The sequence below is a fragment of the Pseudomonas sp. B611 genome (genome assembly GCF_055407965.1).
In genome coordinates, this window is the sequence record NZ_JBUZST010000010.1 from 54,563 (window position 1) to 111,757 (window position 57,195).

The 57,195-nt window shown below is 60.5% G+C and carries 51 protein-coding genes and 1 pseudogene (2 of these 52 only partly in view); 17 read left to right on the forward strand and 35 right to left on the reverse strand.

Annotated features, from left to right (window positions below; translation table 11 throughout):
• The 3 genes and pseudogenes from ACZRMO_RS20255 to ACZRMO_RS20265 all read right to left on the reverse strand — a co-directional run.
• A pseudogene (locus tag ACZRMO_RS20255) lies at positions 1-651 on the reverse strand (HAMP domain-containing protein) (its annotated part extends 549 nt beyond the left edge of the window); the annotation flags it as partial.
• Between the two features lie 24 nt (positions 652-675).
• A complete protein-coding gene (locus ACZRMO_RS20260; RefSeq protein ID WP_463973980.1) occupies positions 676-2,088 on the reverse strand; it encodes an aminotransferase-like domain-containing protein in 1,413 nt (470 codons plus the stop codon).
• A gap of 202 nt (positions 2,089-2,290) precedes the next feature.
• Positions 2,291-3,052, reverse strand: a complete 762-nt coding sequence (locus ACZRMO_RS20265) for an SDR family oxidoreductase (protein ID WP_463973981.1) — start codon at positions 3,050-3,052, stop codon at positions 2,291-2,293.
• 228 nt (positions 3,053-3,280) lie between these two features.
• Here ACZRMO_RS20265 and ACZRMO_RS20270 point away from each other — a divergent pair, with 228 nt between their 5' ends.
• Positions 3,281-4,285, forward strand: a complete 1,005-nt coding sequence (locus ACZRMO_RS20270; protein WP_463973982.1) for an NADP-dependent oxidoreductase — start codon at positions 3,281-3,283, stop codon at positions 4,283-4,285.
• Between the two features lie 130 nt (positions 4,286-4,415).
• On the opposite strand, the gene pyrF is transcribed toward ACZRMO_RS20270, so the two are convergent.
• Positions 4,416-5,114 (reverse strand): orotidine-5'-phosphate decarboxylase, encoded by a 699-nt coding sequence (gene pyrF, locus ACZRMO_RS20275; protein WP_017734306.1) that lies wholly within the window; start codon positions 5,112-5,114, stop codon positions 4,416-4,418.
• A gap of 259 nt (positions 5,115-5,373) precedes the next feature.
• On the opposite strand from pyrF, the gene ACZRMO_RS20280 reads away from it, so the two are divergent.
• Entirely contained in the window at positions 5,374-6,138 is a 765-nt protein-coding gene (locus ACZRMO_RS20280; protein ID WP_277990704.1) for a response regulator, read from the forward strand.
• Complete coding sequence (locus ACZRMO_RS20285) at positions 6,138-7,175, forward strand: sensor histidine kinase (RefSeq protein WP_463973983.1); 1,038 nt, start codon at positions 6,138-6,140, stop codon at positions 7,173-7,175. The genes ACZRMO_RS20280 and ACZRMO_RS20285 overlap by 1 nt, the downstream gene beginning before the upstream one ends.
• Before the next feature lie 126 nt (positions 7,176-7,301).
• On the opposite strand, the gene ACZRMO_RS20290 is transcribed toward ACZRMO_RS20285, so the two are convergent.
• The 9 genes from ACZRMO_RS20290 to ACZRMO_RS20330 form a co-directional block, all read right to left on the reverse strand.
• Positions 7,302-8,363 carry an AI-2E family transporter gene (locus tag ACZRMO_RS20290; RefSeq protein WP_124525302.1) on the reverse strand — a complete coding sequence of 354 codons (1,062 nt, stop codon included), beginning with the start codon at positions 8,361-8,363 and terminating at the stop codon, positions 7,302-7,304.
• A 72-nt stretch (positions 8,364-8,435) separates the two neighbouring features.
• Positions 8,436-9,254, reverse strand: a complete 819-nt coding sequence (locus tag ACZRMO_RS20295; protein WP_463973984.1) for a DUF4892 domain-containing protein — start codon at positions 9,252-9,254, stop codon at positions 8,436-8,438.
• 102 nt (positions 9,255-9,356) lie between these two features.
• Positions 9,357-10,211 (reverse strand): alpha/beta hydrolase, encoded by an 855-nt coding sequence (locus tag ACZRMO_RS20300; protein ID WP_463973985.1) that lies wholly within the window; start codon positions 10,209-10,211, stop codon positions 9,357-9,359.
• Positions 10,208-11,011 (reverse strand): alpha/beta fold hydrolase, encoded by an 804-nt coding sequence (locus ACZRMO_RS20305; protein WP_463973986.1) that lies wholly within the window; start codon positions 11,009-11,011, stop codon positions 10,208-10,210. The genes ACZRMO_RS20300 and ACZRMO_RS20305 overlap by 4 nt, the downstream gene beginning before the upstream one ends.
• Positions 11,012-11,108: 97 nt before the next feature.
• The gene (locus ACZRMO_RS20310; RefSeq protein ID WP_017734313.1) at positions 11,109-11,552 is read right to left on the reverse strand and encodes a hotdog fold thioesterase; all 444 of its coding nucleotides are present in this window, start codon (positions 11,550-11,552) and stop codon (positions 11,109-11,111) included.
• 31 nt (positions 11,553-11,583) lie between these two features.
• Positions 11,584-13,233: an AMP-binding protein gene (locus ACZRMO_RS20315; RefSeq protein ID WP_463973987.1), complete on the reverse strand. Its 1,650-nt coding sequence runs from the start codon at positions 13,231-13,233 to the stop codon at positions 11,584-11,586.
• Between the two features lie 85 nt (positions 13,234-13,318).
• Complete coding sequence (gene sixA / locus ACZRMO_RS20320; protein ID WP_463973988.1) at positions 13,319-13,768, reverse strand: phosphohistidine phosphatase SixA; 450 nt, start codon at positions 13,766-13,768, stop codon at positions 13,319-13,321.
• Complete coding sequence (locus tag ACZRMO_RS20325; RefSeq protein WP_463973989.1) at positions 13,765-14,112, reverse strand: DUF4389 domain-containing protein; 348 nt, start codon at positions 14,110-14,112, stop codon at positions 13,765-13,767. Before ACZRMO_RS20325 ends, sixA begins: the two co-directional genes overlap by 4 nt.
• 10 nt (positions 14,113-14,122) lie before the next feature.
• The gene (locus ACZRMO_RS20330; RefSeq protein ID WP_463973990.1) at positions 14,123-15,148 is read right to left on the reverse strand and encodes an NAD(P)H-dependent glycerol-3-phosphate dehydrogenase; all 1,026 of its coding nucleotides are present in this window, start codon (positions 15,146-15,148) and stop codon (positions 14,123-14,125) included.
• A 195-nt stretch (positions 15,149-15,343) separates the two neighbouring features.
• On the opposite strand from ACZRMO_RS20330, the gene ACZRMO_RS20335 reads away from it, so the two are divergent.
• From ACZRMO_RS20335 to fabB, 5 genes are all read left to right on the forward strand, one after another.
• Positions 15,344-17,464, forward strand: coding sequence for a TonB-dependent receptor plug domain-containing protein (locus tag ACZRMO_RS20335; protein ID WP_463973991.1), 2,121 nt, complete (start codon positions 15,344-15,346; stop codon positions 17,462-17,464).
• Between the two features lies 1 nt (position 17,465).
• Positions 17,466-18,395 carry an ABC transporter substrate binding protein gene (locus ACZRMO_RS20340; protein ID WP_463973992.1) on the forward strand — a complete coding sequence of 310 codons (930 nt, stop codon included), beginning with the start codon at positions 17,466-17,468 and terminating at the stop codon, positions 18,393-18,395.
• Positions 18,392-20,293, forward strand: a complete 1,902-nt coding sequence (locus ACZRMO_RS20345; protein ID WP_463973993.1) for an ATP-binding protein — start codon at positions 18,392-18,394, stop codon at positions 20,291-20,293. Before ACZRMO_RS20340 ends, ACZRMO_RS20345 begins: the two co-directional genes overlap by 4 nt.
• A 248-nt stretch (positions 20,294-20,541) precedes the next feature.
• On the forward strand, positions 20,542-21,057 hold the full coding sequence (gene fabA, locus ACZRMO_RS20350; RefSeq protein WP_010211704.1) for a 3-hydroxyacyl-[acyl-carrier-protein] dehydratase FabA: 516 nt from the start codon (positions 20,542-20,544) through the stop codon (positions 21,055-21,057).
• 11 nt (positions 21,058-21,068) lie between these two features.
• On the forward strand, positions 21,069-22,289 hold the full coding sequence (fabB, locus tag ACZRMO_RS20355; RefSeq protein WP_105522250.1) for a beta-ketoacyl-ACP synthase I: 1,221 nt from the start codon (positions 21,069-21,071) through the stop codon (positions 22,287-22,289).
• A 187-nt stretch (positions 22,290-22,476) separates the two neighbouring features.
• Here fabB and ACZRMO_RS20360 read toward each other — a convergent pair whose 3' ends face one another.
• Positions 22,477-24,102 carry a methyl-accepting chemotaxis protein gene (locus tag ACZRMO_RS20360; RefSeq protein WP_463973994.1) on the reverse strand — a complete coding sequence of 542 codons (1,626 nt, stop codon included), beginning with the start codon at positions 24,100-24,102 and terminating at the stop codon, positions 22,477-22,479.
• A gap of 95 nt (positions 24,103-24,197) precedes the next feature.
• Positions 24,198-25,220 carry an amidohydrolase family protein gene (locus tag ACZRMO_RS20365; protein WP_463973995.1) on the reverse strand — a complete coding sequence of 341 codons (1,023 nt, stop codon included), beginning with the start codon at positions 25,218-25,220 and terminating at the stop codon, positions 24,198-24,200.
• A gap of 140 nt (positions 25,221-25,360) precedes the next feature.
• Between ACZRMO_RS20365 and ACZRMO_RS20370 the strand changes: the two genes are divergently transcribed.
• Both ACZRMO_RS20370 and ACZRMO_RS20375 read left to right on the forward strand, forming a co-directional pair.
• Entirely contained in the window at positions 25,361-25,777 is a 417-nt protein-coding gene (locus ACZRMO_RS20370) for an OsmC family protein (RefSeq protein WP_463973996.1), read from the forward strand.
• Positions 25,778-25,841: 64 nt separating this feature from the next.
• Complete coding sequence (locus tag ACZRMO_RS20375; RefSeq protein WP_463973997.1) at positions 25,842-26,708, forward strand: pirin family protein; 867 nt, start codon at positions 25,842-25,844, stop codon at positions 26,706-26,708.
• 122 nt (positions 26,709-26,830) lie between these two features.
• Here the strand turns inward: ACZRMO_RS20375 and ACZRMO_RS20380 are convergent, their stop codons facing one another.
• The 4 genes from ACZRMO_RS20380 to ACZRMO_RS20395 form a co-directional block, all read right to left on the reverse strand.
• Positions 26,831-27,553 carry a dienelactone hydrolase family protein gene (locus tag ACZRMO_RS20380; protein WP_463973998.1) on the reverse strand — a complete coding sequence of 241 codons (723 nt, stop codon included), beginning with the start codon at positions 27,551-27,553 and terminating at the stop codon, positions 26,831-26,833.
• 66 nt (positions 27,554-27,619) lie between these two features.
• The gene (htpG, locus tag ACZRMO_RS20385) at positions 27,620-29,524 is read right to left on the reverse strand and encodes a molecular chaperone HtpG (protein WP_463973999.1); all 1,905 of its coding nucleotides are present in this window, start codon (positions 29,522-29,524) and stop codon (positions 27,620-27,622) included.
• 89 nt (positions 29,525-29,613) lie between these two features.
• Positions 29,614-30,066, reverse strand: coding sequence for a PaaI family thioesterase (locus tag ACZRMO_RS20390; protein WP_017734328.1), 453 nt, complete (start codon positions 30,064-30,066; stop codon positions 29,614-29,616).
• The gene (locus ACZRMO_RS20395) at positions 30,063-30,539 is read right to left on the reverse strand and encodes a PaaI family thioesterase (RefSeq protein ID WP_463974000.1); all 477 of its coding nucleotides are present in this window, start codon (positions 30,537-30,539) and stop codon (positions 30,063-30,065) included. Before ACZRMO_RS20395 ends, ACZRMO_RS20390 begins: the two co-directional genes overlap by 4 nt.
• A 158-nt stretch (positions 30,540-30,697) precedes the next feature.
• Here ACZRMO_RS20395 and ACZRMO_RS20400 point away from each other — a divergent pair, with 158 nt between their 5' ends.
• On the forward strand, positions 30,698-30,949 hold the full coding sequence (locus ACZRMO_RS20400; protein WP_124525320.1) for a hypothetical protein: 252 nt from the start codon (positions 30,698-30,700) through the stop codon (positions 30,947-30,949).
• A 90-nt stretch (positions 30,950-31,039) separates the two neighbouring features.
• Here ACZRMO_RS20400 and ACZRMO_RS20405 read toward each other — a convergent pair whose 3' ends face one another.
• The 11 genes from ACZRMO_RS20405 to sdhC form a co-directional block, all read right to left on the reverse strand.
• Positions 31,040-31,777, reverse strand: a complete 738-nt coding sequence (locus ACZRMO_RS20405; RefSeq protein WP_463974001.1) for a DUF599 domain-containing protein — start codon at positions 31,775-31,777, stop codon at positions 31,040-31,042.
• A 231-nt stretch (positions 31,778-32,008) separates the two neighbouring features.
• The gene (brnQ, locus tag ACZRMO_RS20410; RefSeq protein ID WP_463974002.1) at positions 32,009-33,322 is read right to left on the reverse strand and encodes a branched-chain amino acid transport system II carrier protein; all 1,314 of its coding nucleotides are present in this window, start codon (positions 33,320-33,322) and stop codon (positions 32,009-32,011) included.
• A 409-nt stretch (positions 33,323-33,731) separates the two neighbouring features.
• Positions 33,732-34,613: a succinate--CoA ligase subunit alpha gene (sucD, locus tag ACZRMO_RS20415; RefSeq protein ID WP_003172813.1), complete on the reverse strand. Its 882-nt coding sequence runs from the start codon at positions 34,611-34,613 to the stop codon at positions 33,732-33,734.
• Entirely contained in the window at positions 34,613-35,779 is a 1,167-nt protein-coding gene (sucC, locus tag ACZRMO_RS20420) for an ADP-forming succinate--CoA ligase subunit beta (RefSeq protein ID WP_017734333.1), read from the reverse strand. Before sucC ends, sucD begins: the two co-directional genes overlap by 1 nt.
• 204 nt (positions 35,780-35,983) lie before the next feature.
• Positions 35,984-37,420 carry a dihydrolipoyl dehydrogenase gene (gene lpdA, locus ACZRMO_RS20425; RefSeq protein ID WP_017734334.1) on the reverse strand — a complete coding sequence of 479 codons (1,437 nt, stop codon included), beginning with the start codon at positions 37,418-37,420 and terminating at the stop codon, positions 35,984-35,986.
• A 99-nt stretch (positions 37,421-37,519) separates the two neighbouring features.
• Positions 37,520-38,725, reverse strand: coding sequence for a 2-oxoglutarate dehydrogenase complex dihydrolipoyllysine-residue succinyltransferase (odhB, locus tag ACZRMO_RS20430; protein WP_463974003.1), 1,206 nt, complete (start codon positions 38,723-38,725; stop codon positions 37,520-37,522).
• Positions 38,726-38,769: 44 nt separating this feature from the next.
• Positions 38,770-41,601 carry a 2-oxoglutarate dehydrogenase E1 component gene (locus tag ACZRMO_RS20435; RefSeq protein ID WP_463974004.1) on the reverse strand — a complete coding sequence of 944 codons (2,832 nt, stop codon included), beginning with the start codon at positions 41,599-41,601 and terminating at the stop codon, positions 38,770-38,772.
• A 261-nt stretch (positions 41,602-41,862) separates the two neighbouring features.
• Positions 41,863-42,567 (reverse strand): succinate dehydrogenase iron-sulfur subunit, encoded by a 705-nt coding sequence (locus ACZRMO_RS20440; protein ID WP_003172807.1) that lies wholly within the window; start codon positions 42,565-42,567, stop codon positions 41,863-41,865.
• An 11-nt stretch (positions 42,568-42,578) separates the two neighbouring features.
• Positions 42,579-44,351: a succinate dehydrogenase flavoprotein subunit gene (sdhA, locus tag ACZRMO_RS20445; RefSeq protein ID WP_248076227.1), complete on the reverse strand. Its 1,773-nt coding sequence runs from the start codon at positions 44,349-44,351 to the stop codon at positions 42,579-42,581.
• Between the two features lie 3 nt (positions 44,352-44,354).
• Entirely contained in the window at positions 44,355-44,723 is a 369-nt protein-coding gene (gene sdhD, locus ACZRMO_RS20450) for a succinate dehydrogenase, hydrophobic membrane anchor protein (RefSeq protein ID WP_016974690.1), read from the reverse strand.
• Positions 44,717-45,091: a succinate dehydrogenase, cytochrome b556 subunit gene (gene sdhC, locus ACZRMO_RS20455; RefSeq protein WP_016979564.1), complete on the reverse strand. Its 375-nt coding sequence runs from the start codon at positions 45,089-45,091 to the stop codon at positions 44,717-44,719. Before sdhC ends, sdhD begins: the two co-directional genes overlap by 7 nt.
• 364 nt (positions 45,092-45,455) lie before the next feature.
• Between sdhC and gltA the strand changes: the two genes are divergently transcribed.
• Entirely contained in the window at positions 45,456-46,745 is a 1,290-nt protein-coding gene (gene gltA, locus ACZRMO_RS20460) for a citrate synthase (RefSeq protein WP_110624989.1), read from the forward strand.
• A gap of 244 nt (positions 46,746-46,989) precedes the next feature.
• Here the strand turns inward: gltA and ACZRMO_RS20465 are convergent, their stop codons facing one another.
• The 3 genes from ACZRMO_RS20465 to ACZRMO_RS20475 form a co-directional block, all read right to left on the reverse strand.
• Positions 46,990-48,648, reverse strand: coding sequence for a cation acetate symporter (locus tag ACZRMO_RS20465; protein WP_463974005.1), 1,659 nt, complete (start codon positions 48,646-48,648; stop codon positions 46,990-46,992).
• Entirely contained in the window at positions 48,645-48,956 is a 312-nt protein-coding gene (locus ACZRMO_RS20470) for a DUF485 domain-containing protein (protein WP_003190001.1), read from the reverse strand. Before ACZRMO_RS20470 ends, ACZRMO_RS20465 begins: the two co-directional genes overlap by 4 nt.
• A gap of 299 nt (positions 48,957-49,255) precedes the next feature.
• Positions 49,256-50,107, reverse strand: coding sequence for a glycine betaine ABC transporter substrate-binding protein (locus ACZRMO_RS20475; RefSeq protein ID WP_124525326.1), 852 nt, complete (start codon positions 50,105-50,107; stop codon positions 49,256-49,258).
• A gap of 332 nt (positions 50,108-50,439) precedes the next feature.
• On the opposite strand from ACZRMO_RS20475, the gene ACZRMO_RS20480 reads away from it, so the two are divergent.
• Positions 50,440-51,993 (forward strand): glycoside hydrolase family 17 protein, encoded by a 1,554-nt coding sequence (locus ACZRMO_RS20480; protein ID WP_463974006.1) that lies wholly within the window; start codon positions 50,440-50,442, stop codon positions 51,991-51,993.
• Positions 51,994-52,107: 114 nt separating this feature from the next.
• On the opposite strand, the gene ACZRMO_RS20485 is transcribed toward ACZRMO_RS20480, so the two are convergent.
• The gene (locus ACZRMO_RS20485; RefSeq protein ID WP_463974007.1) at positions 52,108-52,476 is read right to left on the reverse strand and encodes a hypothetical protein; all 369 of its coding nucleotides are present in this window, start codon (positions 52,474-52,476) and stop codon (positions 52,108-52,110) included.
• Positions 52,477-52,712: 236 nt separating this feature from the next.
• Between ACZRMO_RS20485 and ACZRMO_RS20490 the strand changes: the two genes are divergently transcribed.
• From ACZRMO_RS20490 to ACZRMO_RS20500, 3 genes are all read left to right on the forward strand, one after another.
• A complete protein-coding gene (locus ACZRMO_RS20490) occupies positions 52,713-54,011 on the forward strand; it encodes a serine protein kinase PrkA (RefSeq protein ID WP_017734345.1) in 1,299 nt (432 codons plus the stop codon).
• Positions 54,004-54,792: an MlaA family lipoprotein gene (locus ACZRMO_RS20495; protein WP_124525329.1), complete on the forward strand. Its 789-nt coding sequence runs from the start codon at positions 54,004-54,006 to the stop codon at positions 54,790-54,792. The genes ACZRMO_RS20490 and ACZRMO_RS20495 overlap by 8 nt, the downstream gene beginning before the upstream one ends.
• Positions 54,793-55,158: 366 nt before the next feature.
• Positions 55,159-55,497, forward strand: a complete 339-nt coding sequence (locus ACZRMO_RS20500; RefSeq protein ID WP_463974008.1) for a hypothetical protein — start codon at positions 55,159-55,161, stop codon at positions 55,495-55,497.
• 63 nt (positions 55,498-55,560) lie between these two features.
• On the opposite strand, the gene ACZRMO_RS20505 is transcribed toward ACZRMO_RS20500, so the two are convergent.
• A complete protein-coding gene (locus ACZRMO_RS20505) occupies positions 55,561-56,475 on the reverse strand; it encodes a DUF808 domain-containing protein (RefSeq protein WP_463974009.1) in 915 nt (304 codons plus the stop codon).
• A gap of 133 nt (positions 56,476-56,608) precedes the next feature.
• Between ACZRMO_RS20505 and ACZRMO_RS20510 the strand changes: the two genes are divergently transcribed.
• Positions 56,609-57,195, forward strand: partial view of a TetR/AcrR family transcriptional regulator gene (locus ACZRMO_RS20510; RefSeq protein ID WP_463974010.1) — the 5' portion only. It continues 19 nt past the right edge of the window; only the first 587 of its 606 coding nucleotides appear in the window; it begins with the start codon at positions 56,609-56,611; its stop codon lies beyond the right edge, outside the window.

A 57,195-nucleotide genomic window follows, 5' to 3' on the forward strand; every position in this document is an offset into this window, starting at 1 on the left:
CCGCGAGACCTGGCTGACCTGCCCCGCCTGCTCGATAAACTCGGCGCCCTCCTTGCCTTGGCTTTCCTTCAGGCCATAGGCGCCGTCATCCGCCAGGCCGGCCTGCAACACGTCAAGGTTGTTGGCCACGCTGGACACCGACCAACTGGCCATCTCCAGCGCCAGGTCCTTGGTCTGGGTCAGCTCGACAAACTCGTCGAACGCCTTGCGGTAGGCGGCCAAGGCTTGCTCGACATCGGTCATGGCCGGCACATTGGCGGCCGACTGGGCTTTGAGGCTCGCCGCCAGGGCCGCCAAGGCATCGACGCTCGCATGCAAGTCTTCGACGGCCTTGGGGTCGGCGTGCAGCGCGTAGTCCTGCTCGATCAAGCGCACCTTGAGCAAACCGCTGTTCAGCGAGGACATGCTGTTGAGGCCTTCAAAACGCTGACCCACGGTTTGCAGCGACCACACCCCAATCGCTGCCACCAACGCCGTCAGCAACAGCACCAAGAGGAAGCCCAAGCCCAGTTTCTTCGCCATACCGAGGTTGGCGAAACGTCGTTGCACGCCTGAAATCATTGCACTTGAACCCTCTTGCAATGGCAGCTGCCATCCAGCCCGATTGACCAGCAATGAGATTCGCAACCACGGGCCACCGACACAAGGCATTGGCGCCACAATAATGGCAAAAAGCTACATGTTCGTCGTTTTCAGAATGGTCGAGGTCGATCTGGCAGGCCCCATACTGCGGAACAACGCCAAGGCACGCTGATCAGCCGCATAGGCCACATTGATCCGCAGCCAATCGCTGTGCTCACCCGCCGGGCTGAACAGCGCCCCCGGCGACAGCAGCACGCCCAGTCGACGGGCACAGGCCGACAATCGCGCACGATCCCCCACCCCAGGGCGCGCCCACAGGAACATGCCCCCGGCGGGCACGGCAAACACCTCCCACTCCTCATCCTCCAGCACTTGCAGGGTAGCGGACATTTGCGTATTCAGCCGCTTGCGCAGGCGCTGCACCCACTTGCGATAGGTGCCATTGGCCAGCAGCGTCGCCACCACCGCCTCGGCAAACCGCGAGGTACCGAGGCCGGTCAGGGTCTTGAGGTTGACCAGTTGCGCGATGATCGCGGTGCTGGCACAGAGATAGCCCACCCGCAGGGCGCTGCTCAAGGTCTTGGAGAAACTGGAGATGTAGATCACCCGGTCATCATGGGGCAACGCCGCCAGACGCGTGCAACTGGCATGCTGCAGGTCGCCAAAGACGTCTTCTTCAATGATCAGGAAATCTTCGGCCTGGGCCAGTTGCAACAGGCGCTCGGCCACTGTGCGACACAGGCTGGTGCCGGTAGGGTTGTGATACAGGCTGCTCATGAACAGGCATTTGGGGCGATGAACCTGCAACAGCGTTTCCAGCACCGCAATGTCCGGGCCGCCACGGGTGCGTGGCACCTCCAGCAGCTTGACGCCCTGGAAGGCCAACTGGCGATAGAGGTTGCCGTAGCCTGGGGTTTCCACCACCACCGTGTCGCCGGCCTTGAGCAGCGTGCGTATCAGCAGGTCCTGGGCCTGGCTGGCGCCCTGGGTGGTGAGAATGCGGTCGAGGCTACTGGCCACGTGCATACGGGCCAGGCACTTGAGCAATTGTTCGCGCAGCACCGGCAACCCCAGCGGGGTGCTGTAGTTGAACACACCGCCGGTGTCGGTGCGGCTGACCTCGCGGATCGCATAGTTGATGTCATCGCTTTCGCGCCAGGCATCCGGCAACCAGCCACACCCCAGTTTCAGCTCACCCAGGGGGCCGTCGGTGAAGGCTCCCCAGTCTTGCTCCGCACCTTCATACCAATGGTGCTCGTGATGAGCCGTGGGCTCGGCCACGACAAACCCCGACCCCGGCTTGGAGGCCAACAGCCCCTGGGCCACCATGCGCTCAAAGGCCTCGATGACGCTGGATTGGCTGAGCAGGTTGTCGAGGGCCAATTGGCGGATGGACGGCAGACGCGTGCCAGGGCTTGCCCCGCTCTTGCGAATCCATTGCGCCACCGCGCTGATGATCTGTTGCACCACCGGTACAAGGGCTTGTCGATCGATCCCTAAATCCATGAGCCACTCACTTCACTGTCTGTTATTCAACCCACAAGAGTTAAGCACAGAAGTACGTCGCGGCCGTTTGCCAAGTTTTACTAAAGTATTGATTTTATTGAATTATTTACCTACTGATACATATTAAGACGCGGCATTTTGCCAGCTATGGAAACCCCCCACAGCACCCCGAACCTTTTCAGTTGGGGTGCGTTTGCAGGTCCTAGATGGCGGTCGCGCCACCGTCCACCGCCAACGCCTGGCCAGTGGTGAACGCGGCACCGTCGCTGCACAGATAGAGCACGGCGGCGGCGATTTCCTCGACCTTGCCGATGCGCCCGACCGGGTGCATGGCGGCGGCGAAATCAGCCTTGCGCGGGTCGGCTTCATAGGCACGGCGGAACATATCGGTATCGATCACCGCCGGGCACACCGCATTCACGCGGATGTGCTTTTTCGCGTACTCGATGGCCGCCGACTTGGTCAGGCCGATCACCGCATGCTTGGAGGCGGCATAAATACTCATCTTCGGCGCTGCGCCCAAACCCGCCACCGATGCGGTGTTGACGATCGCCCCGCCGCCCTGAGCCAGCAACAGTGGCAGTTGGTACTTCATGCACAACCACACACCTTTGACGTTGACGCCCATGATGGCGTCGAACTCATCAATGTTGCCGTCGGCCAGCTTGCCCTTCTCGATCTCGATCCCGGCATTGTTGAAGGCGTAGTCCAGGCGACCATAGGCGGCGACCGTGCGCGCCATCAGTTGCTGCACATCCGCTTCCAGGGTGACGTTGCAGCGCACAAACAGCGCTTCACCGCCCGCCTGCTGGATCAGCGCCACAGTACCCTCGCCGCCCGCGGCGTCCAGGTCGGCAACCACAACCTTCAAACCTTCGGCGGCGAACGCCAGCGCGGTGGCGCGGCCAATACCGGCGGCGGCGCCTGTCACCAGGGCGACCTGGCCGGAAAACGTCATGCTCATGGGGATGTCCTTTGGGAGAAATAGCCGTGCGGCGAGTCTAGCCAACGCGGCGACGGGCGCGTCAGCACTATCAGAAGGCCGGTTGGCGCTGCATGGATCACAGTGATAAGGCCACCGGCGTGACTATCAGCCTTGCCTATCGATGGGCATTCGCACTGGCCGGTGAACCTTGCTCGCAAGCCGTTCTGGGTCTATCAATCATGGTTCATTTCTAAAAGAGTCCCTGCCATGACTGCCCAGACCAACCGCCAATTCCTGCTCGCCAAACGCCCGGTCGGCGCCGCCACGCGGGACACCTTCACCTATCAGGAAGTCCCGGTGGGCACACCGCAGGACGGGCAAGTGCTGGTGCGCAATGAATACCTGTCCCTCGACCCGGCCATGCGTGGCTGGATGAATGAAGGCAAGTCCTACATCCCGCCGGTGGGTATCGGCGAGGTCATGCGCGCGCTGGGCGTAGGCAAAGTGATTGCGTCGAACAACCCCAAGTTTGCTGTCGGCGACTACGTGAACGGCGCCTTGGGCGTGCAGGATTATTTCCTCGGTGAGCCGCGCGGTTTCTACAAGGTCGATCCCAAACTGGCGCCGCTGCCGCGCTACCTGTCGGCACTGGGCATGACCGGCATGACCGCCTACTTCGCCCTACTGGACACCGGCGCACCCAAGGCCGGCGATACCGTGGTCATCTCCGGCGCGGCAGGTGCAGTGGGCAGCATTGCCGGGCAGATCGCCAAGATCAAAGGCTGCCGTGTGGTGGGCATTGCCGGTGGCGCCGACAAGTGCAAATTCCTCGTGGATGAGCTGGGTTTCGACGCCGCCATCGACTACAAAAACGAAGACGTGCCCGCGGCGCTCAAGCGCGAATGCCCCAAGGGCGTGGACGTGTATTTCGATAACGTCGGCGGCGACATTCTCGACGCCGTGCTCAGCCGCCTGGCGCTGAAGGCGCGGGTGGTGATTTGCGGTGCGATCAGCCAGTACAACAATAAGGAAGCGGTGAAAGGCCCGGCCAACTATCTGTCATTGCTGGTCAATCGTGCGCGCATGGAGGGTTTTGTGGTGATGGATCACGCGGCCAACTTCGCCGCAGCCGGGCAAGAGATGGGCGGCTGGATGGCCCAGGGCAAGCTCAAGAGCAAGGAGGATATTGTGGAAGGGCTGGAGACGTTCCCGGAGACGCTGATGAAGCTGTTCAACGGTGAGAACTTTGGGAAATTGGTGCTGAAGGTCTGAATACAGAACTAGAAGGGTTCGATCGTTCCCACGCTCTGCGTGGGAATTCAGCCCGGGACGCTCTGCGTCCCAAAGCATGACGCTGAGCGTCACAGGAGGCATTCCCACGCAGAGCGTGGGAATGATCGGGTCAGGCGATCTCGGCGACGACTGCCGCCAACGCCTTCGCCGGATCCGCCGCCTGGCTGATCGGGCGACCAATCACCAGGTAGTCAGAACCCGCATCCAACGCCTGGCGCGGCGTCAGGATTCGGCGCTGGTCATCCTGGGCACTGCCTGCAGGACGTATCCCCGGGGTCACCAGTTGCAGCGACGGGTGCGCGGTCTTCAGCGCCTGGGCTTCCAACGCCGAACACACCAGGCCATCAAGGCCGGCTTTCTGCGCCAACGCCGCGAGGCGCAACACTTGTTCCTGCGGCTCGATGTCCAGGCCGATGCCGGCCAGGTCTTCGCGTTCCATGCTGGTCAGTACGGTCACACCGATCAGCAGCGGTTTCGGGCCGCTGCGCTGCTCCAGCACTTCACGGCAGGCGGTCATCATGCGCAGGCCACCGGAGCAATGCACGTTGACCATCCACACGCCCATTTCGGCGGCAGCTTTCACGGCCATGGCGGTGGTGTTGGGAATGTCGTGGAATTTAAGGTCGAGGAACACTTCGAAGCCTTTGTCACGCAGGGTGCCGACAATTTCTGCGGCACAGCTGGTGAACAGTTCCTTGCCGACCTTGACCCGGCAAAGCTTCGGGTCCAACTGGTCAGCCAGCTTCAGTGCGGCGTCACGAGTGGGGTAATCCAGGGCGACGATGATAGGAGTCTGGCAGACGGACATTGGAATGGGCTCTCAGGCAAGTCGAAATCGGCGCGGATTGTAGCGCAAGCAGGGCCGTTGCGGGATCCGATGATCGGTAAATACTGACAGGACGCACTGAAACGGGTGTTTCAGCCGATTATTTCAAAGCTGATACATTCACGACATGCCCCCAACACGCCCCACCGCTAGCCTCGCCTGCACGCCCCACCGTCCAGCACTTCCAGCCATGGGGCTGGGCGCCTATGCTGACCGTCACAACCAGGCAGATGACCGCACTATGCATACCCCTCCCGTCTCCATGAACGACGAGCACAAAGGTTCGGTGATCGCCGATGAAAAGCGCTGGAACACCCGCGCGCTGATTGTCGATGACGACGTGCCGATCCGTGAACTGCTGATCGACTACCTGGCGCGCTTCAACATCCTCGCCACCGGCGTCACCGACGGCGCGGCCATGCGCGTGGCCATGCAGGCCGAAACCTTCGACGTGGTGGTGCTCGACCTGATGCTGCCAGGGGAGGACGGCCTGTCGCTGTGCCGTTGGCTGCGCGCAGAGTCGGACATCCCGATCCTGATGCTCACCGCCCGCTGCGAACCCACCGACCGCATCATCGGCCTGGAACTGGGCGCCGACGACTACATGTCCAAGCCGTTCGAACCCCGTGAACTGGTGGCCCGCATCCAGACCATCCTGCGCCGCGTACGCGATGACCGCACCGAGCAGCGCGCCAATATCCGCTTCGACACCTGGCGCTTGAACAGCGTGCTGCGCCAACTGGTGGCCGACGATGGCCTGGTGGTGCCGCTGTCCAACGCCGAGTTCCGCCTGCTGTGGGTGTTTATTGAACGGCCGCGCCGCGTATTGAGTCGCGAACAGTTGCTGGATGCGGCCCGGGGTCGCTCCATCGAAGCCTTCGACCGCAGCATCGACCTGCTGGTCTCGCGCCTGCGCCAGAAGCTCGGTGATGACCCCAAGGCACCGCAGCTGATCAAGACCGTGCGCGGTGAAGGCTACCTGTTCGACGCCCGGGATATCGGCTGATGCGTGCCACCTTCAATACGTTGTTCGGGCGGCTGTTCGGCGTATTGCTGGTGGCAATCATCCTCGCCCACGTGCTGGCCATCGCCTGGTTCCGCTATTACGGCCCGCCACCGCCGCGGCCCCAGGAAACCTTTATCGAGCAACCGGACGGCAGCATGGTGCCGCTGATCAAGGAACACCGTCGCCCCTGGTTTGGCGGGCCGGTGGTGCCGCTGACGTTCCAGTTCCTCTCATTGATCATCGCCGCCTGGTACGGCGCCAAGCTGCTGAGCCGGCCGATCCAGCGCCTCAGCGAAGCCGCCGAACGCCTGAGCCTGGACCTCGACAGCCCGCCCCTTGACGAGTCCGGGCCACGCGAGGCGAAACAGGCCGCATCGACCTTCAACCTGATGCAACGGCGCATCCGCGAACAGGTCAGCCAGCGCGCGCGCATGCTCGGCGCCGTGTCCCATGACCTGCGCACGCCGCTGTCACGCCTCAAGTTGCGCCTGGAACAGATCGAAGACCCCAAGTTGCAGGGCCAGATGCGCCAGGACCTCAACGATATGATCGGCATGCTCGACGCGACCCTGAGCTACCTGCACGAACAGCGCACCAGCGAAACCCGGCATTGGCTCGACGTGCAGGCGCTGGTGGAATCCATGAGCGAGAACGCCCAGGACCAAGGCTCCGACGTGCAACACGGCGGCACGTGCGCGCCATTGCAGGTACAACCGATGGCCTTGCGCTCGTGCCTCAACAACCTGATCGACAACGCGTTGCGCTATGCCGGCACGGCGCGGGTCGAACTGGAAGACAGCCGGGAGGCCCTGATCATCCGCGTGATCGACCATGGGCCGGGGATTGCCGCGGATCAGCGTGAGGCGGTGTTCGAAGCGTTCTATCGCCTGGAAGGTTCGCGCAACCGCAATTCCGGTGGCGTTGGTTTGGGCATGACGATTTCCAAGGATGCGGCGGAGCGCTTGGGCGGAAAGCTGAGCCTGGAGGAAACCCCAGGCGGTGGGTTGACTGCGGTCATGTGGCTGCCCCGAAACTGACAGGCTAGCGCAGGCCCATGTGGGAGCTGGCTTGCCTGCGATAGCAGACTGTCAGTTGATGCATGTGTGGCTGACCCACCGCTATCGCAGGCAAGCCAGCTCCCACGATGATCTCCACTCGCTCAGTTATAAGGGTTTGTCCTCGCGGCGGCCTTGGGCCTGAGTGGCACTCCAATCCATCAGCAAGCTATACGCCACCGCCAACAACGTCGGGCCGATAAACAGGCCGATAAACCCAAACGCAATCAACCCGCCAAACACCCCGAGCAGCACGATCACCAGCGGCAGGTTGCCGCCACGGCTGATCAGGTAAGGCTTGAGCACGTTGTCGACGCCGCTGATGATGAACGTGCCCCACACGCCAAGGAACACCGCGTAGGTGTAGTCGCCCTTCCACGCCAGCCAGGCCGTGGCCGGGATCCACACCAGCGGCGGGCCCATGGGGATCAGGCTGAGCAGGAAGGTGACGATGCCCAGCACCAGCGCGCCCGGCACGCCGGCGATCAGGAAACCGATCAGCGCCAGCAGCGCCTGGGCCGCCGCAGTACCGATCACGCCGTTGACCACCCGTTGCACGGTGCCCGCCACCAGTTCGATGTAGTAACCGGCACGGTCACCGATCAAGCGCTCCAGCAGGCGGTGCACGAACATCGCCAGGCGCGGCCCGTCACGGTAGAAAAAGAACACGAATACCAGGCTCAGGGTCAGCTCCAGAATGCCGCCGCCGATCTGCGCACTGCGCGCCAGCAGCCAGTTGCCGACCTGCCCCAGGTAAGGTTTGAGCGTGACCATCAACGCAGCGCCCTGCTGGTCGATGCTGTCCCACATGCCCACCAGCCGCTCGCCAACAAACGGGATCGAACCCAGCCAGGTTGGCGCTTCGGGCAGGCCGTCAACCTGGATATCCTTGATCAACGCCACCGCATCGCGCACATGATCCGCCAGGTTGAACCCCAGCCACACCAGCGGCACCGCCACCAGCAACATCCAGCCCAGGGTCAGGATGCCGGCGGCCAGCGATTCGCGGCCACCCAGCGCGCGGGTCAACAAACGCATCAGCGGCCAGCTGGCAAATGCCAGCACCGCGCCCCAGAACAGCGCCGACCAGAAGGGCGCCATGACCCAGAAGCTGGCACCAAACAGCACCAGCAGCAGGATTTGCACCAGCAGGCGATCGTTATTGAGCATGGGGTATCTCTAGAGGAAGGCGTTAGGAAGACAGCTTAGGCGAACGGCGCGGGGCCGTTCGCCCGATAACGCCTAGCGTATCAGATGCAGGTGCAGGCCCTTGGTGTCACCGGTGCCGGTCTCCAGGCGCGCGGCACGCACGCCCTTGCCGATCAAGGCCTGGCGCCAGGCTTCGGCATTCGGGCCGGCGAGGCTGACACGCAGGGTGGTGTCGAGGTTGAGCCCGCGGGAAATCAGGGTCAGCCAGGTGTCATCCGGCTCGGCACCCAAGGCAGGAAAGTCCAGCTCGCCGGTGCTTTTAAGCTCGCGCAACAGCGTGGCCGAGGTGGGCAGCAGGTCACCCAGCGGCGCGCCGGCATCCAACTGCTCCACGTGCAGATAGGCACGGCGGTTGCCACGGGTAATGGCATACAGCGCGATCAGGCTGTTCTCTTGCGGCTCGGCCAGGCGCAGCAGCAAGTATTCCTGCTCGCTGTCGGCCCCCACCAGCTTGGCGTTGCCGAAGATCTCGTTGGCCCACAGGCTGCTTTCTCCGCAATCACGGGCCTTGCACCAGAACAACAACTGCGCGCCTTTGGCCTGCAACGCCTCGCGCGTGGCGGTAAATGCGGTGCTGGAGCTGTGCTCGGCGGGCAACTCATAGGTAATCGCCGTGGCCTGACCGCGTGCGGTGGCCTGGCCTTCGTAGCGCAACTGGCCGCTGATCTTGCGGATCGCGCCCATGGGGTAGATGCGTTCCTTTTCTTCAGCGGGGCGGTAGTCGACGATTTGTGCGTCGACTTGCCGGGCCACGGCGGACAGGTCCTGGCTACCCGGCACGTCGGCGGCGAACACCAGTGGGCTGAGCAGGCTTAGCCCGAGGATACGGATACAGCCGTTACGCACGCTCATAGAATCAACGCGCCGTGGCCAGCGGAGGTCAGAGCAGTGTTGAGATGGTTCATGGTTGACTCCCTTTCAATCCGCCCAGCCTCGGCAGTTGACCCCGCCAAGTCAAGGCGCAGAGAAGAACCGATTGAAACAGTCTGCAACAAGAGCCGCGCCGGGCTCGTCATTCAGGTGCAAATGATGGCCGCCAGGCAGCGTGGTCACGGCGAAAGGTAGCTGGGAAAGCAATTCTGGATGTTTCGCCAGCATGCCGTCGGCCGCGACCACCAACTGCGTAGGGCAACCCACCCGCCGCACGAAGGCCATGGCTTGTTCGTCAGTCAGGCGCATCGGTGATGCCAGGGTCAAACGGCTGTCGGTACGCCAGGTGTAACCGCCCGGCACCGGCATCAAACCGCGCTGGGCCAGCAGTTCGGCGGCTTCGCGGCTGACCGCCACCAGGCCCTTCATGCGCACTTCCACGGCACGGTCCAGGGTGGCGTAGACCGGCTTGCGCTTGTCTTGCAGGTCCAATTGCGCCTGCAACGCCATGCCCAGGCGTTCGGCGGCGTTCTCGCCGCTGGCGGTCGGTGGGATCACGCCGTCGATCAAACCCAGGTGGGTCACGCGCTCCGGCAAGGCACCGGCCAGCACCAGGGACACGATGGCGCCAAGGGAGTGGCCAAGTAATGCAAAACGTTTCCAGCCCAGTTGTTCGGCCACTTGCAGCACGTCGTGGACGTAATCCCACAAGGCATAACCGGCCCCTGCAGGACGATGCGCCGAATGCCCATGCCCCGCCATGTCCAAGGCGACGATGCGCAAGCCCTGAAGCTTCGGCGCCAGCCGCGCAAAGCTGTTGGCGTTGTCCAGCCAGCCATGCAGGGCGATCACCGGCAAACCGTCTTCGGGCCCGAACAGATGGGCCGCCAGCTGTATATGGGGCAGGCTCAGGCGCACTTCTTCCACCGGCGCGCTCATGCGCAGTGGCCCTCACGGGCGGCCCAGCGGGAGAACAGGTTTTTGATCAAGGTCGCGGTGTCCTGGGGGCGTTCGAGGGGGAACATATGACCGCCGGGCATGGTGAGCATTTCGCCCATGGGCAGGCGATCGACGCCGCTGGCGTGGTGACGCATTACCACCCGGCTCTGGCGGCCACGCACCACCGCCAGCGGCACTTTCAACTGGCGCACCTGGCCGGGGCTGGTGTGGGGCACGCCCCGGTAGATGCTGATTTCGGTGGCCGGGTCAAAGCGCAGGCGCAGGCGGTCGCCCACCTGGTGCAGGCCATGTTGCAAGTACGCGTCGAAGCATTCCGGGTCGAAACCGCGAAACAGGGTTTTGCCGGCAAAGTAGCTGCGCGCGCTGTCCAGGTCATTGAACTCTTCACGCCGGCCCAGGGTGCGCCCGGCCGGGGTCAGGCGGTCGATAAACCCCAGGCGCTTGGCGGCGCGGATCACCCAGCGGTCGGCACGGGTCAGCACTGGCGAGTCAAGCATCACCACGCCACGGTACAACTGCGGGCAACGCATGGCCGCATGCAGGTGCAGCACGCCCCCCAAGGAATGACCGACGCCCCACACCGGTTCCGGCTGCTGTTCCAGGTGGTGGATCAACTCGTCTACCAGGTTCTGCCAGTTATCGTCCACCGGAAACCTGGGGTCGTGACCGTGCTGCGGCAAGTGAGCCACGGCGTATTCCGGGGCCAGGGCGGCAAACAACTTGCCGTACGTAGCCGAAGGGAAACCATTGGCGTGGGCAAAAAACACGTGCTGCGACATACCGGACTCATCTACAAAAACAGAAATCGATTGTCACCACGCCTGGCCGCAACAGCAATGACTGTAACTGCCAGGAATGATGACACTCACGCCACGCCTATCGCGCCGGCGGCTGCTCGCCCAGCGGCACCACGGCCATGGTCAGGCGCGAAACGCAACTGGCCTTGCCGTCGTCGTTGGTCAAGCGGATGTCCCACACCTGGGTGGTGCGGCCGATATGGATCGCCCGCGCCACCGCCGTCACCCGCCCGCTGCGCACACCGCGCAGGTGGTTGGCGTTGACCTCAAGGCCCACGCAATAAAACTTGCTGGCGTCGATACACAGGTAGGCCGCCATGGAGCCGACGCTTTCCGCCAGCACCACCGACGCGCCGCCGTGCAGCAAGCCGTAGGGCTGATGGGTACGGTGGTCGACCACCATGCTGGCGGTCAGGGATTCGTCGTCGAAGCTTTCGAAGCGGATGTCCAGCAGTTCACCAATGGTGTTTTTCTGGATTGCGTTGAGTTGTTCGATGTTGGGTTGGGTGCGCCACAGGCCCATGGGGGAGTCCTTTGTTGGTTTTATGATGAGCCTAATCCTGCCACAGAACGGATTCGGAACGCTCGCTCCAAGTCTGCAAATGTGCACCGTAAGTCGATTCGATCACGTTGCGCTTGATCTTCAGGGTCGGCGTGAGGAAGCCGTTTTCCACCGCCCAGTTGTCATTCACCACCACCAATTGGCGCAGGCGCTCATGTTTATCCAACCCCTGGTTGACCGCCTCCAGCCAGCGTTCAAGGCTGCCGTGCAGGGCTTGGCGGTCGTGCGCCAGCGCCGATAGCACACACAACGCAAGCGGCGCGCCAAGGCCATCGCCGACCACGCACACCTGCTCGATGTGGGCATGTTCGGCCAGGCGGTTTTCAATCGGCGCCGGGGCCACGTATTTGCCTTTGCTGGTCTTGAAGATTTCCTTGAGCCGCCCGGTCAGACGCAGGCGGCCGTCGGCGTCCTGCTCGCCCTTGTCGCCGGTGCGCAGGAAGCCATCGGCGGTGAGGGTCTCGGCGGTCTTCCCGGGGTCCTTGAAGTAACCGAGCATGGTCGCACCGCTGCGCACCTGCACTTCACCCGAGGCGTCGATGCGCACTTCAACACCCGGGCATGGCTGGCCGATCCAGCCGATTGTCTGCTGGCCGGGGCGGCACACATGGGAATAGCCGCAACTTTCGGTCATGCCATACACCTCCAGCACATCCAGGCCCAGGCGTTGATACCAGCGCAGCAGCGCCTCGGGCACCGGCGCCGCGCCGGACAGGGCGATGCGCAGCGCATCCAGGCCGAGGCCGGCGAGCACGTTATGGCCCACACGCTTGCCGATAAACGGCAGGCGCAACAAGGTATCGAGGCGCTTTTGCGGGATCTTGGCGTAGACGCCCAGCTGGAATTTGGTCCAGATGCGCGGCACACCAAACAACGCCGTCGGCCGCGCCCTGCGCAGGTCTGTCAGAAAGGTATCCAGGCTCTCGGCGAAAAATACGGTTTGCCCGGTATAGATCGCCGCCATCTCAACAAACATCCGCTCGGCCACATGGCACAGCGGCAAGTACGACAACAACCGGTCACCCTCCCCCAGGCCAAACACTTCGGTGCCGCGCGTGGCGGCAAAGCCCAGGGCGCCGAAACTGTGCATCACGCCCTTGGGCAGGCCGGTGGTGCCGGAGGTGTAGATGATGGTCGCAAGGTCCGATGCCGCAGGCTCTGGGTTGTCTTGAATAGGCGTGCAGGCTTGCAGGTCGGCCCAGCTGAAATCAAACGCGCCGGACGGGCACAGCGGCAGGCTGATGGTCGGCACACCTGCGGGCACACCGGGCGCCATGGCGGGCCAATCGTCCAACTTGCCGATGAACACCAGCGCCGTCTCGGAGTGCGTCAGCACATGAGCGACGGAGTCGGCAGTGAGGTTGGGGTACAGCGGCACCGAGACATGCCCGGCCATCCAGATCGCCAGGTCGGCGATGATCCAGTGCGCGCAGTTTTTCGAGATCAGGGCAATGTGCGAACCACGGGGCAGTTCGCGGGCACGCAGCCAGTGCGCGGCGCAACGGGCCTGGTGGCCGACTTCGCCCCAGGTGAGGCTGTGCACCTCGCCACCGCCAACGGGCTGCACCAGAAAGGTTTTGCGCGGATGGCGCGCTTCACGTTCAAAGAAGACCTGCAACGGCAAACGAAAAGCGACGGGCATGGGACGCGCTCCTTTGTGGTCCGATCATAGCCAACCAAGCACTTGCTTGGCTGACTATATAGCACACACAAAGCAGCGATTCAGCCTACGGATTCTTCACGCTGACCAGGCTCATCAGCCCCGCCAGCGGGAAATCCCCTTCCAGTTCCGCGAGGCTCGCGGTGTGCATCGGTTGCGGCTGACGCTGATGGCCATGCTGCAAAAAGCTGATCAGGCTGCCCACCAACGGCTGGTGGCTGACCAGCAGCACGTTGTCATCGGTGTCGAGTTTTTCCAGCACTTGCAGCGGGTTGCCCTCGGGGGTCAGCCACGGCACCGTGCGAATTTGCGGCTCAAAGCCCAAGGCCTGGCGCACCAGTTGTGCGGTCTGCTGCGCCCGCACATAGGGGCTGGCGATGATCGCACTGAGGGGCAGGCCGATCAGGTGCGCAGCACTGCGCAAGACTTCGCCACGGCCATGTTCGGTGAGGTTGCGCTCGGCATCCGTGCGGGCATGCCCTTCGGCCTCACCGTGGCGCAAAATCCACAGCTTCACAGTTTTGGCTCTTCATCGCGCACCGGGTGCGGCGCGGGCGGCACGCTGTGGGCGGCTTCTCCCTCGGGTGCGCGCGGGGTTGGCCAATCGGCGAATGGCCACGGCTTTTGCTCGGTGTGAAAGCTGCCGAAGCGGCCGATCTGCGCGAGGAACTGGCTGAGGCTGTCGCCGAAGTTCATCAGGCCCAGGTTCGGCGCGCCGTACACCAGGCGGTAGATCAGTTGCACCACCACCAAGGCGCCGAGCAGGAACTGCGCGACCTGCCACACCAGGACAAACACCAGCATCCACAGGATGCGCAACACAATGGATTCGTACTTGGGCGCTGCTTTCTGATCGTTCATGACGCGTTCCTCAGTTGAAACCACTGGTGGAAATAAAATCGACATCGGTTTTCGGCTCGGCGCGCATCAGCAGCTCGATGACCTGGTTCAAGGTGCGCCCTTCAAACAGGATCGCGTGCAACCCGGCGACCAACGGCATATACACGCCGACTTCCTGAGCCTTGGCCTTCAGCACCTTGAGGGTGTTGACGCCTTCGGCCACTTCGCCCAGGCGCGTCACCGCGTCCTCCAGGCTCAAGCCCTGGCCCAGGGCGAAACCGACCTGGTAGTTGCGGCTTTTCGGCGACGAGCAGGTGACGATCAAGTCGCCCACGCCGGCGAGCCCGAGGAAGGTCATCGGGTTGGCGCCCTGGTTCACCGCAAAGCGGGTCATCTCGGCCAGCGCTCGGGTGATCAACATGCTCTTGGTGTTTTCACCCATGCCCAGCGCCACCGCCATGCCGGCGATGATCGCGTAGACGTTTTTCAACGCGCCGCCCAGTTCGACACCAAAGCGGTCGCCGCTGGCGTAGACGCGGAAGGTGCGGCCATGCAGCACGGCCTGGACCCGCTCGCACAGTTCCTCATCTTCACTGGCGACCACCGTGGCGGTCAGCGCGTGCTCGGCGACTTCCCGCGCCAGGTTCGGCCCGGACAACACGCCAATGCGCGCCTCGGGGGCGATCTCGGTGAGGATTTCGCTCATCAGCATAAAGGTCTGCGCCTCGATGCCCTTGGTCAGGCTGACCAGCAGCTTGCCGGCCAAGCGCTCGGCATGGGGCGCCAGCACCGCGCGCAAGGCGCTGGACGGCAGCGCGACGAAGCACAGGTCGCACGCCGTCAGGGTTGCCAGCAAGTCCGTGACGGGTTCGACCGCCGCGTGGATCTTGATGCCTTTAAGGTATCGGGGGTTTTCGCGGTGTACCCGGATGGCCTCGGCTTGCTCGGGATCACGCATCCACTGGCGTACCGCGTGGCCGTTTTCGGCCAGCAGGTTAGCCACGGCGGTGCCAAAACTTCCGCCTCCGAGGACCGCAATAGGGCGCTGTTCAGTCATATGCAATCCGTTAATCCATACCAGTGGCGATGGCGGCATTATACGGAGCGACCCGCTTGCAGCCAGCCCCCACGTCAATTCGTGGGAATGTCAGAAAATGCCACATTTGTGTGAAGTAATTGCAAGTCCTACGACTGGCAAATGGCCCGACCTCAGTTAACATGGGCGGCTATCCGCAATTATCAAGGCCGTTCCGTGTATTTGGGCCCTCCTCCCCGTTCATCCCTGCTGCTGATGCTGCTGTGCAGCGGCACGGCTTTGGCCGACGATCTGTTCCTCGACAGCCAACCGCTGCCGCAGGTGCTCACTGCCACCCGCCTGAAGCAATCGGCCGCCGCCGTGCCGGGCAGCATGACGGTGATCGACAGCGAGTTGATCAAGGCCAGCGGCGCGCGGGACATCAGCGAGCTGCTGCGCCTGGTGCCGGGAATGATGGTCGGCTACACCACCGGCAACCAGGCGGCGGTGAACTACCACGGCACCAGCGCCAGCGACGCACGGCGCATGCAGGTGTTGATCGACGGGCGCTCGGTATACCGCGCCGGCCTGGCGACCGTGGACTGGAGCGACATTCCAGTGGCCATGGAAGATATCGAGCGCATCGAAGTGTTCCGTGGCCCCAACACCGTCAGCTACGGCGCCAATGCGCTGATGGCGGTGGTGAATATCCTGACGCGCTCGCCGGCCAACAGCCAGGGCACACGGGTGAAAGTCATCCGCGGTGAGCGCGGGATCAACGACTTTTATGCCAGCCAAGGCGTGCGCTGGGACACCGGCGACCTACGCCTGTCCCTGTCCGGGCAACAGGACGACGGCTTTGACAGCGATGCCGCCGGCGCCGACCGCCGCGACAGCCGTCGCCTCAACCGCTTCAGCCTGGCCGTGAGCCAAACGTTGAACGCGCAACAAAGCATCGACTGGCAACTGAATGCCAAGGAAGGGACCAACCAGCGGCCCTATACCTACACGCCGGTATTCGACGGGATTACCGAAGGTGGCAACAATTCCGACGTCGCTGCCAAGGACTATGCCGCATCCCTGCGCTGGAACTTCGACTTCAACCCCGAGCACAGCCTGTATATCCAGGGCTCGGCCCAACAGTGGGATCGCCAGCAGATCTGGAAGGCCTGTGACGCCAAGGTCTCGTTCAGCCCCGAATTGACGCGGCTTTGGCAGCTCAACCCCAACTACGCCGAACAACTGGCGCGGCACATGGACAGCTACAGCCAGGGCGTCGCCCCGCCGGGCAGCGCCGACGAGCAAGCATTGGGTAACCAGGTCCTGGACCAGTGGCGCAACGGTGCCAACCAGAGCGTGTGCGGCGACATCAACCAAAGCACCCGCGAAAGCCGCTACGACCTGGAGATTCAGGACACCCTGAGCCTGTCCGACAGCCTGCGCCTGGTCAGCGGTGTGAATTATCGCTATGACCGCGCCGACTCCGACACCTACTTCAACGGCACCCTGGACGACACCACCTGGCGCCTGTTCGGCCAACTGGAATGGCGCGCCAGCGAGCACTGGTTGTTGCAGGGCGGTGCGATGTTCGAAGACACCCACCTGAGCGGCAGCTCGCTGACGCCACGGGTGGCGGTCAACTACCTGATCAACCCGCGCCACGGTTTGCGCGCGGTGTATTCCGAGGCGATCCGCTCGCCAGACATGTTCGAGAACAACGTCAACTGGAGCTACCGCGTCACCAACCTCAGTTCACCGGCCTACGGGCAGAATACCGGCCAGTACTTTGTGGTGACACGTGGCCCGGGCAACCTCGACAAAGAGCTGATGCGCTCGCGGGAGCTGGGCTACAACGGCTTCTTCGCCGACATCGGGCTGAACCTGGACGTGAAGCTGTTCTACGACGAGATCACCGAAATGATCAGTTCTCCGTTGCGCAATAACCAGTACATTGCCAGCAACGCCAACAGCTCGCGGTTTACCGGCGCCGAATCCCAATTCGACTGGCGCATGAGCAGCGCCGACCGCCTGCGGCTGACCTATGCTTACGTCGATGCAACCACCAGCAACCCCAAGGACAAGGCCCAGACCGCACGTAACAGTGGCTCGGCCGGCTGGCTGCGGGAATGGGGCCGGGGCTGGTCCAGCGCGCTGTTCTATTATGGCGACGATGCCCTCAACCAATATCGCTTCGAACGGGTCGACCTGCGGGTGGCCAAGCGCATTGCCCTGGGCAAAGCCAACGTGGAGCTGGCCGGCATGTTGCAACAACGCCTCGATAACCAGCCCACCACCTGGGCCGATAACAACTACGACTCGCGTCATGTGCTCTATTTCAGTGCGGAGCTAGAGTTCTGACATGGGCGCTCAGTCAAGGATGACCCACGTCTATAGGCCAAGGCTTTGGCGGCGCGCCCTGCTGTTGCTGTGCCTGCTGTTCAGTGTGCCGGCCTGGACTGCCGATATCCTGCTGACCGCCGACGACGACGGCGCTGGCGTACAGGCCTTCACCGAAGCCCTGGCCAAGGCACGCCCGGAAGACCATGTCACCTTTACCCCGCTCAAGGACTTGCCCGCACCGGGCCGCCTGCCCGCGAGCACGCGCCTGGTCCTGCTGGACCTGGCGGGGCTCGACTGGCGCCTGCAAGACGCCCAGGGCCCGCCGACCCTGGTGCTGCGCATCAGTCGCCTGCAAGCCCGGCAACGCCTGGGCAACCACCTGCCGCCCAGGATCAGCCTGCTGTGGAGCGACCCGCCGTTGGCGCGCCAGTTGCAGTTGATCGCCAGCATCCTGCCCCAGGCCCGGCGCATCGGCGTGCTCTACGCGGCCGACAGCGAGTTCCTCCTGCCAGAACTGCGTGAGTACGCCACGCCCATGGGCCTGGAAGTAGTGCCGCAGCTGTGGGAAAACACCAATGACAGCCGCCCGTTGCAAAACCTGTTCAAGAGCAGTGATGTGCTGCTCGGCCTCGATGACCCGCAACTCTACAACCCGAAAACCGCGAAAAACCTGCTGTTGAGCAGCTACGCCCGGCAATTGCCGCTGGTGGGGCCCAATGCCGGGTTCGTCCGGGCCGGCAGCCTGGCCAGCACCTACAGCGACCAGAGCGATTGGCTGGCAGTGCTCGACCGCCTGCTGGACCAGCCACCGGCCACCTGGCCACGCACGCTGTACCCGGAACACTTCAAAGTCGCGGGCAACCCGCAAGTCGCACGCTCGCTGGGGCTCGAAGAGGTTGATGAAACCAACGTCGCCGCCCGGTTGGCCGAAGGAGAAAAACGCCCATGACCCTGCGTCGTCGTTGGGATATCAACACCCGCACCCAGCTTATTACCCTGGGCCCGGCACTGTTGCTGACGTTGCTGTTGATCAGCTTCTTTACCTTCGTGCGCATCCAGGATTTGCGCCAGGAGCTGGACCACACCGGCCAACTGATCGCCAACCAGCTAGCGCCCGCCACCGAATACGGGGTGATTTCCGGCAACAACGATGTGCTGGAGAGCCTGCTGCGCGCGACACTGGCGACGCCCCATGTGCGCTTCCTGGAGATCCAGGACAGCGCCGAGAACATCCTGGTGTACGTTGAACAACCCTCGGAAACCCATGACCGCTCGCTGTCGGTCAAAGTCTTCCAGGCGCCGATCCGCCTGCAACATATCCAGCTGGGCAATGACTTCTTCCAGGACAACCTCAACGAACCCAAGCCGCCCCGCGCGGATTACCTGGGACGGGTGATCGTCGGCATGTCCAACGACGCCTTCAGCCAGCGCCAGCAGGAAATCCTGTTCAAGGCGGGCATCCTGGCGCTGTTTGCCCTGTTGTTTACGTTCCTGCTGGCACGGCGCCTGGCCGCGAGCCTGTCGCAGCCGATCAGCGCCATGGGCCACGCGGTCAAGGCGATCCAGCAAGGCGACTACAAGACACCGCTGCCGATTGTCGATGACTCGGAGCTGGGCGACCTGTCGCGGCATATCAACAACCTGGCCGAAGGCCTCAACCAGGCCAGCCGCGAGCAACACCAGGCCATGGCCCAGCTGATCCAGACCCGCGAAGAGGCGGAACGGGCGAACAACGCCAAGTCGGATTTCCTGGCGATGATGAGCCATGAGCTGCGTACGCCGATGAACGGCGTACTGGGGATGCTGCAACTGTTGGAAACCACCGAGATGACCGAGGAGCAGACCGAATACGCGGCGCTGGCCTCCGAGTCCACCGAGCATTTGCTCAAGGTCATCAACGATATCCTCGACTTCTCGCGCATCGAACGGGCCGCCCTGGAGCTGGAGCATATTCCGTTCAACCTGGCAGACTTGATCAACAGTTGCGCCCAAGCCTTCCAGCACAGCGCCGTACAACGCGGGCTGGTGTTGGAGCTGCTGATTCCGCCGGGCATGGCCGCCCTGCAAGTGCAGGGTGACCCGACGCGCATCCGGCAAATCCTGGTAAACCTGATCGGCAACGCCTTGAAGTTCACCGAACAGGGCAACGTGACCATCGAGCCGCAGTGGCAACCCCTCGATCACGAACTGCTGTGGTTTACCTGCACCGTGCGTGACAGCGGCATTGGCATTTCGGCCGATCGCCTGGAGCTGATGTTCGACGCGTTCCAGCAGGCCGACAGCTCCATCTCCAGACGCTACGGCGGTACCGGCCTGGGCCTGCCCATCGCCCGCACCCTGGCCGAACGCATGGGCGGCACGTTGCGCGCGCAAAGCGAAGAAAACCGTGGCTCGGTGTTTACCCTGGAAATCCCCCTGGCCATCGACCAGCAATACTTGCCGAAGATTGCCCATGACGGCGACGGCAAAAGCAGCGCCGGTGATGGCCGCCATGTGTTGCTGGTGGAGGACAACCCGGTCAACCGCACCGTGGTCGAAGCCATGTTGCGCAGCCTGGGCTTTGAAGTCAGCCTGGCCACCGACGGCGCCGAGGCGATCCGCAGTGCCGAAAGCCTGATTTTCACCGCAATCCTGATGGACTGCCGGTTACCGCTGATCGATGGCTACGAGGCGACCCGGCAGATTCGCCAATTGCCGGGCTGCGCTGACCTGCCGATCATCGCCCTCACCGCCAACGCCTTGCAGGGCGACCGCGAAGCCTGCCTGGCCGCCGGGATGAACGATTACCTGGCCAAGCCATTCAAACGCACGGATTTGCAGCAAATCCTGCAACGTTGGGTGCAATAGCGCCACGCCATCAGCCAACTCCGACTGGCGTGAAAGACGAAAGTGCGGCAGTCTTAGGCACCCAAACGGACCGATAAACAGGCCCGGTTTAAAATTTCAGTGAACAAGTGTACATTCAGTGCCTTGCCGCTGTGACTTTCACTACAACGCAATAGTCTATGTGTAGGCTGCCGGTATGAGGCGTAACGCTTCAGTCGGTTCGGGAAGATTTACCCTACCCTGCCGCATGGGATTATTGAGGAGCTCGCATGACCAAACAAAACGCCTTTACCCGGGAAGACCTGCTGCGCTGCAGTCGCGGTGAGCTGTTCGGCCCAGGTAACGCGCAACTGCCCGCCCCGAACATGCTGATGGTGGATCGCATCACCCATATCAGCGAAGAGGGTGGCAAGTACGGCAAAGGTGAATTGGTCGCCGAGCTGGATATCACCCCGGACCTGTGGTTCTTTGCCTGCCACTTCGAAGGCGATCCTGTCATGCCAGGCTGCCTGGGCCTTGACGCCATGTGGCAGTTGGTCGGTTTCTTCCTCGGCTGGCAAGGCTTGCCGGGTCGCGGTCGCGCCCTGGGTTCGGGCGAAGTGAAGTTCTTTGGCCAGGTCCTGCCGACCGCCAAGAAAGTCACCTACAACATTCAAATCAAGCGCGTCCTCAAGGGCAAGCTGAACCTGGCCATCGCCGATGGTTCGGTGAGCGTCGACGGTCGCGAGATCTATACTGCCGAAGGCCTTCGGGTCGGCGTATTCACTTCCACTGACAACTTTTAAGGGTTATCCGCATGCGCCGCGTCGTTATCACTGGTCTGGGCATCGTTTCTTGCCTGGGCAATGACAAAGAGACCGTCACCGCTAACCTGCGTGCAAGTCGCCCTGGCATCCGCTTCAACCCGGAATATGCCGAAATGGGTCTGCGTAGCCAGGTTTCCGGCTCCATCGACCTGCCCCTCGAAGAACTGATCGATCGCAAGATCTATCGCTTCGTCGGCCACGCTGCCGCCTACGCCTACCTGGCCATGAAAGACGCCATCGCCGACTCCGGCCTGAGCGACGACCAGGTTTCCAACGTACGCACCGGCCTGATCGCCGGCTCGGGCGGCGCATCGACCCTCAACCAGATGGAAGCGCTGGACATCCTGCGCGAAAAAGGCGTGAAGCGCGTTGGCCCGTACCGTGTCACGCGGACCATGGGCAGCACCGTTTCGGCCTGCCTGGCCACGCCATTTGCCATCAAGGGCGTGAACTACTCGATCTCCTCGGCGTGCGCCACCAGTGCTCACTGCATCGGTACTGCGGTCGAGCAGATCCAGCTGGGCAAGCAGGACATCGTGTTCGCCGGCGGTGGTGAAGAAGAGCACTGGAGCCAATCGTTCCTGTTCGACGCCATGGGCGCACTGTCCACCCAGTACAACGAAACCCCGGAAAAGGCCTCCCGCGCCTACGACGCCAAGCGTGACGGTTTCGTCATTGCCGGCGGTGGCGGCATGGTGGTGGTCGAGGAGCTGGAACACGCTCTGGCCCGTGGTGCCAAAATCTACGCGGAAATCGTTGGCTACGGCGCGACGTCCGACGGCTACGACATGGTTGCACCAAGCGGTGAAGGCGCCATCCGTTGCATGCAGATGGCAATGTCCACCGTGGATACCCCAATCGACTACCTGAACACCCACGGCACCTCGACTCCGGTCGGCGACGCCAAGGAAATGGAAGGCGTGCGTGCGGTATTCGGCGACAAGGCTCCGGCCATCAGCTCCACCAAGAGCCTGTCGGGTCACTCCCTGGGCGCCGCCGGCGTTCACGAAGCGATCTACTGCCTGCTGATGATGGAAGGCAACTTCATTGCCGGCTCGGCCAACATCGATGAACTGGACCCGGCCGTCGCTGATATGCCGATCCAGCTCAAGACCGTTGAAAACGCCAAGATCGACACCGTGATGAGCAACAGCTTCGGCTTCGGTGGCACTAACGCCACCCTGGTGCTGAAACGCTGGCAGGGTAAGTAACACCTGTAGCTTGATTGCATGAAAAAGCCCCGACTGGTTCGGGGCTTTTTTATGGGTGCTGGATTTTAGACCGAGTCGCCTGCTTCGCGAGCAAGCCCGCTCCCACATTTGACCGAGTACATCCTTTGGAATGCGGTCAAGTGTGGGAGCGGGCTTGCTCGCGAAGGGGCCAACCGGATTCTGAGCCCTACACCGAAAACCGCGCCACCATGCTGTTCAAGCCCACCGCCAACCGCGACAACTCCTGGCTCGCCGCACTCGTCTGGTTCGCCCCGGTAGACGTCTGATGCGCCAGATCACGAATATTCATCAGGTTGCGATCCACCTCCCGCGCCACCGCCGCCTGCTGCTCCGACGCACTGGCGATCACCAGGTTTCGCTCATTGATCAAGGTAAACGCCGACGCAATCGCCTCCAACGCTGTCCCCGCCGATTTGGCGATTTCCAGCGTGGCGTGTGCCCGCGTATTACTGTGTTGCATGGAACTGACCGCCTGATCGGTACCCTGCTGGATGCCGCTGATCATCAGCTCGATTTCCTGGGTGGACTGCTGCGTGCGATGCGCCAGCGCCCGCACTTCATCGGCCACCACCGCAAACCCACGCCCGGCGTCCCCCGCCCGGGCGGCCTCGATGGCCGCATTCAGCGCCAGCAGGTTGGTCTGCTCGGCAATTGAACGGATCACATCCAGCACCTTGCTGATGCCATAGACCTTCTGCGCCAAATCCTCGACCTGCGTGGCATTCGCCGTCACATCCGAGGCCAGCGCCTCGATCGACACCACCGTCTGCTGCACCTGTTCACGCCCCTGCTGGGCGATGCGGTCGGACTCCCGGGACGCCTGGGACGTGGCCACCGCGTTGCTGGCCACCTCCTCCACGGCCACCGTCATCTGATTGACCGCCGTCGCTGCTTGCTCGATTTCCTGGTTCTGCTGGTGCAGGCCACGGGTGGCATCCTCGGTCACGCAACTGAGCTCCTCGGAAGCGGAGGCCAGTTGGTTCGACGATTCGGCGATCTGCCGGATAGTGTCCCGCAGGTGTTCCTGCATGCCCTTGAGCGCTTGCTGCAAACGCGCGGGCTCGTCCTTGCCGGTGACGTTGATCTCGCCGGTCAGATCGCCGCTGGCCACGCCCTGGGCGACTTTCAGCGACTGCGCCAGGGGCAGCACAATGCTGCGGGTCAGCCACACGGCCAGGCCGATGGTGATCAGCGCCGTCAGTGCAATCATGCCCACCACCCAACTGCGCGACTGGCTGAACACGCTCTGCGCCACGTTCGCGGCCAGGTTGGCATTGGTTTTGTTGAGTTTGACCAGGTCATGCAGAGTGACGGCCATTTCGTCGGCGAGTTGATTCATCTCGCCGTTGACCACCTTGATCGCGTCGTCCAACTGATTGCTCTTGGAAAGCTCCATGACCTGCTCCTGACGTTGCAGGTATTGCTGCTCCTGGGCCTTGAAACGGTCGAACAGCGTGCGTTCCTCGGGCAGCACGATCAGCGCTTCATACAAGCTCTGCGCCTGGTGCAGGCCGTTCTTGAGGTCGCTGAGCTTCTGCTCATTCTGCGCCAGCGCCTGGGGGGCACGATTGAGCAACAAGCGCAGGGTCAGCGCACGCACCCGCAACAGGTCCTGGCTCATCTCCCCTACCGCCATCACGCTGGGTAGCCAGTTGTTCTCCACCTGATCGGACTGCTGGCGCATATTGGCCATCTGCAACAGGGCGAAGCCGCCCAACGCGAACACCATCAACGCCAACACGCCAAAGCCCAGGCCGGCGCGCGGGGCGATATTCAGACTTCTGATACTCATGCCTTGGTTCCTTCCAAATGCGCTGCATCCATTTGCAGCTGGCTCTTGAAAGGTATCGGCCTATGAGTGCCTTTGCGTAAGACGAAAACGCGATATCAACGCGGCGTACCATCGCGGGTAGCTTTAGGCAGGATGGCCAGGAAGTTGTCCCGCGCCACTTTCTGGGCGACGTCCTCAGGCAAGGCATCCAAAAAGGGGTCGAAGCTACGCATTTCCTTACCCAACTTATTGAATCGCCCTACTACGTCCGAACCCAACATAAACCGCTCAGGGAAGCGTTCCACCAGCTTTACCCACTCGGGGCGGGGCTGACCGGCATCGTCCAACAGATACGGCGTGAGCATGCTCCATGACAGATCGATGTACAGGTTGGGATAAGCCTCCAGCAGGCGACTCAAGGTTGGCAGCAAAAAGTCCATCTGCACCTGGTGACGATGGATTTCCTTGCTGGTGCCGGCATGGGCCCAGATAAAGCGGGTGTGCGGATGGTTGCGCAGCGGCTCTTCCACTTCGGCCAGGTACAACGGGTTGCGCTCGCGCTTGGAGGTGATGTTGGAGTGCAGCATCACCGGCAGATCGTTTTCTGCCGCCAGGTGATAGATGCGGGTCATGGCTTCGTTATTGGCGCGCGGGGTGTCGCCTGCCGTGATGGCCGTGAGGTCGTCATGGCGCGTGAATACTTCGCCGATGCCCTGCCACAGCCCTGGGTTGAGGTCGAGCATGCGCTGGATATGGGCGGCCGAGTTCTTGTCATTGGGGTTGAAGCCGGACAGGAACGGATGAAAGCGGCGGCGCTGTTCGGGGGTCAGTTTGTTGACCGCTGCCGCGACAATCACGTCGGTGGCGCTGTACCAGTAGGCATCGGCGTCGTCCCCCGCGTAGTAACGCGGCCGCTTGGGCTCGTCTTCGTGCCATTTTTTTGCAACGGGAATGCCGGAAATCATCACATGTTCGATGCGGCTGTCGGCCATGGCCTGCAGCAGTTTGTCCATGCCCGCGGTTTCCTGGAAGAAATCCACGTAATGCAGGTGGGCATCACTGTAGGCGTAGTCGCGAGCCTGCACAGCAAGGCTGCTGGCGGTGAGCAACAGGGCCAGCGTCAGGCGGGTCAAGGGCACGATAAAATCTCGATAAGGGCTGATACGGGTAGACCTTGCTCACGCTGCCAGGGTTCATCCGGCAAAAAACACGGAACACCGAAGTGCCAGCATGCTCTATAACTGCATGACCTTCATCCTGCCACCCCATGAGGTTTACCATGCCTGTTACCGTTAATACCCTGAACCAGGACAACTTCCGTCATAGCGTGAACATCGACAACCATGAGTTGTTTACCGACCTGCCCAAAAGCCTGGGCGGCGATGATTCGGCGCCATCCCCCCATGATTACTTCGATGCCGCACTGGCGTCGTGCAAAGCCCTGACCGTCAGGCTCTATGCACAGAAAAAGGATATCCCGCTGACTGGCGTGACCGTCGAAGTCACCCACGACGCCACCGAAGAGCAAAAAGGCAAATACAAGCTCAACGTCAAGCTGACGCTCAAGGGCGTGCTCACCGACGAGCAACGCGACGAACTGCACCGTGTGGCAGATCGCTGCCCCGTGCACAAGCTTATGACCACCGCCGAAGTCACTATCGAGACAAAGCTGTCGGAAGGCGCCTTCAGCCAATAGCGGCAACATCCTACCGAGCGGGTTATGCTCAGCAGCACCTAACCCGCTCAGACTGGGACGCACCATGACTTCTCTCACCGTGATCCGCCCTCGCCCCGAAGATGTCGAAGGCCAACCCATCCTGCGCCCACTACCCTCCCGTGAATGCCGCAGCGTCGGGCCCTTCGTGTTTTTCGACCATATGCTGGCGACCCGCTATGCGCCAGGCAGCGGCATGAATATCCGCCAGCACCCGCATATCGGCCTCTCCACCCTCACCTACCTGTTCGAAGGCACCTTGCAGCACAAGGACAGCCTGGGTTCGGACCAGGTGGTGCAAGCCGGCGACGTCAGCTGGATGACTGCCGGTAGCGCGATTGCCCACGTCGAACGCACGCCCGAGGCCGTCAAGGCCGCAGGATTCAACCTGCACGGCCTGCAAGTGTGGCTGGCGTCGCCCAAGGATCACGAAACCGGGCCGGGGCACTACAGCCATCACCCGGCGGCGAGCCTGCCGGTCAGTGACAACCTGGGGGTGCAGATTCGCCTGATCGCCGGCAGTGGTTTCTGCCTGAGGTCACCGGTGCCGGTGCTGTCGCCCACCCTGTATGCCGAAGTACGGATGCAGACGGCCACCACCCTGCTGATTCCTGACGAGCATGAGGAACGGGCGGTGTATGTGCTGGACGGCGACGCGCAACTGGACGGTGAGCCGCTAGAGGTACACAGCCTGGTGGTGTTGCCGGCGGGTCAAGAGATGGCGCTGTTTGCCGAGACGGAGTGCCACCTGGTGGTGTTTGGCGGCGCGCCGCTGGATGGGCCACGGCGGATCAATTGGAATTTTGTCGCGAGTGATCCGGCGGTTATCGAGCAGGCAAGGCAGCGTTGGGCGGCGGGGGATTGGCCGACGGTGCCCGGTGAAACAGACAGGATAGAGTTGCCCTCACGATGATCGTTCCCACGCTCTGCGTGGGGATGCAGCCCTTGACGCTCCGCGTCACAAGGAGCGGACGCGGAGCGTCCAGTGAGGCATTCCCACGCGGAGCGTGGGAACGATCTGTGGGCGCTGAGGGATCAGCCCTTGAACACTTCATCCAACAAATCATGCATCGACTTGAACGCCCGCTTGGCCGTTTTCGCGTCATACATCATCTTACCCGGCACATTGGCGTGCGGGTCGGTGAAGGAATGCACCGCGCCGCCGTAGCTCAGCAATTGCCAATCCACCCCAGCCGCGTTCATTTCATCTTCAAACGCCGGCAGTTGCGCTTTTGGCACCAGTGGATCGGATGCGCCGTGCAGCACCAGCACTGAACCCTGGATGAGCTTGGCACCCGCCGGGTTCTGGGTGTCGATGGTGCCGTGGAACGACACGGCGGCCTTCAGCGGTGCGCCGGTACGCGCCAGCTCCAGCGAGCAGAAACCCCCGAAGCAGAAACCGAAGGTCGCCAGCTTCGAGGTGTCCACCTCGGCCTGGGCCTGCAGTTGCGCAAAGGCGGCCTGCAGGCGCTTGAGCAACTCAGGGTTATCGTTCTTCAACGGCATCATCGCCGCGCCGGCCTCATCGCCATTCGACGGGCGAACGGTTTGCCCGTACAGGTCGGCGATCAGCACCACGTAGCCTTTGCTGGCCACACTCTTGGCGATCTCTTCGGCACCCGCACTCACCCCCATCCAGTTCGGCGCCATCAACAGACCCGGCAGCGGGCCCTGGTGGCTGGCATCGAACGCCAGGCGGCTTTCGTAGGACTGGCCATCAAGCTGATAGACCACGGAACGCACAGTGACTTGGCTCATCATTTACTCCAGTTGAGGTGCACGAGAACGAAAAAGCCCGCCGAAGCGGGCTTTTGTACAACGGTGTCAGACCGACAGTTCAACCAACAGCTTGTTCAGGCGGCGCACGTAGGCGGCCGGGTCCTTCAAGCTGTCGCCAGCGGCCAGGGCCGCCTGGTCGAAGAGGATGTGCGACAGGTCGCCAAACCGCTCTTCGCTTTGCTCGCCGTCGAGCTTCTCGATCAACGGGTGAGCCGGGTTGAATTCGAAGATCGGCTTGGAGTCCGGAACCTTCTGGCCGCTGGCTTCGAGGATCTGGCGCATCTGCATGCCCAGGTCCTGCTCGCCGATGGCCAGGATCGCCGGGGAGTCGGTCAGACGGTGGGAAACCCGCACTTCGCTGACGGCATCGCCCAGGGCAGTCTTGATTCGTTCAACCAGGCCTTCTTTGGCCTTGGCGACTTCTTCGGCTTCTTTCTTCTCTTCTTCGGAGTCCAGGTTACCCAGGTCCAGGTCACCACGGGCCACGTCGACGAACGACTTGCCGTCGAACTCGCTGAGGTAGCTCATCAGCCACTCGTCGATACGGTCAGTCAGCAGCAGCACTTCGATGCCTTTCTTGCGGAAGACCTCAAGGTGCGGGCTGTTCTTGACCTGGGCGTAGGTTTCGCCGGTCAGGTAGTAGATCTTGTCCTGACCTTCCTTGGCGCGGGCCAGGTACTCGGCCAGGGACACCACCTGCTCGCCGCCCTCTTCGTGCGTCGAAGCAAAGCGCAGCAGGCCGGCGATTTTTTCCTTGTTGGCAAAATCCTCGGCCGGGCCTTCTTTCATGACCTGGCCGAAGTTTTTCCAGAAGCCCTTGTATTGCTCAGGCTCGTTCTTCGCCAGTTTTTCCAGCATGTCGAGCACGCGCTTGGTCAGCGCCGACTTCATGGAGTCGATGATCGGGTCTTTCTGCAGGATTTCCCGCGACACGTTCAGCGACAGGTCATTGGAGTCGACCACGCCTTTGATAAAGCGCAGGTACAACGGCAGGAAGGATTCCGCCTGATCCATCACGAACACGCGCTGCACGTAGAGCTTCAGGCCTTTTGGCGCTTCACGCTGGTACAGGTCGAACGGCGCACGGGCCGGTACGTAGAGCAACGAGGTGTATTCCAGCTTGCCTTCGACCTTGTTGTGGGTCCAGCTCAGCGGGTTCTCGTAGTCGTGGGCGATGTGCTTGTAGAACTCCTGGTATTCCTCGTCTTTGACTTCGGTACGAGGACGGGTCCACAGGGCGCTGGCGCGGTTGACCACTTCCCATTCCTGGGCAGGTTGTTCTTCGCCTTCGGCAGCAGCCTGTTCTTTCGGCAGCTCGATGGGCAAAGCGATATGGTCGGAGTACTTCTTGATGATGTTGCGCAGACGGTAACCGTCGGCGAACTCATCTTCATTGGCTTTGAGGTGCAGCACGATACGGGTGCCACGGTCAGCCTTCTCGATAGTGGCGATTTCAAATTCGCCCTCACCTTTGGACGACCAGTGCACGCCTTCGCTGGCGTCGAGGCCGGCGCGACGGCTGAACACTTCAACCTTGTCGGCAACAATAAAAGCCGAGTAGAAGCCCACGCCGAACTGGCCGATCAGGTGCGAATCTTTCTTCTGATCGCCCGACAGGTTCTTCATGAAATCTGCGGTACCGGATTTGGCGATGGTACCCAGGTGGGTAATCGCGTCTTCACGGCTCATGCCGATGCCGTTGTCTTCGAGGGTGACGGTCTTGGCGTCCTTGTCGAAGCTCACACGGATTTTCAGTTCGGCGCCACCTTCCAGCAACTCTGGCTTGGACAGGGCTTCGAAACGTAATTTGTCGACAGCGTCAGAGGCGTTCGAGATCAATTCGCGAAGGAAGATTTCCTTGTTGGAATACAGCGAATGGATCATGAGGTGCAGCAGTTGCTTCACCTCGGTCTGGAAGCCCAGGGTTTCCTTTTGAGTTTCCACACTCATGGTCATCAAACTCCAATTGGATGGCAGTGGCCGCTTTCTCAAAGGTCGGCGGCGGGTTGTCATCAAAGTTGGGGGCTAAGACGAGGATTTCAAGGGCGGCTTGGCTCCTCGATCTTGAAATGCGCGCGAGCGGTGGCAATCGGTTCGGCCGCCGTGCTCTGCCACGCGGTGATCGCGACATTCGCCACCCGTCGGCCTTGGCGCCATACCTGGCACTTGGCGTAGGTGTCGCGAAACTGGCCGGCGCGCAGGTAATCCAGGGAGAAGTCGATGATTTTCGGCAGGCCCGGCGCACCGGTAAATACCAGCAGGTGCAGCGCCGCCGACAGTTCCATGAAGCCGGCAATCACCCCGCCGTGAAGCGCCGGCAATATCGGGTTACCAATATTGTCCTTACTGGCCGGCAGGCGAAACAGCAGCTCATCCCCCAGGCGGGTGCATTCGATGCCGATCAACTTCGCGTAGGGGATCAGGCCGAGCAGCTCGTCATAATTGCCGCGTGCATGGGCCTGTTCCAGGCGGGTCTTGAATCGATGTGTCATGCCTGCTCTCCCTTGATGGCGCTGCCCAGTCCTTGCGTCCCCTTGAGACGCTTGCCCATGCGCATGAAGGTGCCCACTACATGGGCGATGGGCTGTTGCGGGTCGTCCTGATAGGCGAAGCCACGGGTGAAAATCACGTCCGTGGTGACGCGGTAGCATTGGGCGAAGCCAAGCACAGGCTTATGGGGCTCTGCGGGATGCATGTAGTCGATGCGCAGGTCGAGGGTCGGGCACACTTCGAACTCCGGCAACACGCACAGCGTGGCCATGCCGCAGGCCGTATCCATCAGGGAGGTCAAGGCACCACCATGGATCACGCCCGTATTGGGATCACCGACGAGATGGGGGGCGTAGGGCATGATCAGCGTGATGCCCTCCCCGCTCGCATGATGAGCGGTAATACCCAGCACCTGACAATGGCGCAAGGCCGATACAAAGCGCGCCGCGCGCTCTAACAAAGGGTTTTCGGTCATTCGTTCGGGACTCTTATTAGTGTTGATCCGCAAAATCGGTGGCGCGGGCAAAAGTTCCTTTAAGTCAGCGGTTTATATATCTGTGAAAGAAAAGGAACTAATACCGGAGTGCCATGCTCGAAAGGCCAGTAGATATCTTCAATAAGGAGAAACACCCCATGCGCAAGACTTTAGCTATTTCCATGATGCTCGCTGCTGCCCTCGGTCTCGCTGCCTGCGACAAAAAATCCGAAGACAAAGCCCAAGACGCCGCTGCACATTCCGAGCAAGCTCAGCAAGACATGGCGAAGGCTCAGGATAAAGTGAACGACGCTGCGAAAGAAAACGCCGAAGCTGCCAAAGCTCAGGCTGAATCGAACGCCGCCGCTGCAAAAGAAGCTGCACCTGCTACACCTGCCACCGGTTCTTGAGACCGCGGCTAGAAATAGCACTGCTGCAAAAAGAAAGCCCGCTTAGATAGCGGGCTTTACTTTGTCTGGGTTTTTTATTTGCAGCGTTAGTTAAGCCGCCTCTTTAACCGCCTCGGGCAGCGGCGTGTCGGTCTGCGTATACACCATCACTTGCAGTACGTCGGAATGAAACTGCCGACGGTACAGCACCAACACCACCCCGCTGCTCATCAACATGAACAACCAGGGGCTGACAAACCAGGCCAACATGGTCATGCCGAAATAATAAGAGCGCAGGCCGAAGTTGAACTGGTTGGCCGCCATGGAAATCACCCGTGCCGCCCGTAGGGCAAACGCCTTGCGCTCCTGCTCCGACACATGCCGCTCACCGATCATCGGTGCCGAACCCACCAACACCGCCGCAAAGTTGTACTGGCGCATGCACCAGCTAAAGGTGAAGAAGGCATAGACGAACACCAGTGCCAGGCACAGCAACTTGATTTCCGACATGCCTTGGGACGCCTGCTGCACCATCGGAATGTCCGCCAGCAACGACACCGCCCGCTCCGAGGCCCCCAGCACGGTAAGAATACCGGCGAGGATGATCAAGGTGCTGGAGGCGAAGAACGAGGCGTTACGCTCCAGGTTGCCAATCACGCTGGCGTCGGCGATGCGGTTGTCGCGCATCAGCATGCGACGCATCCAGTCTTCGCGATACAGATGCAGCACACTGGCCAGGCAGGCCGTGTCCCGCGCTTTCCAGGTGGCATAGCGGGTGTAGCCGCCCCAGCACAAGGCGAACCAGAGCGCGGCAAGCAGGTGGATCAGATTGGTTTCGATGAACGACATGCGGGTCCTATTGCACAGTGGATGATGGCGGAGCGCGATCTGAATGTGGGAGCGGGCTTGCTCGCGAAAGCGGTGGTCCAGCCAACATATTCGGTGACTGGTACACCGCTTTCGCGAGCAAGCCCGCTCCCACACCTACCGCATTCCAACTCTAGAGGGTTGTAGCCTCACAAATACAAAAAATGCCCCGTATCGATTGATACGGGGCATTTCGGTAGCGCCTTTAGCGGATCAAGCGATCGCTTCGCTGCGCTTGCCGAGCATAAGATCAACCACAAACGCCACTACCAGGGTCAAAAACGACGGCACCAGCCACGCCAGGCCCTGCTCGCTCAGCGGCAGGTGCGCCAATTGCGACGGCATCCAGTCGGCCAGACCAGCGCCTTTGAGCGCATCGATGCAGCCAAAGATGAACGACACCAGCATCACCGGACCAACAATGCGGCCCTGCTCCTGCCAGAAGTCTTTGCAGAAGCTCAGGGCCACCAGCACGATGCACGGCGGGTAGATCGCCGTCAGCACCGGGATCGAGAACGCGATCAACTTGGTCAGGCCCAGGTTGGACACGAACAGCGAGAACAGCGCCAGGATAACGACGAGCGCCTTGTAGGACAGCGGCAGGATACGGCTGAAGTACTCGGCGCAGGCGCAGGTCAGGCCAACGGCGGTGACCAGGCACGCCAGGGAGATCAACACAGCCAGGAAGCCGCTGCCCAGGGAACCGAAGGTGTGTTGCACGTAAGCATGCAGCACCGCTGCGCCGTTGCTCGCGCCGGCGGCGACGGCATGGCTGCCCGAGCCCAGGCGGAACAGGCTGAAGTACACCAGGGCCAGGCCCACGCCGGCAATCAAGCCTGCAATGATGGCGTAACGGGTGATGAGCTTGGGCGACTCGACGCCACGGGAGCGGATGGCATTCACGATTACGATGCCAAACACCAGGGCGCCCAGGGTATCCATGGTCAGGTAACCCTGGATAAAGCCTTGGGAAAACGGTGCGGCCACGTATTCCGGGGTGGCGACACCCACCTCACCGGCCGGCAAGGCAAATGCAGCGATACCGAGGATCGCCAAGGCGATGATCTTCAGTGGGGCGAGGAAGCGACCCACGGTATCCAGGAGTCGCCCTGGGTACAGGGAAACGAAGAACACCACCAGGAAGTACACCGAGCTGTAGAGGAACAGCGCCAGCGGGCTTTCGCCGGTCAGCGGCGCCAGGCCCACTTCAAAGGACACGGTCGCGGTACGCGGGGTGGCGAACAGCGGCCCTACCGCCAGATACGCCGCCGCCGCGAGCAGACCACCGGCGATCTTGCCGATCGGGCTGCTCAACGCGTCCATACCGCCGCCGACCTTGGCCAGGGCGATCACGGTGACCACCGGCAAACCCACTGCGGTGATCAGAAAGCCCAGCGCTGCCATCCAGACATGAGGCCCGGACTGCAAACCAACGATAGGCGGGAAGATGATGTTGCCGGCGCCCACGAACAGGGCAAAGGTCATAAAGCCCAACGCCAGGATATCCTGGCTTTTCAACACTTTCATTTGAGGAAATACCACACTACTGAATCGGAATTTAGAGAGGGATTCCCTATGGATGAGGGAAATACTGCCAGCCCTGATGGGGGCCGACCGGTCTAGCGCGGGGCTTCCTTTTGGGAGGCACACGCATAAAGAGGCGGGTAGGTTACAGAATTTGGCTGACGAACGCACTGTTGCGGGGCGCACTGTCCGATAAGCGACATCCAAATGTCGCGTTTTCATACTTAACTTGGCAATGATCGTTCCCACGCTCTGTGTGGGAATGCCGCCTTGGACGCTCCGCGTCCTGCCTATGTGACGCGGAGCGTCACGGGATGCGTTCCCACGCAGAGCGTGGGAACGATCACCCAGAAAGCACAAAGGCCACCCGAAGGTGGCCTTTGCTTGGTGAAGCGTCAGCTAAGCGCGAGGCTTACTTGACAGCCCAACCCGTCAGCTCGGCCAGGGCCTTGCCGATGTCTGCCAGCGAACGCACGGTTTTAACACCTGCGTCTTGCAGTGCAGCGAATTTCTCGTCTGCAGTGCCTTTGCCGCCAGAGATGATTGCGCCAGCATGGCCCATGCGCTTGCCAGCAGGGGCAGTCACACCAGCGATGTAGGAAACAACCGGCTTGGTCACGTGTGCCTTGATGTAGGCAGCCGCTTCTTCTTCAGCCGAACCGCCGATCTCACCGATCATCACGATCGCTTCGGTCTTCGGGTCTTCCTGGAACAGTTTCAGGATGTCGATGAAGTTCGAACCTGGGATCGGGTCACCGCCGATGCCGACGCAAGTCGACTGACCGAAACCGGCGTCAGTGGTCTGCTTCACAGCTTCGTAGGTCAGGGTGCCGGAACGGGAAACGATACCGACTTTACCTGGCAAGTGAATGTGACCTGGCATGATGCCGATCTTGCATTCGCCTGGAGTGATCACGCCTGGGCAGTTAGGGCCGATCAGGACAACACCCAGCTCGTCGCACTTAACTTTAGCGTCCAGCATGTCCAGGGTAGGAATGCCTTCGGTGATGCAAACGATCAGCTTGATGCCGCCGAAGGCTGCTTCCAGGATCGAGTCCTTGCAGAAAGGAGCTGGAACGTAGATCACGCTGGCGGTGGCGCCAGTGGCAGCTACAGCGTCTTTCACGGTGTTGAACACTGGCAGACCCAGGTGCTCGGTGCCGCCTTTACCAGGAGTTACACCACCAACCATCTTGGTGCCGTATTCGATGGCTTGCTGGGTGTGGAAACTACCTTGGGAACCGGTAATGCCCTGGCAGATAACTTTGGTGTCTTTATTGATCAGGACGCTCATTATTTGCCCTCCGCAGCTTTAACAACTTGTTGAGCAGCGTCGGTCAGGCTGGTAGCCGCGATGATGTTCAAACCGCTTTCTGCCAGTACTTTAGCGCCCAGTTCAGCGTTGTTGCCTTCAAGGCGAACAACAACCGGGATTTTCACGCCGACTTCTTTCACTGCACCGATGATGCCTTCGGCAATCATGTCGCAACGAACGATGCCGCCGAAGATGTTGACCAGTACTGCAGCGACGTTGGAGTCGGACAGGATGATCTTGAAGGCTTCGGTTACGCGTTCTTTGGTAGCACCACCGCCCACGTCGAGGAAGTTGGCTGGTTTGCCGCCATGCAGGTTGACGATGTCCATGGTACCCATGGCCAGGCCAGCACCGTTGACCATGCAACCGATGTTACCTTCCAGGGCTACGTAGTTCAGTTCGAACTTGGCAGCGTGCGCTTCGCGCGGATCGTCTTGCGACGGATCGTGGAAAGTCTTCAGCTTAGGCTGACGGTACATGGCGTTGGCGTCGATGTTGATCTTGGCGTCGAGGCAATGCAGATCGCCGTCAGCCTTGATCACCAGCGGGTTCACTTCCAGCAGGGCCAGATCGTGATCCTGGAACAGTTTGGCCAGACCTACGAAGATCTTGGCGAACTGGGCAACTTGCTTGCCTTCCAGACCCAACTGGAAAGCCAGTTCGCGACCCTGGAATGGCTGAGCGCCAACCAGTGGATCGATAGTGGCTTTCAGAATTTTTTCTGGAGTGTCATGGGCGATCTTCTCGATGTCCACGCCACCTTCGGTGGAAGCCATGAACACGATGCGACGGCTCGAACGGTCAACGACAGCGCCCAGGTACAGCTCTTTAGCGATATCAGTGCACGATTCAACCAGGATCTTGGTGACTGGCTGGCCATTGGCATCAGTCTGGTAAGTCACCAGACGCTTGCCCAGCCACTGCTGTGCGAAGGCCTTGGCGTCTTCTTTGCTGCGAACCAGCTTAACGCCGCCCGCTTTACCGCGACCACCAGCGTGGACCTGGGCTTTGACAACCCACTCGGTACCACCGATTTTGTCGCAAGCTTCTGCTGCTGCTTCCGGGGTGTCGACTGCGAAACCCTGGGATACTGGCAGGCCGTATTCAGCGAACAGCTGCTTACCCTGATACTCGTGAAGATTCATGCTTTTTACCGTCTTCGTTAGGTACTGCGCATTCGGCGCTGCGCTCATTATGAGTGCCGCGCCACCTGTGACTGCTGCTTGCGCAACTTGCGGGGCTCAAGGCCCGTAAAGCTGCGCAAGACTGCGTCCAGCGGATATTCCGCGGTGAGTCTTGCGCGCAAGGCTCACGACGGGCAACTCCGCCGTGGTTTCTTATTATCTCGCTTAGCGCTTCTTGCGGTTGGCGATGTGGATGGCGCCGCCATTCACTGCCAACGCTGCTTCGTGCAACGCTTCGGACAGGGTCGGATGGGAGAAGACCATCATGCCCAGGTCCTCGGCACTGGTGCCGAATTCCATACCGATCGCGCCTTGCTGAACCAGTTCTGCAGCGCTCGGGCCAATCACGTGGACGCCCAATACGCGGTCAGTCTTGGCATCAGCGATGACTTTGACAAAACCACCGGTGTCGTTCGCTGCCATGGCACGGCCAGAAGCGGCAAACGGGAAGGTGCCGACGTTAACTTCAACGCCTTCAGCTTTCAACTGCTGTTCGTTCTTGCCGACCCATGCAATTTCCGGGTGGGTGTAGATAACCGATGGGATCAGGTCGTAGTTCATCTGGGTTTTGTGGCCCTTGATGCGCTCGACAACCATGATGCCTTCTTCGGAAGCCTTGTGCGCCAGCATCATGCCGCGAACCACGTCACCGATGGCGTAGACGCCAGGCACGGAGGTTGCGCAGTGATCGTCAACGTGTACGTAGCCGCGCTCGTCGAGGCTTACACCGCTGTCGGCGGCCAGCAGGTCGGTGGTCACTGGACGGCGACCAACGGCTACGATCAGCTTGTCGAAAGTGATGGTTTTTTCGCCATCCTTGTCGGTGTAGTTGACGACAACTTCTTCGCCGTTGACTTTCGAACCGGTCACGCGAGCGCCCAGCTTGATGTCCAGACCTTGTTTGGTCAGGGTTTTCAGCGCTTCTTTGGAGACAGCAGTGTCGGCAGCCAGCAGGAACGTGTCCAGGGCTTCCAGCACGGTCACTTCAGCGCCCAGGCGGGACCATACCGAACCCAGCTCCAGGCCGATCACGCCAGCGCCGATCACGCCCAGACGCTTAGGTACAGCCTGGAATTCCAGGGCGCCGGTCGAATCAACGATCACGTTGTTATCAACGGGGGCCGGCGGAATGTCGATTGGGCGCGAACCTGGAGCCAGGATCACGTTTTCAGCTTCGATGATTTCGGTCGAACCGTCTGGCTTGGTGATTTCAACTTTCTTGCCAGCCAGCAGCTTGCCGTGGCCTTGCAGGGAAGTCACACCGTTGGCCTTGAACAAGGTCGCAACGCCGGAAGTCAGGCCCTTAACGATGTTGGCTTTACGGCCGACCATTGCTGGCACGTCCATGGTCACGCCAGCATGGTTGATGCCGTGGATCGCGAAGCCGTCTTGGGCTTCGTGGAATTTCCAGGAGCTGTCCAGCAGCGCCTTGGAAGGAATGCAGCCAACGTTCAGGCAAGTACCGCCCAGCGCCAGTTTGCCTTCCTTGTCGGTGTATTTTTCGATGCAAGCAGTCGAGAGGCCCAGTTGTGCGGCCTTGATGGCGGCAACGTAGCCGCCAGGGCCTGCACCAATCACTACGACGTCAAATTTCTGTGTCATGAAAATAGATCCTCTATTTGCGACAAGCTTTTAGCCGCAAGCCGCAAGCCAAGCTGCTTTTTCCTGCAGCTTGTAGCTCGCAACTTGCAGCTGCTTATATCAGATATCCAGCAGCAGACGAGCCGGGTCTTCCAGCAGGTTCTTGATGGTCACCAGGAAAGTCACGGCTTCTTTACCATCGATCAGGCGGTGATCGTAGGACAGCGCCAGGTACATCATCGGGCGGATCACGACTTGGCCGTTGATGGCCATCGGACGCTGGATGATGTTGTGCATGCCCAGGATCGCAGCTTGCGGCGGGTTGACGATCGGGGTCGACATCATCGAACCGAAAGTACCACCGTTGGTGATGGTGAACGTACCGCCGGTCATCTCGTCGATGGTCAGCTTGCCGTCACGGGCTTTCTTGCCGAAGCCAGCGATGCCGCCTTCGATTTCAGCCAGGCTCATCAGTTCGGCGTTACGCAGGACCGGAACCACCAGGCCACGGTCGCTGGAGACGGCAACGCCGACGTCGGCGTAGCCGTGGTAAACGATGTCGCCGCCGTCGATGGAAGCGTTGACGGCCGGGAAGCGTTTCAGCGCTTCGGTGGCCGCTTTCACGAAGAACGACATGAAGCCCAGGCGTACGCCGTTGTGGGACTTCTCGAACAGATCCTTGTACTTCGAACGCAGGGCCATGACTTCGGTCATGTCGACTTCGTTGAAGGTGGTCAGCATCGCCATGTTCGACTGTGCTTCAACCAGGCGCTTGGCCACGGTGGCACGAACGCGGGTCATCGGTACGCGCTTCTCGGTGCGGTCGCCAGCGGCGAACACAGGCGCAGCAGCGGCCGGTGCAGCAGCCTTGGCCGGTGCAGCGGCTGGAGCGTTTTTCTTCGCTTCAACAGCGGCAACCACGTCTTCCTTGGTCACGCGGCCGTCTTTGCCGGTGCCTTTGATGGAAGCCAGGTTGATGCCGTTTTCTTCAGCCAGTTGACGCGCGGCTGGAGCAGCGATCGGGTCTTCAGCGCCAGCAGCCGGGGCGGCAGCAGGAGCCGAAGCAGCCGGTGCAGCGGCAGCAGCGCCGCCCTCTTCGATCGAGCCCAGAACCTGGTTCGACAGGACGGTAGCGCCCTCTTCAGCCACGATTGCGCCCAGTACGCCGTCAGCTTCAGCCAACACTTCCAGAACGACTTTGTCGGTCTCGATGTCGACGATCAGGTCGTCACGCTTGACGGCCTCGCCTGGTTTCTTGTGCCAGGTGGCAACGGTGCCATCGGCAACCGATTCCGGGAATGACGGGGCTTTGATTTCGATAGCCATTATCTGTGTGTCCTTAAAATTCGGTTTCAGTCAGCGCGAAGGCGTTAAACAGTGAAAGCATCTTGCAGCAGTTTTTCCTGCTGCTCGGCGTGCATCGACGCATAACCACACGCAGGTGCAGCAGAAGCATCACGACCGGCGTACTCCAGGCCCAGGCCTGCTTTGTGGTTGCCGATACTGCGACGCAGGTGATGCTGGCTGCTGTACCACGCGCCCTGGTTCATCGGTTCTTCCTGACACCACACCACATTGGTGAGGTTGGTGTAGGCCGCGACGGCCTCCATCAGGTCGTCTTCCGGGAACGGGTAAAGCTGCTCGATACGCACGATGGCGATGTCTTCGCGGCCTTCGGCACGGCGTTTTTCCAGCAGGTCGTAGTAGACCTTGCCGCTGCACAGGACCAGGCGAGTCACCTTGGCTGCATCCAATGCATCGATTTCTGGAATCACGGTCTGGAACGAGCCTTCGGCCAGATCTTCCAGGGTCGAGATGGCCAATTTGTGACGCAACAGCGATTTCGGGGTCAGCACTACCAGCGGCTTGCGCAGCGGGCGGATCACCTGGCGACGCAGCAAGTGGTAGATCTGGGCCGGGGTAGTCGGCACGCACACCTGGATGTTGTGCTCGGCGCACAGCTGCAGGTAACGCTCCAGACGGGCCGAGGAGTGCTCCGGACCCTGACCTTCATAACCGTGTGGCAGCAACATGGTCAGACCGCACAGACGGCCCCACTTGTGCTCGCCGCTGGTGATGAACTGGTCGATAACCACCTGGGCACCGTTGGCGAAGTCGCCGAACTGGGCTTCCCAGATCACCAGCGCGTTTGGCGTGGTGGTCGAGTAGCCGTATTCGAACGCCAGTACGGCTTCTTCGGACAGGAACGAATCGTACAGGTCGAAACGTGGCTGGCCTTCGTACAGGTTCTGCAACGGGATGTAGGTGCCCGCGTCTTTCTGGTTGTGCAATACCGCGTGACGGTGCGAGAACGTACCACGGCCGATGTCCTGGCCGGTCATGCGGATCGGGTGACCTTCGAACGCCAGGGTCGCGTACGCCATGGTTTCAGCGTAACCCCAGTTGATCGGCAGGCCGCCGGCTTGCATCTTCTGACGGTCTTCGTAGATCTTCGCAACCTGGCGCTGTACTACGAAGCCGTCCGGAATTTCCAGCAGCTTGGCAGACAGTTCCTGCAAGGTCTTCAGGTCGAACGACGTATCGTGACGTGCAGTCCAGGTGTGACCCAGGTACGGACGCCAGTCAACGAACAGTTCTTTATTCGGCTCTTTAACCAGGCTTTTCACGACGTGCAGACCGTTGTCCAGCGCGTTGCGGTATTCGTCGATCTTCGCCTGAACACGCGCGTCGTCAACCACGCCGGCCTTGGTCAGGCTTTCGGCGTACAGCTCACGGGTGGTGCGCTGCTTGGTGATCTGCTGGTACATCAACGGCTGGGTGCCGCTAGGCTCATCCGCTTCGTTGTGACCGCGACGGCGGTAGCAAACCAGGTCGATCACCACGTCACGCTTGAACTGCATGCGGTAGTCGATCGCGAGCTGGGTCACGAACAACACGGCTTCCGGATCATCACCATTCACATGGAGGATCGGCGCCTGGATCATCTTGGCCACGTCGGTGGCGTACTCGGTAGAGCGCGCGTCCAGCGGGTTGCTGATGGTGAAGCCAACCTGGTTGTTGATCACGATGTGAATCGTGCCACCGGTCTTGAAGCCGCGGGTCTGCGACATCTGGAACGTTTCCAGAACCACGCCTTGACCAGCGAATGCCGCGTCACCGTGGATGGAAATCGGCAGGACTTTTTCACCGGTAGCGTCGTTGCGACGATCCTGGCGGGCACGGACCGAACCCTCGACCACTGGAGAAACGATTTCCAGGTGGGATGGGTTGAAGGCCATGGCCAGGTGAACTTCACCGCCGGTGGTCATGACGTTGGACGAGAAGCCCTGGTGGTATTTAACGTCACCGGAACCCAGCTCGACCTTCTTCTTGCCTTCGAACTCGTCGAACAGTTCACGCGGGTTCTTGCCGAAGGTGTTGACCAACACGTTCAGGCGACCACGGTGAGCCATGCCGATCACGATTTCCTTGGTGCCGTAGGAACCGGAACGTTGGATCAGCTCGTCGAGCATCGGGATCAGGCTTTCGCCGCCTTCCAGGCCGAAACGCTTGGTGCCTGGGTATTTGGTGCCCAGGTATTTCTCCAGGCCTTCGGCAGCGGTTACGCGCTCAAGCAGATGGCTGCGTACGTCAGCGGACAAAACCGGACGGCCGCGCACACCTTCCAGACGATGCTGGAACCAGTGGCGTTGCTCGGAATCGGTGATGTGCGTGAACTCGGCGCCAATGGTGCGGCAATATGTCTGCTGCAACGCTTCGTGAATTTCGCGTAGGCTCGCTTCCTCTTTGCCGATGAACAGGTCGCCGGCACGGAAGGTCGTATCAAGATCGGCATTGGTCAAGCCGTAATGATTGATCGACAGGTCAGCAGGTGCAGGACGCTTCCAGAGCCCCAGCGGGTCAAGCTGGGCCGCCTGGTGGCCGCGCATCCGGTAAGCCTGGATCAGTCGCAGCACTTCAACTTGCTTCTTCTCATGCTCACTGCTCACGCTGCCGGCGGAAACCGGTTGAGCGCGGCGCTGGTTCTTTGCCAGCAGCACAAATTGATCGCGAATTGTTGCGTGCGATACATCGGTGGCAGCGTTGCCGTCTGAAGACAACGTCTGAAATTTGGTGCGCCATTCTTCTGGCACAGCGTTAGGGTCGTGCAGGTAGAGCTCATAAAGCTCTTCCACATAGGCAGCGTTACCACCTGAAAGATAGCCGCTGTTCCACATGCGCTGCATCACGCTTTCTTGCATGCTTGGTCACCCTCGATTTGGGGACACCACCGGCGAAAACACCGAGTTTGCTTGCAAAAGGCCAAGTGCAGCGACCAAAACAAGCCACTTAGGATCACGCTGATAGTTCGGGTACCAACCCGAATGCCCCTGCTTGTCTCATTTCTTCAAAATAAGAGCTGCGGCTTTGTAAGTCGCTGCTCAAGTTAAAACTACGGCGCCGGTTGAAGCCTGCGCCGTAGCATTTACGGGCACAACGGTCCTGCTTTGCTACAACGTCAGTTACACGCCGCTTTGCAGCAGCATGTTACGGATGTGACCAATGGCCTTAGTCGGGTTCAGGCCTTTGGGACATACGTTGACGCAGTTCATGATCCCGCGGCAGCGGAATACGCTGAACGGGTCATCCAGTGAAGCCAGACGCTCGGAAGTCTTGGTGTCACGGCTGTCTGCCAGGAAGCGGTACGCTTGCAGCAGGGCAGCTGGACCCAGGAATTTATCCGGGTTCCACCAGAAGGATGGGCACGAGGTCGAGCAGCAAGCGCACAGGATGCACTCGTACAGACCGTCAAGCTTCTCACGCTCTTCCGGGGACTGCAGACGCTCGATGGCCGGAGCCGGCGTGTCGTTCTGCAGGAACGGCTTAACTTTCTCGTATTGCTTGTAGAAGATGCTCATATCGACGACCAGGTCACGGATAACCGGCAAACCTGGCAGTGGACGAACGATCAGCTTGTTGCCTTTGACCACGGCGGACAGCGGCGTGATGCACGCCAGGCCGTTTTTGCCGTTGATGTTCATGCCGTCGGAACCGCACACACCTTCACGGCAAGAGCGACGATACGAGAAACCCTCGTCCTGCTCTTTGATCAGTGCCAATACATCCAGCACCATCAGGTCTTTACCACCGGTATCGACCTGGAATTCCTGCATGAACGGCGCGGCGTCCTGATCAGGGTTGTAGCGATAAACACTGACTTTCAACATGGCAGCCACCCTTAGTAAGTCCGAATCTTCGGTTCAAACGTCGGAACCGTCTTCGGCGAGAAGTTCACGGCACGCTTGGTTACGCGCTTGTCACCCGGGAAGTACAGGGTGTGGCACAACCAGTTTTCGTCGTCGCGATCTTCAAAGTCTTCACGGGCGTGGGCACCACGGGATTCTTTACGAACCTCGGCCGCGATTGCAGTCGCTTCGGCCACTTCCAGCAGGTTTTGCAGCTCAAGGGCTTCGATACGAGCAGTGTTGAACGCCTGGCTCTTATCGTTGATCTTGACGTTGGCGATGCGCGTACGCAGGTCGGCCAACTGGGCAATACCCTTCTGCATGTATTCGCCGGTACGGAATACACCGAAGTAGTTCTGCATGCAGCTTTGCAGCTCGCGACGCAGGGTTGCCACGTCTTCGCCATCAGTACGCTCGTTCAGAGCGTTCAGACGCGCCAGGGCGGCTTCGATGTTGGCGTCGGTGGCGTCATCGTATTCGATGCCGTCAGTCAGCGCTTTTTCCAGGTGCAGGCCAGCAGCACGGCCGAATACCACCAGGTCGAGCAGCGAGTTGCCGCCCAGACGGTTGGCACCGTGTACCGATACGCAAGCCACTTCACCTACGGCAAACAGACCGTGGATGATCTCGTCCACGCCTTCGGCGTTCTGGGTGATCGCCTGGCCATGAATGTTGGTCGGCACGCCGCCCATCATATAGTGGCAGGTCGGAACCACTGGCACTGGCGCCAGTACCGGGTCAACGTGAGCAAAGGTCTTGGACAGCTCGCAGATACCTGGCAGGCGGCTGTGCAGCACTTCCTCACCCAGGTGGTCGAGCTTGAGCATCACGTGGTCGCCGTTCGGGCCACAGCCGTTGCCGGCGATGATTTCTTTAACCATCGAACGGGCTACTACGTCACGGCCAGCAAGGTCTTTCGCGTTCGGAGCATAACGCTCCATGAAACGCTCGCCGTGCTTGTTGATCAGGTATCCACCTTCACCACGGCAACCTTCGGTAACCAGTACACCGGCGCCGGCGATGCCGGTCGGGTGGAACTGCCACATTTCGATGTCTTGTACCGGTACGCCAGCACGCAATGCCATGCCGACGCCGTCACCGGTGTTGATCAGGGCGTTGGTGGTCGAAGCGTAGATACGGCCTGCACCGCCAGTCGCCAGAACAGTTGCCTTGGCGCGGATGTAGGTGGTTTCACCGGTTTCGATGCAGATGGCGATGACACCGACGAATGCACCGTCAGCGTTCTTCACCAGGTCCACTGCGTAGTACTCGTTCAGGAACGTAGTACCGGCTTTCAGGTTGCCCTGATAAAGGGTGTGCAACAGCGCGTGACCGGTACGGTCGGAAGCGGCGCACGTACGGGCAGCCTGCCCGCCTTTACCGTAATCCTTCGACTGGCCGCCGAATGGACGCTGGTAGATACGGCCTTGTTCGGTACGGGAGAACGGCAGACCCATGTGGTCCAGCTCGAACACCGCAGCCGGGCCTTCCTGACACATGTACTCGATAGCGTCCTGGTCACCGATATAGTCGGAACCCTTGACGGTATCGTACATGTGCCAGCGCCAGTCATCGTTCGGGTCGGCGGAAGCGATGGCGCAGGTGATGCCACCCTGGGCCGATACGGTGTGGGAGCGGGTCGGGAACACCTTGGTGATCACGGCAGTCTTGTGACCGCCCTGGGCCAGCTGCAGCGCTGCGCGCATGCCAGCACCGCCGCCACCAATAATGATGGCGTCGAATGAAATAGTTGGAATGTTAGCCATGAATCAGATACCCCAAAGAATCTGCACACCCCAGACGAAGTAAGCGAACATCGCGACGCCGCAGACTGCCTGGAAGAGAAAACGTACTGCAGTCGCGGACTTGCCCAGCGCCATCGGCGTCAGGTAGTCGGTCGCGATGGTCCACATGCCAACCCAGGCGTGTGCGCCCAGGGCTACAAGGGCCAGCAGACTGAAGATTCGCATCGCATTGTGGGAAAACAGGCCATGCCATTGCTCATAGCTGATGCCTGGATTTGCGACGAGGTATCCGATCAGGAAAATGAAATAAGCCGCGAGAACGACCGCAGACACACGCTGTGCCATCCAGTCATAGAGGCCCGAACGCGAAAGGTTCGTAACGCTGGTTACCATATCCAAACTCCTGCCAGAACGATCAGCACCACGGAAATGGCGATGATGATTTTCGAGCCCAGGCGGCCGCCTTCCAGCGTCTCACCGATACCCGCATCCATGATCAAGTGGCGCACACCGGCTACCAGGTGATACAGCAGAGCGGACAGGAGGCCCCATGCTACGAACTTGGCCAGCGGGCTGGTCAAGCATGCCTTCACCTCGGCGTATCCTTCCTCGGAACCCAGGGATTTGCTCAATGCATAAAGCATGATGCCCAAGCCCAGGAACAGGATGATGCCGGAAACACGGTGCAGGAACGACGTAACGCCGGTGATGGGGAGTTTGATGGTCCTTAGGTCTAGGTTTACAGGTCGTTGGCTATTCACGGCTTTTTTTCACACTGAAGAGCCCCTAACAATCAGGGCAAAGTTGTTGGGGAGTGCACTGGTCAGGTAAGCACCACCCAGGGAGTGCGACCCCCAATGAAAGCAAGCCCAAAAGCCCTTGGCGGTCGGTGGCCGAGTATAGACAGTTAGGTTACTAATGACAACGCGCGCACCTCACCCTAATAGCTGATTGCGCTGGCGGTATAAAAGGCGTAAATGGCAGTCAATTTCGAGGAAAAAGTACGGTTAAAGCCTTCTGGTGCAAGACTTTAGGCAAATTGACATCTGGATTTATATCAATATAGTGGTGCGGGCCCTGCGTGGGGGGTCTGTCTGATGATTTGAAGCATAAATAGGAGGCCACATGGCTGACAAAAAAGCGCAGTTGATCATCGAGGGCGCAGCCCCCGTCGAGCTGCCCATTTTAACCGGCACCGTTGGTCCCGATGTTATCGACGTGCGGGGCCTGACGGCCACGGGCCGTTTTACATTCGACCCAGGCTTCATGTCGACCGCCTCTTGCGAGTCGAAGATCACCTATATCGATGGTGATAATGGCATTTTGCTGCATCGCGGCTACCCGATCGAGCAACTGGCCGAGAAATCGGACTACCTGGAAACCTGCTACTTGCTGCTAAATGGCGAACTGCCAACAGCTGAGCAGAAAGCCCAGTTCGTCAGCACCGTAAAGAACCACACCATGGTTCACGAGCAGTTGAAGACCTTCTTCAACGGCTTCCGCCGCGACGCCCACCCGATGGCCGTCATGTGCGGTGTGGTCGGCGCCCTGTCGGCCTTCTATCACGACTCCCTCGACATCAATAACCCGCAGCATCGCGAAATTTCCGCGATCCGCCTGGTTGCCAAGATGCCGACCCTGGCCGCAATGGTTTACAAGTACTCCATGGGCCAACCCATGATGTACCCGCGCAACGACCTGACGTACGCGGAAAACTTCCTGCACATGATGTTCAACACCCCGTGCGAGATCAAACCGATCAGCCCGGTGCTGGCCGCAGCGATGGACAAGATCTTCATCCTCCACGCCGACCACGAGCAGAACGCATCGACCTCTACCGTGCGCCTGGCAGGTTCCTCGGGGGCCAACCCGTTCGCCTGTATCGCCGCCGGCATCGCTGCACTGTGGGGCCCTGCCCACGGCGGTGCGAACGAAGCCGTATTGACCATGCTCGATGAAATCGGCGATGTGTCCAACATCGACACGTTCATCGCCAAGGCCAAGGACAAGAACGATCCGTTCAAGTTGATGGGCTTCGGTCACCGGGTCTACAAGAACCGCGACCCGCGCGCCACCGTGATGAAAAAGACCTGCGACGAAGTGTTGAAGGAACTGGGCATCAAGAACGATCCGCAACTCGAACTGGCCATGCGCCTGGAAGAGATCGCCCTGACCGACCCGTACTTCATCGAACGCTCGCTGTACCCGAACGTCGACTTCTACTCGGGGATCATCCTCAAGGCAATCGGCATTCCAACCAGCATGTTCACCGTGATCTTCGCCCTGGCGCGGACCGTGGGCTGGATCTCCCACTGGAAAGAAATGCTCTCCAGCCCGTACAAGATTGGCCGCCCACGCCAGCTGTACACCGGCTACGAGTCGCGTGACATCACCAAGCTGGAAGATCGCAAGTAAGCATTCAACTGCTTAGGTGCATTGAGAACGGCCTCCCTTAGTGGAGGCCGTTTTTGTTTGTGTCGCCTGTACCATCGCCATCGCAGGCAAGCCAGCTCCCACATTCGACCGAGTACACCCCTTGGAATGCAGTCAAATGTGGGAGCTGGCTTGCCTGCGATTAGGCCCGAACAGCCACCCCTGAACCCCAGACAAAAAAATACCCCGGCCTTGCGACCGGGGCACTTCTTATCCAGCTACAACCTTAGTGAGAAACCGCCCCACTCGCCCCCAGGCCAGTTTGCGAACGCACAAACTGCGGGAAGTACAGCGCACGCTCTTTCTCTGCCGCCGCCGACTTGTCGGTGATGGAGAAGAACCAGATGCCGACGAACGCAATGATCATCGAGAACAGCGCTGGGTACTCATAAGGGAAGATGGCTTTTTCATGGTGCAGGATCGAGACCCAGATGGTCGGGCCGAGGATCATCAGGCCCACGGCACTGATCAAGCCCAGCCAGCCGCCAATCATGGCGCCACGGGTGGTGAGGTTTTTCCAGTACATGGAAAGCAGCAACACCGGGAAGTTACAGCTGGCGGCAATGGAGAACGCCAGGCCGACCATGAACGCGATGTTCTGGCTTTCGAACAGGATACCCAGGCCGATTGCCAATACACCCAAGGCGACGGTGGTGATCTTCGACACGCGAATCTCATCTTTCTCGTTGGCCTTGCCTTTCTTGATCACGCTGGCGTACAGGTCATGGGACACCGCTGACGCACCGGCCAGGGTCAAGCCGGCAACCACTGCGAGGATGGTGGCGAACGCCACGGCCGAGATGAAGCCCAGGAAGATACTGCCACCCACCGCGTTGGCCAGGTGCACCGCCGCCATGTTGTTGCCACCGAGCAAGGCGCCTGCTGCATCCTTGAAAGCCGGGTTGGTGCTGACCAGCAGGATCGCGCCAAAGCCGATGATAAAGGTCAGGATGTAGAAGTAACCGATGAAACCCGTGGCGTAGAACACGCTCTTGCGGGCTTCTTTAGCGTCGCTGACGGTGAAGAAGCGCATGAGGATGTGTGGCAGGCCAGCAGTACCGAACATCAGGGCCAGGCCCAGGGAGAATGCCGAGATCGGATCCTTCACCAGACCGCCAGGGCTCATGATCGCCTCGCCTTTGGCGTGAACCTTGACCGCCTCGGAGAACAGCGTGTTGAAGTCGAAGTTGACGTGCTTCATCACCATCAGCGCCATGAACGAGGCACCGGACAGCAACAGCACAGCCTTGATGATTTGCACCCAAGTGGTCGCCAGCATGCCGCCGAACAACACGTACATGCACATCAGGATACCCACCAGGATCACCGCAACATGGTAGTCCAGGCCGAACAACAGCTGGATCAGCTTGCCCGCACCGACCATCTGCGCGATCAGGTAGAACGCCACCACCACCAGGGAACCACAGGCCGACAGGCTGCGGATCTGGGTTTGCCCGAGGCGGTAGGACGCCACGTCGGCAAAGGTGTACTTGCCCAGGTTACGCAGGCGCTCGGCGATCAGGAACAGGATGATCGGCCAGCCCACCAGGAAGCCGATCGAGTAGATCAGGCCGTCATAACCGGAGGTGTAGACCAGCGCGGAAATCCCCAGGAAGGACGCCGCCGACATGTAGTCACCGGCAATCGCCAGGCCGTTCTGGAAACCAGTGATCTTGCCACCGGCCGCATAGTAGTCGGCCGCCGATTTGTTGCGCTTGGATGCCCAGTAGGTGATGCACAGGGTGGCACCGACAAACGCGACAAACATCACGATGGCCGATACGTTCAGGGGTTGCTTGTGCACTTCACCGGTCAATGCGTCCGCCGCCCAAAGGGCCGGAGCAAAGAACGAAGCGCCGAGTAGTGCCAGTAGACGACCGATCATTGCGCAGCCTCCTTGAGAATCGCATTGTTCAGGTCGTCAAATTCGCCATTGGCCCGGCGCACGTAGATACCGGTCAGGATGAAGGCGGACACAATCAGTCCGACGCCCAGGGGAATGCCCCAGGTAATCGAAGAGCCAGGGCTGATCTTGGCCCCCAGCACTTGTGGCCCGTAGGCGATCAACAGGATGAAAGCGGAGTAAAGCCCGAGCATGATCGCCGAGAGAATCCAGGCGAACCTTTCCCTTTTTCTCACCAGCTCCTTGAAACGCGGGCTGTTTTGAATCGAGAGGTAAATGCTGTCGTTCATTGTTTTTATCCTCGCAGCACAGCTTTTTTATTATTTTGGAACGTATCCACTGTATGCGGCTGCCGTAGAGGTTCCAGACGACCTTAGTCTTAGATCGAGTGTAGCGAGGGATTGTCAGAGCGCAGGAGGATTTACAAACGGTAAAAGTAATGTGGGAGGGGGCTTGTGTGGGAGCGGGCTTGCTCGCGAATACGGTGGTTCAGTCAACAGATGTATTGACTGACACACTGCCTTCGCGAGCAAGCCCGCTCCCACACAAGCCCGCTCCCACATTAGGTGTGTGGCGGGCTTGCTACAGGTTATTTACCGATCCACTCGGCCACACGCTCAGGGTGCTTGGCCACCCAATCCTTGGCCGCCGCGTCCGGCTTGGCGCCCTCTTGAATGGCCAGCATGACTTCGCCGATTTCATCCTTGGAGGCCCACTGGAATTTCTTCAGGAAGGCCGCGACTTCCGGTGCTTTCTTCTCCAGGCCCTTGCTGCCGATGCTGTTGACGGTCTCAGCAGCGCCATACACGCCTTTTGGATCTTCCAGGAAACGCAGTTTCCACTTGGCGAACATCCAGTGCGGCACCCAACCAGTGACCGCAATGGATTCCTGCTTGTCTTCGGCACGGGTCAGTTCGGCGATCATCGCTGCGCCCGAACTGGCTTGCAGCTTGTAATCGAGGCCGTACTGCTTGATCGCTTCGTCGGTTTTGAGCATCACGCCTGAACCGGCGTCGATGCCGACGATCTTGTTCTTGAAGGTGGTGTCGGTCTTGAGGTCTTCGATGGATTTGGCTTTCACGTACTCCGGCACGATCAGGCCGATTTTCGCATCCTTGAAGTTAGGGCCGTAGTCGACCACCTTGTCCTTGTTCTTGGTCCAGTATTCACCGTGGGTCACCGGCAGCCAGGCAGACAGCATGGCGTCGAGTTTGCCGGTGGCCACGCCTTGCCACATGATCCCAGTGGCAACTGCTTGCAATTTCACGTCATAACCGAGCTTGGCCTTGATCACCTCTGCCGCCACATGCGTGGTGGCAACGCTGTCGGACCAACCGTCCACGTAGCCGATGCTCAGGGTTTTGCTGTCGGCGCTGGCCAGTGTGGAGCTCATCGCAACTACCAGAGTGGCAGCTGCGCCCAAGAGTCGTCGCATCTTCATCGTACTTCCCCGAAAGTGCTGCGCCCGACGGATGCCGAGCGACGTCAACCTGTTGTTATGTGGTGCGCCGCGCGCCCTTCACGCGCATCGATCCGGCTGCTGCGGCATCAGTGGAGTGCTGACACTTCGATCATCAACCCGCAAGGACTTGGAACCTGCTCTGTCAGCGACCTCACCCGAGCAAGAAACGACATCACAACGCCAGCAGGACGCTTTGTAAGGTTTGGCGTCAAAATCCCGCCCGAACTTTGCATGTCAAAATTATGCAGCCCCACTGGGATGGGCCAAATCCGGGTAAGATGCGCGCCTTTGCTCCCCCAGATAAGCCGACCATGCCCGCGACTTCCCGCTTTCCTGCCCTGCCCTATTTCTTCGCCTTGATCCTTGGCCTGCTGGCCCTGGTCGGTTATTGGTATGGCCTCGGCCGGCCAGTGGTATTGCCCGACGTCGCCAGTGCTTCGCACAAGATGCAGTGCGCGTCCTACACGCCTTTCGACAAGGACCAATCCCCGTTTGACCAGCCGCTCAAACTGCGCCCGGAGCGCATGGACGCGGACCTGGCCCTGCTGGCGACCCGCTTTGAGTGCGTGCGTACCTACACCATGGTCGGCCTGGAAGCCTTGCCAGACATGGCGCGCAAGCATGGCTTGAAGGTGATGGCCGGTGCCTGGGTCAGCAGTGACCCGGTGGCGACCGAAAAAGAAATCAACGAACTGATCGCCTCGGCCAACGCCCATCCGGATGTCATCACGTCGGTGATCGTCGGCAACGAAGCGCTGCTGCGCAAGGAAGTCACGGCCACGCAGTTGGTGAAGCTGATCCAGACGGTCAAAAGCCAGATCAAACAGCCAGTGACCTACGCCGACGTGTGGGAATTCTGGCTGCAACACCCGGAAATCGCCCCGGCAGTGGACTTCCTCACCATTCACTTGCTGCCGTACTGGGAAGATGACCCGTCCGGGATCGACCAGGCGCTCAAGCATGTAGGCGATGTACGCCAGACCTTCGGCAACAAGTTCGCGCCCAAGGACATATTGATCGGCGAAACCGGCTGGCCCAGCGAAGGCCGCCAGCGTGAAACCGCAGTGCCGAGCCGGGTCAACGAGGCCAAGTTCATGCGCGGTTTCGTGGCCATGGCCGAAGCCAATGGCTGGCACTACAACCTGATCGAAGCCTTTGACCAGCCGTGGAAACGCGCCAGTGAAGGCGCCGTGGGTGGCTATTGGGGCCTGTTCGATGCAGACCGCCAGGACAAAGGCATCCTCGCCGGGCCGGTGACCAACGTTCCTTACTGGCCGTTGTGGCTGGGTGTAGGTGGGTTGATCCTGCTCGGTACATTGACGCTGGGTGGCCGTGTGCGCAGCACCCGTGCCGCGTTTGCCCTGCCGCTGCTGGGCGCGGTGGCGGCCTGTTCCATCGGCAGCTGGGCCGAACTGACCCGCATCACTGCACGTTTCAATGATGAATGGGTGTGGGCAGGTTTGCTATTGGCGCTGAACCTGCTGGTACTCGCCCACGCCGCCCTGGCCTTGAGCGCCCGGGAAGGCTGGCGTGAGCGGGCGTTCAACTGGCTGGAGCAACGTGCTGGCTGGCTGATGGCGATTGCCGGGTTTGCCGGGTCAGTGATGATGTTGGCGTTGGTGTTTGACCCGCGCTATCGCAGCTTCCCGAGTGCCGCGCTGGTGTTGCCGGCCTTGGTTTACCTGGTTCGTCCGGTCACTGGCCCGCGCCGGGAAATCGCCTTGCTGGCCTTTATCATCGGTGCCGGCATTGCGCCGCAGTTGTACCGTGAAGGTCTGTTGAACCAGCAGGCTTGGGGCTGGGCGATGGTCAGCGTGTTGATGGTTGGGGCTTTGTGGCGGTGCTTGCGGGTGCGCAAGGCTTAACACCGCTTTCGCGAGCAAGTCGAATCGTCGCACCGCCGCTCCCACATTTTGACCGCATTCCAAAGGATGTACTCGGTCAAGTGTGGGAGCTGGCTTGCCTGCGATGAGGCCCTATCAGGCGCCCCGAGGCTTCCTGACCAACCGCAACCCCGCCACCACCAGCGCAAACACTGCAAACGTGGTGTTGTACAACGCCAGCGCCGGCAACCCGAACACCATCCCCAGCAGCGCCAGCCACCAGCCCACACGGCCCGGCACAAAAAACGCGACGACCGCCGCAACCAACGCCGTCCAGCCCAGCACCTTGAAGTGAATCATCAAGCCCAGGTTCGAACGCAACTGGCATTCCCAGCGCCCGGCTTCTCCGGCACAGATCCCAACCCAGCTGCCATCCTCCATAAAACCGTAGCGCGCGCCATAACTGGCAGCCAGCCACAGCGGCAGGGCAATAAGCAGCAAAATCAACGGCAAGCGACGGGACATGGGGGACTCCGATAGGCAAAAACGGCGCTCAGCTTAATGCCCCGGTGGCCGTTAGCAAGGCGCATACACACAATTAGTGTCCATCAAAGCGTGGCAAAGTGTATCGTCTGGCTACTATTACCCCGATTCCGACGTTATTTTCCGACATTTCGTGCCGTGTGATGGCACTTCGGCGACAGCGCGGTGGTCATAGCCTGCGAACTTCATTTAGCACGTTTCCTCTTAGGGATTTAGTCATGCTCCGTTCCTTGCGCTGTGCCGCCCTATTGGGCAGCCTTTTTCTGAGTGCGTCAGCACTGGCGGTCGATATCGACCAAGCCAGCTATGGCTACCCTTTGACCAACCCGTTTGAAGCGACCATCGCCACCACCCCGCCCGACCTTCGGCCAAAGCTGCCGAGCAACGACGAGATCAATCAGTCCGACTACACCCTGACGATGCGCCCCGAGCGCGAATTCAGCCTGCCCGACAACTTCTGGCCGGTGAAGAAGCTCACTTACCGCATCGCCAAACAGGACCGCGCGGCACCGCTGATCTTTCTGATCGCCGGCACCGGTGCGCGGTTCGACAGCAGCATCAACGAATACCTGAAAAAGCTGTATTACCAGGCTGGCTACCACGTGGTGCAACTGTCATCGCCCACCAGCTTTGACTTCATCAGCGCCGCCTCACGCTTCGCCACCCCGGGGATCACCCAGGAAGACGCCGAGGATATGTACCGCGTGATGCAAGCCGTGCGCGCACAGAACGCCTCGCTGCCGGTGACCGACTTCTATCTCACTGGCTACAGCCTCGGCGGCCTCGATGCGGCATTCGTGGCCAAACTGGACGAGACCCGTCGCAGCTTCAACTTCAAGAAAGTCTTGCTGCTGAACCCGCCGGTCAACCTCTACACTTCGATCACCAACCTCGACAAGCTGGTGCAAACCGAGGTCAAGGGCATCAACAACACCACCACCTTCTATGAATTGGTGTTGAACAAGCTGACCCGTTACTTCCAGCAGAAAGGCTACATCGACCTCAACGACGCCCTGCTCTACGACTTCCAACAGTCCAAGCAGCACCTGACCAACGAACAGATGGCCATGCTCATCGGCACCTCGTTCCGCTTCTCGGCGGCCGACATTGCCTTTACCTCGGACCTGATCAACCGTCGCGGCCTGATCATCCCGCCGAAGTACCCGATTACCGAAAGCACCAGCCTCACGCCGTTCCTCAAGCGCGCGCTGCAATGTGACTTCGACTGCTACCTCACCGAGCAGGTGATCCCGATGTGGCGCGCCCGCACCGACGGCGGCAGCCTGCTGCAACTGGTTGACCAGGTCAGCCTGTACGCCCTCAAGGACTACCTGCACAGCAGCAAGAAAATCGCCGTCATGCACAACGCCGACGACGTGATCCTCGGCCCTGGCGACCTCGGTTTCCTGCGTAAAACCTTCGGCGATCGCTTGACCGTCTACCCACTGGGCGGCCACTGCGGCAACCTCAATTACCGCGTCAACGCCGACGCCATGCTGGAGTTCTTCCGTGGCTAAATATCTTCTGCTGCTCGCCGCCTTGATGTGCGCGGGCGTGGCCAATGCCGACAACAGCAAGGCCCATGAGCCAATCAAGGTCGACTCCGATGGCTTCAAGGAGCCGCTGTCCAAGCTCAAGTTCAACCCCGGCATGGACCAGCGTGAGTTCGAGCGTTCGTCGCTGACCGCACTCAACGTCTACGACCCGCTGGAGGCCTGGAACCGTCGGGTGTACCACTTCAACTACCGCTTCGACCAATGGGTCTTCATTCCCGTGGTCAACGGCTACACCTACGTGACCCCAAGCTTCCTGCGCACTGGCGTGAGCAACTTCTTCAACAACCTGGGCGACGTGCCCAACCTGTTGAACAGCCTGCTGCAGCTCAAGGGCCATCGCTCCCTGGAAACCACCGGGCGCCTGCTGCTCAATACCACCGTCGGCATCGCCGGCCTGTGGGACCCGGCCACCGCCATGGGCCTGCCACGCCAGAGCGAAGACTTCGGCCAGACCCTGGGCTTCTACGGCGTGCCCGGCGGTGCGTACCTGGTGTTGCCGGTCTTCGGCCCGTCGAACCTGCGTGACACCACCGGCCTGATCGTGGACTACACCGCAGAGAGCCAGATCAACTTCCTCAACGTATCGGAAGTCAGCTCCAATCACCCGGAAATCTGGGCTCTGCGCGCGGTGGACAAGCGGTACCAGACCAGCTTCCGGTATGGCCAGATGAACTCGCCATTTGAATATGAAAAAGTTCGGTATATATATACCGAATCACGCAAACTACAGATCGCTGAATAACGCCAAACAAGCAACATTAAACAGGCTGCCCGACAAGTTCGGACAGCCTGTTTATAAGGCATTATAAAGTTACACACATCTGGTCACTTAGCCTCATGGAACTTCCCCAAACAGAAACTCACTTACTAGGGGCGATCCATGCTCGAATCACTCAACATAGAGAGCATGGAATGATTCAGTAACTGTTCAATGAGGGATGGATTTTTTATGATAAGGCGTCCAGATTCAATTGCATTACCTAGGTACCCAACGTTACCCCACGGGAAAACCCCAACCCCACCGCGATACCCTTCAGACGCACCCACCGCAAATACGGGCCGTACGCCGAACGACCGGCGCTCAGCAGAAGAAATCGCCAGACATCCGTTGTTCAGTTCGTTAAAAAACCACCCAAAAATAATAGAAGATTTTAAGACCCAAGTGGGTGGTGATTGGAACGATAGCAAACTTGACCCGGACACTCGAGCAAACATCGCGGCAAATGCCGAGCGCGTACTTACATATATCGACAGCCTCGGAGGCGCGCACTCCAAGGCCAACAATAATAAAATCGACGGCAAACACAACGGCCCCACGCTTCCTATCCCCGAGAAGTTTCGTGGCCCGGAATCTGAAATCGCTTTATTCTCCGAATCGTGGCGGCTGCTGGACTTTTCCAAAGACGGTTACTCAGCGCTGCTGCGCCCTCCTTTACCGCCGTTGTAACTTGGTGAATTGATACGATCGCACCGGGCGCAAGCTGCCTGAACCGCGCCCGCCCGGTGCACCTCATGCCTTGATCCTACGCAAACCTCTGCTCACGGCCATCACCCCCAACAGCACCACTGCCCCGGCAACGATCCCCGCCACGCCATTCAGCAGCGTAGGCACCAACCACGCCACGCCGCCCGCGCCTTGGCTCACCGTCTCGATCCAGTGATGCACCACCGGCACGCCGTGGGTCAGGATGCCACCGCCTACCAGGAACATCGCCGCCGTGCCAATCACCGACAGGCTCTTCATCATGTACGGAGCCGCACGCAAAATCCCGCCGCCAATACTGCGCGCTGCCTGGCCAGGTTTCTGGGTGAGCCACAAGCCCAGATCGTCCAGTTTGACGATGCCAGCCACTAGCCCGTAGACGCCGACGGTCATGACGATAGCAATGCCGGACAGCACGATCACTTGCTGCATCAGCGGCGCATCCGCCACGGTGCCGAGGGTGATGGCGATGATTTCGGCAGAGAGGATGAAATCGGTGCGAATTGCGCCCTTGATCTTGTCCTTTTCGAACGCCACAAGATCGGTTGCCGGATCGGCTACCGCCTCGACCAAATGCGCGTGCTCGGCCTTGTCCTCATCCTTGCTGTGGAGGAATTTGTGCGCGAGTTTTTCGAAACCTTCAAAACATAGATAAGCGCCGCCGATCATCAACAACGGCGTTACTGCCCAAGGCGCAAATGCGCTGATCAACAGCGCGGTGGGCACCAGGATCAATTTGTTAATAAATGAGCCCCTGGCCACCGCCCACACCACCGGAATTTCCCGCTCGGCGCGCACACCGGAAACCTGCTGGGCATTCAACGCCAGATCGTCGCCCAGTACGCCAGCGGTCTTCTTCGCGGCCATTTTCGTCATCAAGGCAACGTCGTCGAGTACCGCGGCGATATCGTCGATCAATACCAACAAGCTGCTTCCTGCCATGACTCGGTCTTCCATCAAAAGGGATACGCCGAGCATAGCGCGGCGCAAGGCTTTGCGGGCACCTTGTTGAGGCTCGCGGATAGCCGGTGCTACCATGCGCAACCGCCAGTCTTGGCAAGGAAAGTCCAGGTTTATGAGCAGCATTCGCGAGCGCAACAAAGAAAAAATCCTGCGGGCGGCGAGCGAGGAGTTTGCCGACAAAGGCTTCGCCGCGACCAAAACCAGCGACATCGCCGCCAAGGCCGGGCTGCCCAAGCCCAACGTCTATTACTACTTCAAGTCCAAGGACAACCTCTACCGCGAGGTGCTCGAAAGCATTATCGAGCCGATCCTGGCCGCCTCCACGCCATTCAATCCGGATGGCGAACCCAAAGAAGTACTGAGCAACTACATCCGCTCGAAAATCCGCATCTCCCGCGACCTGCCGTTTGCCTCCAAGGTATTCGCCAGCGAAATCATGCACGGCGCCCCGCACCTCAGCGCGGAGCAGGTCGAACAACTCAACGCCCAGGCCAAGCACAACATCGACTGCATCCAGAACTGGGTGGATCGCGGCCTGATCGCGGCCATTGACCCCAACCACCTGATGTTCAGCATCTGGGCGGCGACACAGACCTACGCGGATTTTGACTGGCAGATCTCGGCGATCACCGGCAAGGCCAAGTTGGATGAGGCGGATTATGAGGCGGCGGCGTTGACGATTATTCGGTTGGTGTTGAA

Excerpts from the sequence above, each read along its gene's own strand:
- ACZRMO_RS20260 (WP_463973980.1), bottom strand. The coding sequence starts at position 2,088 with ATGGATTTAGGGATCGATCGACAAGCCCTTGTACCGGTGGTGCAACAG.
- ACZRMO_RS20265 (WP_463973981.1), bottom strand. The coding sequence starts at position 3,052 with ATGAGCATGACGTTTTCCGGCCAGGTCGCCCTGGTGACAGGCGCCGCC.
- ACZRMO_RS20270 (WP_463973982.1), top strand. The coding sequence starts at position 3,281 with ATGACTGCCCAGACCAACCGCCAATTCCTGCTCGCCAAACGCCCGGTC.
- pyrF (WP_017734306.1), bottom strand. The coding sequence starts at position 5,114 with ATGTCCGTCTGCCAGACTCCTATCATCGTCGCCCTGGATTACCCCACT.
- ACZRMO_RS20280 (WP_277990704.1), top strand. The coding sequence starts at position 5,374 with ATGCATACCCCTCCCGTCTCCATGAACGACGAGCACAAAGGTTCGGTG.
- ACZRMO_RS20285 (WP_463973983.1), top strand. The coding sequence starts at position 6,138 with ATGCGTGCCACCTTCAATACGTTGTTCGGGCGGCTGTTCGGCGTATTG.
- ACZRMO_RS20290 (WP_124525302.1), bottom strand. The coding sequence starts at position 8,363 with ATGCTCAATAACGATCGCCTGCTGGTGCAAATCCTGCTGCTGGTGCTG.
- ACZRMO_RS20295 (WP_463973984.1), bottom strand. The coding sequence starts at position 9,254 with ATGAGCGTGCGTAACGGCTGTATCCGTATCCTCGGGCTAAGCCTGCTC.
- ACZRMO_RS20300 (WP_463973985.1), bottom strand. The coding sequence starts at position 10,211 with ATGAGCGCGCCGGTGGAAGAAGTGCGCCTGAGCCTGCCCCATATACAG.
- ACZRMO_RS20305 (WP_463973986.1), bottom strand. The coding sequence starts at position 11,011 with ATGTCGCAGCACGTGTTTTTTGCCCACGCCAATGGTTTCCCTTCGGCT.
- ACZRMO_RS20310 (WP_017734313.1), bottom strand. The coding sequence starts at position 11,552 with ATGGGCCTGTGGCGCACCCAACCCAACATCGAACAACTCAACGCAATC.
- ACZRMO_RS20315 (WP_463973987.1), bottom strand. The coding sequence starts at position 13,233 with ATGCCCGTCGCTTTTCGTTTGCCGTTGCAGGTCTTCTTTGAACGTGAA.
- ACZRMO_RS20325 (WP_463973989.1), bottom strand. The coding sequence starts at position 14,112 with ATGAACGATCAGAAAGCAGCGCCCAAGTACGAATCCATTGTGTTGCGC.
- ACZRMO_RS20330 (WP_463973990.1), bottom strand. The coding sequence starts at position 15,148 with ATGACTGAACAGCGCCCTATTGCGGTCCTCGGAGGCGGAAGTTTTGGC.
- ACZRMO_RS20340 (WP_463973992.1), top strand. The coding sequence starts at position 17,466 with ATGGGCGCTCAGTCAAGGATGACCCACGTCTATAGGCCAAGGCTTTGG.
- ACZRMO_RS20345 (WP_463973993.1), top strand. The coding sequence starts at position 18,392 with ATGACCCTGCGTCGTCGTTGGGATATCAACACCCGCACCCAGCTTATT.
- fabA (WP_010211704.1), top strand. The coding sequence starts at position 20,542 with ATGACCAAACAAAACGCCTTTACCCGGGAAGACCTGCTGCGCTGCAGT.
- fabB (WP_105522250.1), top strand. The coding sequence starts at position 21,069 with ATGCGCCGCGTCGTTATCACTGGTCTGGGCATCGTTTCTTGCCTGGGC.
- ACZRMO_RS20360 (WP_463973994.1), bottom strand. The coding sequence starts at position 24,102 with ATGAGTATCAGAAGTCTGAATATCGCCCCGCGCGCCGGCCTGGGCTTT.
- ACZRMO_RS20370 (WP_463973996.1), top strand. The coding sequence starts at position 25,361 with ATGCCTGTTACCGTTAATACCCTGAACCAGGACAACTTCCGTCATAGC.
- ACZRMO_RS20375 (WP_463973997.1), top strand. The coding sequence starts at position 25,842 with ATGACTTCTCTCACCGTGATCCGCCCTCGCCCCGAAGATGTCGAAGGC.
- ACZRMO_RS20380 (WP_463973998.1), bottom strand. The coding sequence starts at position 27,553 with ATGAGCCAAGTCACTGTGCGTTCCGTGGTCTATCAGCTTGATGGCCAG.
- htpG (WP_463973999.1), bottom strand. The coding sequence starts at position 29,524 with ATGAGTGTGGAAACTCAAAAGGAAACCCTGGGCTTCCAGACCGAGGTG.
- ACZRMO_RS20390 (WP_017734328.1), bottom strand. The coding sequence starts at position 30,066 with ATGACACATCGATTCAAGACCCGCCTGGAACAGGCCCATGCACGCGGC.
- ACZRMO_RS20395 (WP_463974000.1), bottom strand. The coding sequence starts at position 30,539 with ATGACCGAAAACCCTTTGTTAGAGCGCGCGGCGCGCTTTGTATCGGCC.
- ACZRMO_RS20400 (WP_124525320.1), top strand. The coding sequence starts at position 30,698 with ATGCGCAAGACTTTAGCTATTTCCATGATGCTCGCTGCTGCCCTCGGT.
- ACZRMO_RS20405 (WP_463974001.1), bottom strand. The coding sequence starts at position 31,777 with ATGTCGTTCATCGAAACCAATCTGATCCACCTGCTTGCCGCGCTCTGG.
- brnQ (WP_463974002.1), bottom strand. The coding sequence starts at position 33,322 with ATGAAAGTGTTGAAAAGCCAGGATATCCTGGCGTTGGGCTTTATGACC.
- sucD (WP_003172813.1), bottom strand. The coding sequence starts at position 34,613 with ATGAGCGTCCTGATCAATAAAGACACCAAAGTTATCTGCCAGGGCATT.
- sucC (WP_017734333.1), bottom strand. The coding sequence starts at position 35,779 with ATGAATCTTCACGAGTATCAGGGTAAGCAGCTGTTCGCTGAATACGGC.
- lpdA (WP_017734334.1), bottom strand. The coding sequence starts at position 37,420 with ATGACACAGAAATTTGACGTCGTAGTGATTGGTGCAGGCCCTGGCGGC.
- odhB (WP_463974003.1), bottom strand. The coding sequence starts at position 38,725 with ATGGCTATCGAAATCAAAGCCCCGTCATTCCCGGAATCGGTTGCCGAT.
- ACZRMO_RS20435 (WP_463974004.1), bottom strand. The coding sequence starts at position 41,601 with ATGCAAGAAAGCGTGATGCAGCGCATGTGGAACAGCGGCTATCTTTCA.
- ACZRMO_RS20440 (WP_003172807.1), bottom strand. The coding sequence starts at position 42,567 with ATGTTGAAAGTCAGTGTTTATCGCTACAACCCTGATCAGGACGCCGCG.
- sdhA (WP_248076227.1), bottom strand. The coding sequence starts at position 44,351 with ATGGCTAACATTCCAACTATTTCATTCGACGCCATCATTATTGGTGGC.
- sdhD (WP_016974690.1), bottom strand. The coding sequence starts at position 44,723 with ATGGTAACCAGCGTTACGAACCTTTCGCGTTCGGGCCTCTATGACTGG.
- gltA (WP_110624989.1), top strand. The coding sequence starts at position 45,456 with ATGGCTGACAAAAAAGCGCAGTTGATCATCGAGGGCGCAGCCCCCGTC.
- ACZRMO_RS20465 (WP_463974005.1), bottom strand. The coding sequence starts at position 48,648 with ATGATCGGTCGTCTACTGGCACTACTCGGCGCTTCGTTCTTTGCTCCG.
- ACZRMO_RS20470 (WP_003190001.1), bottom strand. The coding sequence starts at position 48,956 with ATGAACGACAGCATTTACCTCTCGATTCAAAACAGCCCGCGTTTCAAG.
- ACZRMO_RS20475 (WP_124525326.1), bottom strand. The coding sequence starts at position 50,107 with ATGAAGATGCGACGACTCTTGGGCGCAGCTGCCACTCTGGTAGTTGCG.
- ACZRMO_RS20480 (WP_463974006.1), top strand. The coding sequence starts at position 50,440 with ATGCCCGCGACTTCCCGCTTTCCTGCCCTGCCCTATTTCTTCGCCTTG.
- ACZRMO_RS20485 (WP_463974007.1), bottom strand. The coding sequence starts at position 52,476 with ATGTCCCGTCGCTTGCCGTTGATTTTGCTGCTTATTGCCCTGCCGCTG.
- ACZRMO_RS20490 (WP_017734345.1), top strand. The coding sequence starts at position 52,713 with ATGCTCCGTTCCTTGCGCTGTGCCGCCCTATTGGGCAGCCTTTTTCTG.
- ACZRMO_RS20505 (WP_463974009.1), bottom strand. The coding sequence starts at position 56,475 with ATGGCAGGAAGCAGCTTGTTGGTATTGATCGACGATATCGCCGCGGTA.